Below are 56,747 nucleotides of genomic sequence, written 5' to 3' on the forward strand. Positions count from 1 at the left end.
CCACATCGATCTGAATTTCGGATGCCCGGTGCCCAAGGTCACCCGCAAGGGCGGCGGAGCGGCGCTCCCGTGGAAGAGCCGGTTGTTCGCAGACATCGTCGACCAGGCGGTCAAGGCGGCCGGGCCGGTGCCGTTGACGGTCAAGATGCGCAAGGGCATCGACAAGGATCACCTCACCTTCCTCGAAGCAGGACGAGCTGCGGAGGATGCCGGCGCGGCCGCGGTCGCGCTGCACGCGCGGACCGCGGGGGAGTATTACTCCGGGCACGCGGATTGGAACGCGATCGGCGAGCTGAAACAGGCCGTCACCAGCATCCCGGTCCTCGGCAACGGCGACATCTGGTCGGCGGACGACGCGGTGCGGATGATGGCCGAAACCGATTGCGACGGCGTCGTGGTCGGTCGCGGATGCCTCGGCCGACCCTGGCTGTTCGGTGAGCTCGCCGCCGCCTTCGGAGCGCCGTCGCGTCCGGTCGATGCCACGTTGGGCTTCGTCGCGAACGCATTCCGCCGTCATGCCGAACTGATCGTCGAGTTCTATGAGGACGAGAGCCACGGATGCCGTGACATCCGCAAGCACGTCTCCTGGTACTTCAAGGGCTATCCGGTCGGCGGCGACATCCGCACCGGACTCGCGACCGCGTCGAGCCTCGCCGAGATCGATGACCTGCTCGGCCAGCTCGACCACACGGCGCCGTATCCGGGTGCGGATGCGGAGGGCCAGCGTGGACGCGCAGGTCACGCCAAGCGCACGGCGCTGCCGGATAAATGGTTGGAGTCGCGAGAGATCGAGGCTTCGGCGTCGGAGATGATGCGAGGAGCGGAGATCGAGAACAGTGGTGGCTGATCTGCGTACGGACGGCTACGACCCGCGCGATGCCGAGCGCTTCTTTGCCGAGACCCACCGTTCCGAGCGCAACGACTTCGCCAGAGATCGGGCGCGCGTGGTGCACTCGGCGGCACTGCGTCGTCTGGCGGCGAAGACGCAGGTGCTGAGCCCCGCGAGCACCGCCGACTTCGCACGCAACAGACTGACGCACTCGCTCGAGGTGGCGCAGGTCGGCCGCGAACTCGCGACCGCGCTCGGCGTCTCCGAAGACGTCGTCGACACGGCGTGCCTGAGCCACGACCTCGGGCATCCGCCATTCGGTCATAACGGCGAGCGTGCACTGAACGAATGGGCAGAGCACATCGGCGGCTTCGAGGGCAATGCGCAGTCGCTGCGCATCCTGACCCGGCTCGAGGCCAAGGTCCTCGATGACGATGATCACTCGGTCGGGCTCAACCTCACCAGAGCGACGCTCGATGCCACGTGCAAGTATCCGTGGACGGTCGACAGCCCGGTGCCGGATCCCGGTGGTCGGCTGAAGTTCGGGGTGTACCCCGAAGACGAGGCCGTGTTCCGCTGGATGCGTGAAGGGGCCCCGCGGCGGCTGCGCTGCATCGAGGCGGAGATCATGGATCTCTCCGACGACATCGCCTATTCCGTGCACGACTTCGAGGACGCCATCGTGAACGGCTACCTCGACGTCGCGCAGCTGGCGGACCCGCTGGAGCATGACGCCCTGGTCGGACGGATCCAGCAGTGGGTGGGGTATGACTTCACACGGGATGAGCTGGCCGACGCGCTGTACCGGCTGGCCACCCAGTCGATGTGGCTGTCGTCGTTCGACCGCTCCCGTCGCGACCTCGCTCGTCTGAAGAACCTGACCAGCGACCTCATCGGGCGCTTCGCCCGTGCCGCCGTCTCGGCGACGCGCGAAGCGTACCCGGGGACCGCACTGGTCCGGTACAACGCGCATGTCGTCGTGCCCAGGGTCGTCGAAGCCGAGATCGCAGTCCTCAAGGGCATCATGGGGCAGGCGATCGTGACGATCGAGGCGCGCAAGGGCGTCTACAAGGAGCAGCGGCGCGTGCTGCGGCGTCTCGCCGACTCGCTCTGGTCGACGGACGCGCTGTGGTCGGCGGGAGCCGACGTGCTCGAACCCGCCTTCACGGCGGACTTCGTCGCCGCGACCACCGACGCCGAGCGTGCCAGGGTCGTCGTCGACCAGGTCGCGAGTCTCACCGACCAGAGCGCCATCGACTGGCACAACCGCCTGGTCGGAGAGATCGATCCTGCCGAGGTGGGGATCTGGACTCCGCGCCATGCGCGTCCGGGTTCGCGCGCGCATGTCGGCAGGCAGACGGTCGCCGAAGGAGCGGTCTGATGCCGCGGATCCGGCAGGCGGACGTCGATGAGGTCAAAGCGCGGACGAACATCGCGGACATCGTGGGGGAGCGCGTCGCGCTGAAATCGGCGGGCGTCGGGTCCCTCAAGGGACTGTGCCCTTTTCACGACGAGAAGAGCCCCAGCTTCCACGTACGGCCGCAGGTCGGCTATTACCACTGCTTCGGCTGCGGTGAGTCGGGCGACGTGTACTCGTTCCTGCGCGAGATGGATCACGTCAGCTTCACCGAGGCGGTGGAGCGGCTCGCCGGTCGCATCGGCTACGCGCTGCACTACGAAGACGGCGGTTCGGCACCGGAGACGAGCGGTCGCAGCAGGCTCTATGCCGCGAACACCGCGGCCGCGGAGTTCTTCCGCGCTCAGCTGCTCTCACCCGAGGCGGAGATCGGCCGACGGTTCCTCGGCGAGCGGGGCTTCGACGCGGGGGCGGCAGCCCACTTCGGGGTCGGCTTCGCGCCGAAGGGCTGGGACGCGATGCTCAAGGCGCTCACCGCGCAGGGCTTCACGCGAGACGAGCTGAGCGCCGCGGGTCTCGTCTCCACGGGCCAGCGGGGCGTATACGACCGTTTCCGTGGGCGCCTGGTCTGGCCGATCCGCGACGTCTCCGGTCAGACGATCGGCTTCGGCGCGAGGAAGCTCTTCGACGACGACCAGGGACCCAAGTACCTGAACACCCCCGAGACACCCATCTACAAGAAGGCCCAGGTGCTCTACGGGCTGGACCTCGCCAAGCGGGACATCGCTCGCGGCGACCCGCGGCGCGTTGTGGTCGTCGAGGGCTACACCGATGTGATGGCCTGCCATCTGGCCGGGCTCACGACGGCGATCGCCACCTGCGGCACGGCGTTCGGCACCGACCACATCAAGGTGCTGCGACGCGTGATGGGCGATGACAACGCATCCGGTGAGGTGGTGTTCACCTTCGATGGCGACGAGGCTGGTCAGAAGGCGGCGCTGCGCGCGTTCACCGAGGACGACCGTTTCAACGCGCAGACCTTCGTCGCGGTGGCACCGGATGGCTTGGATCCGTGTGATCTGCGCCTGCAGCGCGGCGATGCCGCCGTGCGGGGACTGATGGATGCCAAGGTGCCGATGTTCGAGTTCGCGATCGACCGCAAGCTCGGCGGCTTCGATCTGGCCACTGTGGAGGGCCGCGTGGGGGCATTGCGAGCCGCGTCTCCGATCGTCGCCGAGATCCGGGACCGGCTCCTGCGCCCCGGGTACGAGCGTGTGCTGGCGCGTCGCCTCGGCATGGATCCCACCGAGGTGCATTCCGAGGTGGAGCGGGCCGCACGCGGAGGCGCGCAGACGAACCGACGGGAATCGGCTCCGGCCGAGTCCTCCGCGGGTCTCACCGGCATCGCACCGGTGACGCTCGGCAGCCTGCCGCGGACGGCGGACGTCGCCTTGGAGCGCGATGCGCTCATGGGGGCGCTCCAGTACGGCCATCAGGTCGATCACGAGCTGCTGACCCGTGCGCTGGCCGACGATTTCCGGACGCCGGGTCTGGACGCGGTGCGCGAGGCCGTGGCATCCGCCGCGAACCGCGCCAGGGCTGGGTGGGCGACCGACGCGGTGAACGCGGTGCGCGAGCCGTACCGATCGCTTGCCGGTGAGCTGCTGATGACGCCGTTCCCGGCGCGGAACGAGGAAAGCGCGGTCGCGTCGACCACCGATCTCGCCCGACGCCTGATCCTGCGGCGCCTCCAGCAGGACAAGTTCGAGCTGAATTCCGCCCTGCAGCGGGTGCCGGCGGACTCCGATGGCGGTCGTGCCCTGCGGATGCGCCTGCGGGATCTCGATGCGGAGCGTCAGCGCTTCACCGAGTCGTAACGACCGCGCCCGATCAATACAGGGCAGGATGGAGACATGTCGCGTCGGCCCGAATCCTCGAATGTGATCGACTGCGCCGACCTGGTGATCGATCGCATCGGGCACGGAGCACCGACTCGTGCGGTCGACGGCGTGACCTTCAGCCTGGCGCCCGGTGAACTGATCTGCGTGGCTGGTCCCACCGGATCCGGGAAGTCGACTCTGGTGGCAGCTCTCGCCGGTTCCACTGATCCCTCCGTGCGTATCGTCGGCGGAACCGCCCAGGTGTGCGGTGTCGACGTGCGCAGACCAGGGCGCCGCCATCGACTGCTCACGTACCACACCGGCTTCGTGCCCCAGGGCGCCGGCGCGAATCTGCCGCCGCGTCTGACCGTGCACGAGGTGATCGCCGAGCCGATCCTCCTCCGGGAGAAGCGGGTGAACACGAAAGCGCTCTCGATCCGGGTCGCCACGCTCCTCGACGAGCTTCACCTCCCGCTCGGCACCGCAGACAAGTTCCCGTACGAGCTGAGCGCCGGCATGCGCCAGCGCGTCGCCGTCGCCCGCTCCTTCGTCCTGGAACCCAAGGTGCTCATCGCCGATGAGCCGCTCGCCAACCTCGACCTCGAAGTGCGTCCTGTCGTGTTCGGTGCGATCACGCGGCGCCGTAAGGAGCAGGGGATGGGCGCGCTGCTCGTCACGAACGATGCGGCCTTCATTCGCGAGTTGAACGCCGAGACTCTGATGCTTCGAGGCGGGCACGTCGTCGCGAGAGGCGTCGGCAAGGACCTGCTCTGGGTGCCGAACGCCGAGGCGGATTCCCGACACTGATCCTCTCGCGACACGCCTCCCGAAAAGCCCGCCGTGTGTCACGAGCATGGTTCGGAGTTTGCTAAGCTTGTCGAGTTGCCCGCGCAGCGGAGCACATTCCTCGGTAGCTCAATTGGCAGAGCAGCCGGCTGTTAACCGGCAGGTTCTTGGTTCGAGTCCAAGCCGGGGAGCCAATAGAAGGCGCCCCTCCCGCGAGTTCGGGAGGGGCGCCTTCTCCCATGTGAGGGATAGACGGCCACGTCGGCCGCGGCCGCGGCATCGCGGCGATAGCCTGGGCCATCATGCGGTGCGTGATGTGGAGAGCGAGGATCGCCTTATGAACGCCGTCCCGGCTGAGCCGGAGCGCGCCCGCGACTGGGCGACGCTCCCGAACGCGATCACCGTTCTGCGTCTGCTTCTCGTCGTTCCCATCACTGTGCTGCTGGTGCAGGATGCTGCTCCCGTGCTGACCCTCGTCCTGCTGGTGCTGTTCGGCGTGAGCGATTGGGTGGACGGCTATCTGGCGCGGCGCCTCGGGCAGACGAGTCGGACGGGAGCGCTCCTGGACCCCTTCGCCGACCGCGTGGGCGTTGCCATCATCGCGTGCGGTTTCGTGGTCGCCGGCCACCTGCCGCTGTGGATCGCAGTCGTCGTCGTCGGCGTCGATCTCACACTCGGCGTGATCTGGGCGATCACCCGGCCGGAGCAGATGCCCCCGGCCACTCGACTGGGGAAGGCGCGCACGGCGATCTTCATGACGGGACTCGCCCTGATCGGATTGGGAATCCTGCCCGACCTCGGCATCATCGGTGTGATCGGCCAGGTCATCTGCGCCGTCGGCGCCGTGCTTCATCTGGTCGTCGGATTCGGATACCTTCGGACACTGCTTCGGCGTTGAAGGTCTTGGTGAGGTTGCCTTGACCACGTGGACGCAGAAGAGGCCCCGCCATCCGGCGGAGCCTCTTCAGGTGAGATACGAAACGCGTCAGCGTGCTGCGCCGGCGAGCGTTCCGGTCGTCTGGACGCCCTCTTCGAGGACGACGCACTGGATGATGCGGTCGTTCATCTGCTCCCAGGTCTCCTTCGTCGGAGTGATCGGGTAGACCGTGAGCACCGAAGCGTCGTACGCGACGCCGACGAACGTGGTGAACGGTTCGCCGATGCACTCCTGCGACGCGGCGTCGACATCGGCATCCGAGAACTCGCCGTCCGGCATCGGGAACTCCCAGAAGACTTCCTCGTCGTGCGGCTGGTCGCACGGGGTGACGTCAGCGCTCTCGATGAGGCCGGTTGCGCTGGACATCTTGCAGTCGCCGACCTTCAACGCGAAGATGTCGATGTTCGCGTCTTCCTTGACCTCGCCGGTCTCCTCGTCACGGTCTGCATCCTGAGGAGCACCCCCGAGGATGTTGTTGATCGCGCTACAGCCGCTGAGGGCGATCGTGAGCGCCACGGCTGTTCCAGCCAGTGCCAGGGCGCGTCGCGTGCGCAGTTTCATCATGGTCTGATTCCCCTCGAATGTCTTGGTGAGGGGGCGCGAAAACACCCCCTTGGGCACGTTATCCGTCTGGGAGTCTGTGACGCAACTCCAAGGATGCTGTGAGCTGACTGAGCGCGTCAACCTTCGAGGTCGTCGATCCCCGGAGTCCAACTCGAACCGGCACGGCCCCAGCCGCGTTTGCGGGCGATCTTCTGCACCGTCTTCCAGTCGCCGTCGGAGAGACGGTCGACGTACAGGATGCCGTCGAGGTGGTCGAACTCGTGCTGCATGATGCGGGCACGCCACCCATCGACTTCGATGCGAACGTCTGCGCCATCCAGGTCCGTGCCGGTGACGAGCACCCGATCGGAACGCCGCAGCGGGAATCGCTCTCCAGGGAACGAGAGGCACCCCTCGGATTCCAGGTCAGGGTCGGGATCGCCGGGTTCGAGCGGTGCCATCCACAGGACCGGGTTGATCAGAACGCCGCGCCAGGGCTCGTCGTCGTCGTCGACGTAGGAGTAGGTGTAGAGCCGCAGTGGCACGCCGACCTGGGGAGCGGCGAGACCCACACCCGGTGCCGTATCCATGGTTTCGTACATGTCGGCGACGAGTGCGCGGATGTCGTCTGTGATCTCTTCGACGACGGATGCGGGGGAGTGCAGAACGGGGTCGCCCATGATGCGAATCGGAAGTACAGCCACGCCATAACCCTACTGGGCGGGAACTGCCAGGTAGGGTCGTATTGTGAGCGCAGGCGTATGGACAAATGGGGCGGATGTCGTCGGTGACCACCTTGTCGGCGCATTCCAGAACCCGGGGCTGCTGCTGGGAATCCCGCTCGCTCTCGCCGGGGCCGTCTTCATGTCGCTCGGTGCGCAGTACCAGCACCGCGGGGTCGAGAAGGTAGAACTTCTCAGCGGCGCGGACGGCGCCAGCGGCCTCAACATGAACCAGATCAAGCGGTTGATGACCCGGCCCTCCTGGCTTCTGGGCACGTTGATGCTCGCCCTCGCCGTGATCTGCCAGCTGGCCGCGCTCGTGCAGGCGCCGCTGATCGTCGTTCAGCCGCTCGGCGCGATCGCATTGGTGATGACGACGCTGCTCAACGCGCGGATCTCGGGGCACTCGCCGACCAAGCAATCGATCACCGCGATCACCTGCTGCGTCGGTGGCATCTTCCTGTTCGTGTTCTTCGCGGCGATCTTCGCCACGGAGCAGGAGATCGACGAACGTCAACTGTTCGTGATCCTGGCCGTGCTGCTCGTCGTGATCATCATCCTGGGCGCCTTCTGGCTCATCCTCAGGCACCGTATGCGTGCCCTCTTCTACGTGATCGGCGCCGGCATCCTCTACGGCTTCGTCGCGACCCTCGCGAAGGTCGTCATCAAGCGCGTCCAGGCCGGGGACTTCGAGTGGGTCACGGTCGTGTGCGTGATCGCGCTCCTTGCTGCTGCCGCCGTCGGTGCCTACTTCGTGCAGACCGCGTACAGCTCGGGCCCGCCCGACCTGGTGATCGCCGGGCTCACTGTCGTCGATCCGCTCATCGCCGTGCTCATCGGCATGGTCGTGCTCGGCGAAGCGGCAGCCGCGCCGTGGTGGGTCCTCATCATCTTCGCGGTCGCCGGAGCGATCGCGGTGTGGGGTGTCGTGGGGCTCGCCCGATTCCATCCCCAGGTGCTCAGCGAGAGCCAGGAGCTGGGCATCCCGCGCGGCAGTGACGATTCAGCGGCCGGCGCGCCTTCGACGAGTGCGGATCCGCGCCGTTCGACGGGGCCGGAGAGCCCTCAGTAGGATCGATCGATCAGGTCGGGGGAGACCTCGGACGCGGCCGCCTCATCCACGAAGAAGATCGTCCGCTTGCGCCCCTTCGCGCCAGCAGCCGGCACGCTGGAGTAACTGGCGCCGGCCAGAGCAAGCCCGAGCGCCGACGCCTTGTCCGCGCCCGTGAGAACCAGCCATACGCGCTTGGACGAGTTCAGTACGGGCCGGGTGAGTGTGACCCGCTCCGGCGGCGGCTTGGGGGAGTCGCGCACGGGAAGAACAGCGGCATCCGTCACGCCCACCTCCGGGCGGTCGGGGAAGAGCGAGGCGATGTGGCCATCAGGACCGACACCGAGGAAACACACCGCGAACGAGGGCCAGGGCTGCTCATCGGTTCCGAAACGTGCGAGCTCCGCAGCATACGCCGCCGCCGCTTCGTCGAGGGTGACGCCGGAGTCGGACCCAGCCACCTCGTGCACGTTCTCGGCAGGGACCGGGATGTGATCGAGAAGAGCCTGCCGGGACTGAACGGAGTTGCGGTCGGCGTGGTCCCGGGCGACGAAACGCTCGTCGCCCCACCAGAAGTGCACGAGCGACCAGTCGATCTGAGCCGAGCGAGGGTCTTCTGCGGCCGCACGGAGCACGGCACCGCCCATCGACCCGCCGGTCAGCGCGATATGCGCGATCCGTCCGTTCCGCGTCCGCGCACCGAGGCGCGTCAGGAAACGGTCGGCAACGCGTGCGGCCAGGGCCGCAGGGGTTGATTCGACAACGACCCGCTTCTCTGCGGATGCTGCTTCCATCGAGGTCACTCTCCCGTCTCGGGCGGGCCCAGTTTCTCCCAGCCTTCGGTTATCACTCGACCGTACAGGACATCCGGGTCCAGGCGACGAAGCTCCTCAGCGAGGCACTCGCGGAGCGTGCGGCGCGGCAGGTGCAGGTCATGATTCGGCTGCTCCGGCTGCGTGAGTACGGCGACACCGGGTGTCGGGCGCTCCAGCAGGATGTCTCCGGCAGCACGCGTCAGACGCACGGATTTGATGCCCTCCTGCCAGTGCTCCGGGTCCTCGTACGACCACCGCACCGGGACGTCGAGCGCCATCTGCAGCCACGCGGCGAGCAGGGCGGTCGAAGGCGAAGCGGAGGCTCCGCGCACCTCGACCGCGGTGACGGCGTCGTACGGCGGTTGGTCGAGTACGGCGGCGAGCTGCTCGCGCCAGTGGGTGAGACGCGTCCACGCGAGGTCGGTGTCGCCCGGCGCGTGGGTCTCGCCGAGTCGGGCGAGACGATCGCGCACGTCGGATGCCGTGGCGGCATCCGTGATCCGACGCTGGGCGATCTTGCCGAGCGGGGATTGCGCTGGTGCCAGCGGTGCTTCCTCCGGCCACCAGGCGACGACCGGCGCATCGGGAAGAAGCAGTCCGGTGATGAGGCTCTCTTCGTTGCTGGCGGCGTCGCCGAATGCGCGGAGCACCACGACCTCACTGGCTCCGGCGTCGCCGCCGACGCGGATCTGCGCGTCCAGACGGGACTCTCCCGAACCGGTGGTGAGGACGATGACGCGCATCGGGTGCTCGCGAGAAGCGTCGTTGGCAGCGTCGATCGCGGCCTCGGCTACGCCGTTGCGTGCCGCGATGACGAGGGTGAGCACGCGACCGAGGGCGACTGCGCCGCCCTCTTCGCGCGTCTTGACGAGCTGCTTCGCGACCTGGCTGACGGTCGTATCGGGAAGGTCGATGATCACGGGCGTCTCCAGACTCGTCCGTCGCGGGCCAGCAGGGCATCGGCGGATGCCGGACCCCACGAACCGGGCGCGTACTGCTCCACCGGACCGCCTTCGGCGGCCCAGAACTTCTCCACCGGGTCGAGGATCTTCCAGGAGAGCTCGACCTCTTCGTGCCGGGGGAACAGCGGCGGGTCGCCCAGCAGGACGTCGAGGATCAGACGCTCGTACGCCTCCGGGCTCGCCTCGGTGAAGGCGTGGCCGTATCCGAAGTCCATCGTCACGTCGCGCACGTTGGTGCCGTTGCCCGGCACCTTGGATCCGAAGCGGATCGTGACGCCCTCGTCGGGCTGCACCCGGATCACGAGCGCGTTCTGCCCGAGCTCGGAGGCGTTGCTGCGACCGAAAAGGTGTTCGGGCGCCCGCTTGAAGACGACGGCGACCTCGGTCACGCGTCGGCCGAGACGCTTGCCGGTGCGCAGGTAGAACGGCACGCCGGCCCAGCGGCGCGTGTCGATCTCCAGCTTGATCGCGGCGTACGTCTCGGTGGCCGACTCGGGGTTCATGCCGTCCTCGTCGAGGAAGCCGGTGACCTGCTCGCCACCCTGCCAGCCGCCGGCGTACTGGCCGCGGGCTGTCGCGAGCGACAGATCCTCCGGCACGTGGACGGCCGCGAGGACCTTCTCCTTCTCCGCCCGCAGGTGCTCGGCGGACAGGCTGATCGGCTCTTCCATCGCGGTGAGCGCGAGCAGCTGCAGGAGGTGGTTCTGGATGACGTCGCGCGCGGCGCCCACGCCGTCGTAGTAGCCGGCACGACCACCCACGCCGATGTCCTCGGCCATGGTGATCTGCACGTGGTCGACGTAGTTGCGATTCCAGATCGGTTCGTACAGCTCGTTCGCGAAGCGCAGCGCCAGGATGTTCTGCACCGTCTCCTTGCCGAGGTAGTGGTCGATGCGGAAGATCGAGTCCGCCGAGAACGCGACCTCGAGTGCGTCGTTCAACTCTCGTGCCGACTCGAGGTCGTGCCCGAACGGCTTCTCGATGACGACGCGTCGCCAGCACTGGTCGTCGTCATCCTCGTCGCCGACGAGCCCGGAGTCCTTGAGCTGCTTGGCGACGACGGGGAACGCCTTCGGCGGGATGGACAGGTAGAACGCGTGGTTGCCCATCGTGCCGCGTTCGACATCGAGGTGGTCCACGGTCTCGCGGAGCTTGCGGAACGACTCCGGGTTGTCGAACTCCCCGGAGACGAACCGGATGCCCTGAAGCAGCTGCGTCCACGTTTCTTCGCGGAACGGCGTGCGCGCATACTGCTTGACCGCGTCGTACACGACCTGCGCGAAGTCCTGGTCCTCCCAGTCGCGGCGGGCGAAGCCGACCAGCGCGAATCCCGGCGGGAGCAGGCCGCGATTGGCGAGGTCGTAGACCGCGGGCATGAGCTTCTTGCGCGACAGGTCGCCGGTCACGCCGAAGATCACGAGGGCGCTGGGCCCGGCAATCCGGTTGAGTCGACGATCATCGGGGTCGCGCAGCGGATTGTGCCCGCGCGAGATGGGAACAGTCATGAGTGGGGGATTCTCCTGCTGACTACTTCTGGGCGGCTTCGAAGAGGGCGAGCACGTCGGCCGAGGAGTCCGTGATCGTGAGGGACACGACCGGGCGGCCGTGTTCGGCGAGGACAGCGGCGTCACCGGCGGCCTGGGCCTCGATGAGCTGTCCGAAGGTGAACGGTCGCTCCGGGATCTCCAGGTCGACGTCGGTGCGCTCCAGGATCTGCAGGAACACACCCTGGGCAGGCCCGCCCTTGTGGTACTGACCGGTGGAGTGCAGGAACCGCGGTCCCCAGCCGAAGGTGGTCGGGCGACCGGAATCGGCGGCGACCAGCTCGCGCAGACCCTGCAGCTGCGGCACGTCGAGACGATTGACGTAGGCCTGGATCGACACGTAGCCGTCAGCGGGCAGCTGCGCCCAGAGAGCATCGAGCACGCCCTCCACCGTTCCGGAAGCCGCGAGAGCCGGGTCGGACACCCGTACCTCGACGCCGTTCTCGACGAACACGGCAGCCGTCTGCTCAGGTCGCGCGTCCAGCAGGCCGCGTGCGGCGATCTTCGCCGACTCGACATCCGGCTGATCGAACGGGTCGATTCCGAGCAGAATGCCGGCGATCGCGGTGGCGAACTCCCAGACGATGAACTGCGCGCCCAGCGTGCCGCTGACGAGGATCTCGCCCGGGTGGCGCTCGTGCAGATGGAACTCGTTCGCATCGTCGACGAGCCTGACGATCTGCAGGTCGTTAGGCAGCGCGTCGAGCTCCGGCGAGACCGGCAGCAGGACGACCGGGAGGATGCCGGTGCCGCGCTTACCCGTGGATTCGGCGATCAGCTGCTCGATCCAGTCGGGCAGCCCGTTGATGTGCGTGCCGTCCGTGACCAGGCCGAGCTTGTCGCGGCGCGGGCTGGTGCCGGCGATCGCCGCTGCGAGGCGCAGCGCCGGGTTGTCGGCGGAGTCGACGGCGACTTCGAGCAGAGACGCTTCTGCTTCGTTCAACAGCTCGTCGACGTCGACGCCGGCGAGACCGCTCGGAACGAGGCCGAATGCCGTCAGTGCGGAGTAGCGGCCGCCGACGTTCGGGTCGGCGTTGAACACGCGGTAGCCGGCCTCGCGAGCCGAGGCATCCAGCGGCGAGCCGGGGTCGGTGACGACCACGATGCGCTCGGCCGGGTCGATGCCGAGATCGCGGAACGCGGCCTCGAAGGTGCGGCGCTGCGAATCGGTCTCGACCGTGGAGCCGGACTTCGACGAGACGACGAGCACGGTGTTCTCCACGCCCTCATCGAGCGCGGCCAGGACCTGCCCTGGCGCCGTCGAGTCGAGGATCGTGAGGGGGACTCCCGCCGTCTGCGCGATGACCTCCGGCGCGAGCGACGATCCGCCCATGCCGGCGAGGACGACGCGGTTCACGCCCTTGGCAGCCAGTTCGCCGCGCAGGGCGACGATCTCGGCGACCAGCGGGCGGGAGATTGAGACGGCTTCCACCCAGCCCAGACGGACGGCTGCCTCTGCCTCGGCATCCGGACCCCACAGACTCGCGTCGCCGCCGGTGAGGCGCGAAGCGATCAGGTCACGGACGAGGCCGGGGACGACCTCGTCGATCGCTGTCCGGGGTGCCCCGGACGTGTGGATCGAGAAGGTCATCGCTGGGCTTCCAGGCCCTCGGAGACCTGGGCCAGAAGGTCGTGCCACGAGTCGATGAACTTCGCGACGCCCTCGTCCTCGAGCACCTGGGTGACGTCGTCGAAGTCGACGCCGAGCGAGGCGAGTCCGGCGAAGACCTCACGGGCCTCGTCGTAGCCGCCGGTGATCGTGTCACCGACGATGACGCCGTGGTCGAAGGTCGCCTCGAGGGTCTTCTCCGGCATCGTGTTGACGACGCCCTGCGCCACGAGCTCGGTGACGTACAGGGTGTCCGGCAGTGCCGGGTCCTTCACACCGGTCGACGCCCACAGGGGACGCTGCGGGTTGGCGCCGGCATCCAGGAGAGCCTGGGCGCGGTCACCGGCGAACGTCTGCTCGTAGAGCTCGTAGGCGAGGCGTGCGTTGGCAAGACCGGCCTTGTTCTTCAGCGCCAGGGCGGCATCCGACCCGATAGCGGTGAGACGCTTGTCGGTCTCGGTGTCGACGCGCGAGACGAAGAACGATGCGACGGAGTGGATGGTCGACAGGTCGATGCCGGCTGCCTTGGCGGTCTCCAGACCGGTCAGGTAGGCGTCGATGACCGCGGCGTACCGCTCCAGGCTGAAGATCAGCGTCACGTTGACACTGATGCCCGCCCCGATCGCGTCGGCGATCGCGGGAAGGCCGGCCTTCGTCGCGGGGATCTTGACCAGCAGGTTCGGGCGATCGACCTTCGCCCACAGCTCCTTGGCCTGAGCCACGGTGCCGGCGGTGTCGTGCGCCAAGTCGGGGGAGACCTCGATCGAGACGCGTCCGTCGACGTGGCCGGAGGCTTCCCACACCGGGCGGAACACGTCGAGTGCCGCGGCGACATCCTGCGTGGTGGCCGCGAACACGGCCTCCTCGGCAGTGGCGCCGGATGCGGCGAGCTCGGTCACCTGAGCGTCGTAGGAGGTGTCGTTCTTGTCGGTGATCGCGTTCGCAAAGATCGTCGGGTTCGTCGTGACGCCGACGACGTTGCGCGAGGCGATCAGGTCGGCGAGATTCCCGGAGGCGATGCGAGTGCGGGAGAGGTCGTCGAGCCAGATGCTGACGCCGGCGGCGGCGAGGTCTGCGGTGGGGGTGCTCATGCGTTCTCCTTGATGTTTGCGGCGATGGTCTCACGGGCTGCGGCGATGACGGCCTCAGTGGTGATGCCGAACTTCTCGAACAGGGTCTTGTAGTCGGCGGAGGCGCCGAAGTGGTCGATGCCGACGGAGCGTCCACGGTCTCCGACGATGCCGCGCCAGCTGAGCACGGAACCCGCCTCGACCGACACGCGAGCCGTCACCGATGCCGGGAGCACGCTCTCGCGGTACGCCTCATCCTGTTCGTCGAACCATTCCAGAGACGGAGCGGACACGACGCGGACGTTCACGCCCTCCGCGGCCAGCGCGGTGCGTGCGTTGACGGCGAGCTGGACCTCGGAGCCGGTGGCGATGATGATGACGTCAGGAGTGCCGTTCGGTGCCTCGGCGAGGACATAAGCACCCTTGACGGCGTTGGATGCCGCGGCGAAGGTCTCGCCGGTGGCTGCACCGTTGCCGCGCTCGAAGACCGGGATGTTCTGACGCGTGAGCGCGATGCCCGAGGGCCCCGCCTGACGGCGCAGCATCTCGAGCCAGGTGACCGAGGTCTCATTGGCGTCGGCCGGGCGGACGACCGTGAAGTTCGGGATGGCGCGAAGAGTCGCGATCTGCTCGACCGGCTGGTGCGTTGGGCCGTCCTCGCCGAGCGCGACCGAGTCGTGCGTCCAGACGAAGATGCTCGGCACGTTCATCAGAGCCGCGAGGCGCACCGCCGGGCGCATGTAGTCGCTGAAGATGAGGAACGTACCCCCGAAGGCGCGGGTCGGACCGTGCAGCACGATGCCGTTGATGATCGCGCCCATCGCGTGCTCGCGGATGCCGAAATGCAGCACCCGGCCGTACGGGGAGCCGGACCACTCGTGGGTCGACCACTCCGCAGGGATGAAGGACTTCGAGTCCTTGATCGTGGTGAGGTTCGACTCGGCGAGATCCGCCGATCCACCCCACAGCTCGGGGAGCTGAGCGGCGAGGGCGTTGATGACCTGGCCGGATGCGGCGCGAGTGGAGACGTCCTTGCCCGCCTCGAACACCGGCAGCGCCGAGGAGATGTCGGTGGGCAGCTCGCCCGCCTCCAGGCGGTCCAGCAGTGCCTTGCGCTCGGGGTTCGCAGCGGCCCAGGCGTCGAACGACTCCTCCCAGGCGGCGCGAGCCTCGGTGGCACGGGCGGCGAGACCGCGAGTGTGCGCGATCACGTCATCGGCGACGGCGAAATGCTCTTCGGGGTTGAAGCCGAGCACCTTCTTGGTGGCGGCGAGTTCGTCGGCGCCGAGAGCGGAGCCGTGGATCTTGCCGGAGTTCTGCTTGCCGGGCGACGGCCATCCGATGATCGTCTTCAGGATGATCAGCGACGGCTTGTCGCTCTCGCCCTTGGCTGCCTCGATCGCCGCGAACAGTTCGGCGACGTCTTCGACGTACTCGCCGGTCTTCTTCCAGTCGACGACCTGGACCTGCCAGCCGTACGACTCGTAGCGCTTCGCGACGTCCTCGGTGAAGGCGACGTTCGTGTCGTCCTCGATCGAGATCTGGTTGGAGTCGTAGATCGCGATGAGGTTGCCGAGCTGCTGGTGACCCGCGAGCGACGAAGCCTCGCTGGTGATGCCCTCCTGCAGGTCGCCGTCGCCGGCGATCACGTAGATGAAGTGGTCGAACGGGCTGGTGCCGGCTGCGGCCTCCGGGTCGAACAGACCGCGCTCGTACCGTGCGGCATAGGCGAAGCCCACGGCCGAGGCGAGACCCTGGCCGAGCGGACCCGTCGTGATCTCGACGCCCTTGGTGTGCCCGTACTCCGGGTGACCGGGAGTGAGCGAACCCCAGGTGCGCAGCGACTTGAGATCGTCGAGCTCGAGACCGAAGCCGCCGAGGTAGAGCTCGACGTACTGGGTGAGGGAGGAGTGACCGGCCGAGAGGATGAATCGATCGCGGCCGAGCCAGTCGGTGTCGCTCGGGTCGTGGCGCAGCACGCGCTGGTACAGCAGGTACGCCGCAGGTGCCAGGCTCATCGCGGTGCCGGGGTGGCCGTTTCCGACTTTCTCCACGGCGTCCGCGGCCAGGAGTCGCGCGGTATCCACCGCGCGCCGATCGATCTCATCCCACTGCAATTCCGACACGATGAAGCCCTTCTCCAACAGTTCGAGAGCGCCCGGAAAGCAGAATCGCGGTCCGCATCGTTACGGAGGAGGTGTCATGAGCGCCGGGCGCGCGAGTGGTTTCAGCATAGCGCTGTGCGTCGTTGCGTTACCCCGTCTTACGACGCTTCACAACGATGGAAAGCGCAATGTGAGACGGGTGGCTCGAGGCGGGAAGCGGCCGCCGCGTGCCCTAGACTGAAAGGGCTGTCGTGACGTGTGCGGAGGAGGCGATCGAGATCTCGACGATGTCTGATCAGACCGTGGTGAAGCAGTCCTTCGGTCGCACCGTCAGGGCCTACGTCGCCCTGACCAAGCCGCGTGTGCTCGAGCTGTTGCTGGTCTCCACCGTGCCGGTGATGTTCCTCGCACAGGGCGGACTGCCGAACATGTGGCTCGTGCTCGCCACCGTGATCGGCGGCTCGATGAGCGCCGGATCCGCAGCGGCATTCAATATGTATCTCGATCGCGACATCGACGCGCACATGCATCGCACCGAGAACCGTCCGCTCGTGACCGGCGAGATCTCGCCGCGCGGCGCACTGATCTTCTCGTGGACGCTCGCCGTCGCATCCACCGTCTGGCTCCTGCTCACGACCAACTGGCTCGCGGCGACGCTCTCGGCCGTGGCGATCTTCTTCTATGTCGTCATCTACACGATGATCCTCAAGCGCCGCACCGAGCAGAACATCGTCTGGGGCGGGATCGCCGGCTGCTTCCCTGTCCTCATCGGCTGGTCGGCGGTGACCGGATCTCTGGACTGGCCGGCGTTCGTGCTGTTCCTGCTGATCTTCCTGTGGACGCCGCCGCACTACTGGCCGCTGTCGATGAAGTACAAGGATGACTACGAAGACGTCGACGTCCCGATGCTCGGGGTGACGCGCAACGCTTCGCAGGTCGGGCTGCAGGTCATCCTCTACGCATGGGCGACGGTCGCCTGTTCGCTGCTCCTCGTGCCGATCGCTGACATGGGGCTGGTGTACACCGTCTCGGCGCTGGTGTTCGGCGGCTGGTTCATCTACGAGTCGCACCGTCTCTACAACCGGGCAGTGCACGGGACCGAGCCGCGCCCGATGCGCGTCTTCCATGCCTCGATCACGTACCTGACGTTGATCTTCGTTGCCGTCGCGATCGACCCGCTGCTCCCGTTCTGACCCCCTGCGCTCGCATCGACTTCGCAGATCTGCGTCTCCTTCGCAGGGATTCCCGCGATTCCTGCGAAGAAGTTGCTGTTCTGCGAAGAACCCGCTGAACAGGACCCCGGTCAGCGACTGAATGCGACGTCGTCGAGCGTCTGCACGCGATCGGGAGCGGTGTCATGGCGCCCGTTGCGATCGAGCAGCACGGCGCGCATCCCGGACGTCAGCGCTCCCTCGTAGTCGGCCTCATACGAATCACCGATCATGAGTGATACGCGCGGTACGACGCCGAGCTGCTCGAGAACGGTGGCACAGGCGCGCGGATCGGGCTTTCCCGCCGGCAGATCGGAGGAGCAGACGATCAGGTCGATCTCCGCGTCCAGCGCGAATCTGTCAAGCTTCTGCAACTGCTGGGTGCGGTCGCCGTTCGTGAGTACGGCCACCGCCAGCCCGGCGTCTCTCGCCCGACGTAGAGCCGGGATCGCGTCGTCGAACAACCGCCACCCGGCCTCGTAGCGGCCGAGATAGCCCTCGAAGACGGCGGATGCCTCAGCATCCGTCATCGCCTGTCCCAGGAACTCCCGTACGCGTTCCTGGCGCTGGCCCTGGAAGCTGATCGCGCGCGCCTGCCATCGGCGATAGTGCTTGGTGGCGATCCGCCGCCAGCGCTCGGCGACATCGTCATCTCGGATGCCGTGATCCGCCGCCCAGGCGATGGATGCCGCATCCGCTGCGGACTCCTGATCGAGGAGCGTCCCGTCCAGGTCGAAGACGGCTGCGGCGAGCGGGGCGAGAGCTGTCACGCGCCTCAGACTAGCGTCGGGGCCGGGCGGCGCCTGTCCGGCGCCGCCCGTCGGATCATCGGGCGACAGCCGACTCTGCGACCGGGGCCGATTCGGTCTCGGTATCGTCTGCGGGATCTGCGGTCTCCGCAGCGCCGTCCGTGTTTTCGTCGGCATCGGCTTCAGGCTCGGAAGCCACGTCGGCGGGTGCAGCGACGTCGACGACTTCAGTGACCGGTGCCTGAGCAGGCAGCAGCGCCTTCGCCGCGGCCAGTACCAGCGCGAGCAGGATGCCGATCACTCCGGCTCCGAGCAGAGCGGCGCCCACGAGGACGATCGACGGTCCGACGTAGACCTCGACGTTCGTCGCTGTGCCATCGAGCAGCCTCGTGGTCATCGTGCCGATCTGCCCGGTGATGAGCCAAGCGCCGATCGCGGCAGAAGCGACGGAGAGGATCAGAAGAAGCCAATAGGCGAGGTTGCGCGTCAGTGATGTGTTCATGACAGCGAGCCTGGCCGACGCTCTGATGTGTCGCGCGTGTGCCGGCTATGTGCCGGCTATGCATCGGATCGTGTTACGCGGCGTCGACCGCCGCTGGTCGCTTGAGACGCAGTACCACGACCGTGTAGGCGGCAGCGGACAGCGACGCGAGCACCATGTGGATGCCCACGAGCAGCGGTGGCAGTCCGTCGCGCGCCTGCCACACGCCGACGCCGACCTGCACCGCGATCGCGATGACGAGCACCAGAAGCCAGCGGCGCGGCTCGAGGCGAAGGACCCACGCGGAGATCGTCAGCACTGTCACCAGCCCGGCCAGGATGTACCCGGGCCAGGAGTGCACATGGGCGAGCACCGTCGCATCGAAGCCGTGGCGCAGTACATCGGCGTCGCCGGAGTGCGGGCCGGACGCGGTGGTGAGAACGCCGAAGAGGATCGTCATCGCCAGCGCGAGCCCGGTCACGTGGCTGAGCACGGCGAACCAGATCGGCACTGCTCGTTCTCGGGGACCCGGGGTCGCGTACATCCGCACCAGGAACGCGGCCGTCGCGCAGACGAGCAGCAACGAGGAGGTGTAGTGGAAGCCGACGATGAACGGATTCAGGCCTGTGAGCACCGTGATGCCGCCGACGAACGCCTGGGCGACCACGCCGACGGCCGTGATCCACGCCAAGGCCACGAGATCGCGTCGTCTTGTCGTGGTGCGGATCGAGAACACCGCCGCCGCGATGCATACGAGAAGAAGAGTGGCGGATGCGGCAGGGAAGGCGGGGAGGTTCAGGGGCGAAGCGATGGCGTAGACCGCGCCGGCGGCGACAAGCCCTCCCGCGGCGAACCACAGCGCGGTGTTGAGGGGGCGCTTTCCGCCGACCGCCTGCAGCACGTAGAGGACGACGGCCACAGCGAGGAGCCCCACGACACCGGTCATCGTGCGGTTGCCGAATTCGATCACCCCGTGGATGCCCTGCTCCGGAGTGGGGACGAGCGAGTCGGGGGTGCACAGCGGCCACTCCGAGCACCCGAGCCCTGAGCCGGTGAGTCGCACAGCGCCGCCGGTGCCGATGATGATGACCTCGGTGAGGAACGACAACCATGCGAGGACCCGGATTGTCCTGCTGAACGGCACGTGACCGGGTACGGAGTGCGCATCCCGGCTCGTTGCGTCCGTGGCACGGGGGGTCGTGGTCTCGGGCATAAGTCCTCCGGACCGCGGTGGACGTTACGGGGCACGGCCCGGCGTCCAGGCGGAACCTGTAGAATCGGATTGTTGTGATGAGCGCTGACCGCGCTGAAGCATCGTCAACAGTTTAGGCGCGATGGATGCGCCGGTGATGAGGGCCCACCAGCGGCACCAGCTCCCGCAGACTCGACGGGGATCAGGTGTGCCGGGGCGGATGACACCGTTGGGACCTAAGAGGAGAGTGTGTGATGTCGGATGTTCTGATCGACCGCCCGGAGCTTGACGGTCTGGGGGTGTACGAGTTCGGATGGCACGACGCGGACGCCGCGGGTGCCATTGCGAAACGCGGAATCTCCGAAGAGGTCGTCCGCGGGATCTCGGGGCTCAAGAACGAGCCCGAGTGGATGCTGAAGACCCGCCTGAAGGGCTATCAGCTCTTCGGCCGCAAGCCGATGCCGACCTGGGGCGCCGACCTCAGCGAGATCGACTTCGACAACATCAAGTACTTCGTCCGCTCGACGGAGAAGCAGGCGCAGTCCTGGGAAGATCTTCCGGCAGAGATCCGCGAGACCTACGAGCGTCTCGGCATTCCGGAGGCCGAGCGTCAGCGTCTCGTCGCCGGCGTCGCCGCGCAGTACGAGTCCGAGGTCGTCTACCACCAGATCCGCGAGGATCTGGAGCAGCAGGGCGTCATCTTCATGGACACCGACACCGCTCTCCGTGAGCACCCCGAATTCTTCGAGGAGTACTTCGGCAGCGTGATCCCGGCCGGCGACAACAAGTTCGCCGCCTTGAACACGGCCGTCTGGTCGGGCGGCTCCTTCGTGTACGTGCCCAAGGGCGTTCACGTCGAGATCCCGCTGCAGGCGTACTTCCGGATCAACACCGAGAACATGGGCCAGTTCGAGCGGACCCTGATCATCGCCGACGAGGACAGCTACGTCCACTACATCGAGGGCTGCACCGCCCCGATCTACAAGTCGGACTCTCTGCACTCGGCCGTCGTCGAGATCATCGTGAAGAAGAACGCCCGCGTTCGCTACACGACGATCCAGAACTGGTCGAACAACGTCTACAACCTCGTCACCAAGCGTGCGGTCGCCCACGAGGGCGCCACCATGGAATGGGTCGACGGCAACATCGGCTCCAAGGTGACGATGAAGTACCCGTCGATCTACCTCATGGGCGAGCACGCCAAGGGCGAGACGCTGTCTGTCGCCTTCGCAGGCCCCGGCCAGCACCAGGATGCCGGCGCGAAGATGATCCACATGGCTCCGTACACGCAGTCGTCGATCGTCTCGAAGTCGATCGCCCGTGGCGGCGGTCGTGCCGGGTACCGCGGTGAGGTGCGAGTGGACGCCAATGCGCACCACTCCGCGAACACCGTGCGGTGTGACGCGCTCCTGATCGACACCAAGTCGCGCTCCGACACCTACCCGGCGATCGACATCCGCGTCGACGACGTGCAGCTCGGTCACGAGGCGACGGTCTCGAAGGTCAGCGAAGAGCAGCTGTTCTATCTGCAGTCCCGGGGCATGCCCGAGGACGAGGCGATGGCGATGATCGTGCGCGGCTTCATCGAGCCGATCGCACGCGAGCTGCCGATGGAGTACGCGATGGAACTGAACAAGCTCATCGAGATGGGCATGGAAGGCAGTGTCGGCTAGATGACGGCTCCGACGACAGCGCCCGCTGAGGCGCAGCACACGAACGCGCACGTGGACCCGGCAGCTCAGGTCTTCGCTACGGGATTCGTTCCTGTGCAGACCAGATCCGAGCGTCCGCATTCGTTCGAACCGGCGGACTTCGGTGCGCCCAGCGGCCGCGAGGTCAACTGGAAGCACACTCCGGTCGCCCGACTCACGTCGCTGTTCGCCGTCGCGGACGAGAACGACGGCGTGAGCTACGACTTCGGTTCGGCGGAGCAGTACGTCTCCGATCCGCTCGCCGCCGGCACCGCGCCTCGAGGCGATTTCTTCCGCCCGGAAGACATCGTCTCGGCTGTGGCGTGGCAGGGTTCGCCTCAGGCGATGCACATTCGCATCCCGAGCGAGGTCGAGGTCGCCGAGCCTCTTCTCGTCACGATCACCGGCCACGGCGCCGAGCGTCGCGCTGACGCCCACATCGTGATCGAGGCGATGCCGCACAGCTCCGCAACGGTCGTCCTGCAGCACACCGGTTCTGCGCAGTACGCGCAGAACGTCGAGATCATCGCCCGTGACGGGTCGAAGCTCACCGTGATCAGCCTGCAGCAGTGGCAGGATGACGCGGTCCACATGGCGTCTCACCAGGCCCGTGTCGATGCCGACGCCACGTTGAAGCACTTCGTGATCACGTTCGGCGGCGGGGTCGTCCGGGTCAACCCGAACATCGAGCTCGCCGGTACCGGCTCGGAGGGGTACCTCAACGGACTCTCCTACGCGGACGCAGGGCAGCACTTCGAGAGCCAGGTCTTCCTTCACCACAAGGGTGCCCACACCACCGGTGACGTGCTCTACAAGGGCGCGTTGCAGGGCGCGGGTGCGCACAGCGTGTGGATCGGTGACGTTCTCATCGGTCCGGACGCGACCGGAACCGACTCCTACGAGGCCAACCGCAACCTGGTGCTCACCGAGGGTGCGCGCGCCGATTCGATCCCGAACCTCGAGATCCAGACCGGTGACATCCAGGGCGCCGGTCACGCGAGTGCCACCGGTCGTTTCGATGACGAGCAGCTTTTCTACCTGCAGGCCCGCGGCATCACCGAGGAAGAGGCGCGGCGGCTCGTCGTGCTCGGCTTCCTCACCGACATCGTGCAGCGCCTCGGCATCCCGGCGCTCGAAGCCGAACTGCTGGCCGCGATCGAGGCTGAACTCGCGGCGGTGACCGCATGAGCGCTCATCGCGTCTGCGCCGTCTCCGAGCTGGAGCAGGACACCCCGATCCGCGTCGAACCCGATGGCGTCCCGATCACCGTGATCAAGGACTCCGAAGGCGTCGTCCACGCGATCGGCGACACCTGCACGCACGGCGAGATCTCGCTCGCCGAGGGCTTCGTCGAGGGTGACACCGTGGAGTGCTGGGCCCATGGCTCGGCGTTCTCGATGCTCACCGGCCGGCCCCAGAACCTCCCTGCGTATGAGCCCGTTCCGGTCTACGTCGTCGAGATCGACGGCGACGACGTGCTCATCGACCCGACTGTGATTAAGGAAGTCTGAATGTCTGTTCTCGAGATCCGCGACCTGTATGTGACGGTCGAGACCGAGGCGGGAACCACCCCGATCCTCAATGGAATCACCCTGACGATGAACACGGGTGAGACCCACGCGATCATGGGGCCGAACGGCTCCGGCAAGTCCACGCTCGCGTACACGATCGCCGGCCACCCCAAGTACACGGTCGCCAGCGGATCCATCACGTTCGACGGCGAGGACGTCCTGGCGATGAGCGTCGACGAGCGCGCACGTGCGGGACTCTTCCTCGCGATGCAGTACCCCGTCGAGATCCCCGGTGTCACGGTGACGAACTTCCTGCGCACCGCCAAGACGGCGCTCGACGGCGAGGCTCCGGCCATCCGCGGCTGGACCAAGGACGTCAAGCAGGCGATGACGAACCTGCGCATGGACCCGAAGTTCGCGCAGCGCAACGTCAACGAGGGCTTCTCCGGTGGCGAGAAGAAGCGTCACGAGATCCTTCAGCTCGAGGTCCTCAAGCCGAAGTTCGCGGTGCTCGACGAGACCGATTCCGGCCTCGACGTCGACGCGCTCAAGATCGTCTCCGAGGGCGTCAACCGTGCCAAGGAGTCGACCGGTCTCGGTGTGCTGCTCATCACGCACTACACGCGCATCCTCCGTTACATCCGTCCCGACTACGTGCACGTCGTCGTCGCTGGGCGCATCGTCGAGGAAGGCGGCCCCGAGCTCGCCGACCGCCTCGAGAACGAGGGATACGACCGTTTCCTCGACCCCGCAGCACCCATCGAGGCGTAGGCTGACCGTATGACCGCGACGCTCACCGATGCGAAGTACGACGAGGTCACCGAGGCTCTCAAGGACGTCATGGACCCCGAGCTCGGGATCAACGTCGTCGACCTGGGACTCATCTACGACCTGGCCTGGGATGACGAGAACGACGCCCTCGTCATCCACATGACGCTGACCAGCGCCGGCTGCCCGCTCACCGATGTGCTTGAGGATCAGACCGCGCAGGCGCTGGACAAGGTCGTCGACCGGTTCCGCATCAACTGGGTCTGGATGCCGCCGTGGGGTCCGGAGAAGATCACCGACGACGGGCGCGACATGATGCGCGCCCTCGGCTTCGCGATCTGAGGATGCTGGAGGTCACAGCGCTCCCGCTGGCCGAGCTCCGCGCACGCACCAGCGAGAAGTGGCGTGAGTACCCCGACGACGTGCTGCCGCTGTTCGTCGCCGAGACGGACTTCCCGCTCGCGCCCGCGATCACCGCCGCACTGCAACGCGCTGTGGCGGCGGGGGACACCGGGTATGTGGCCTCCCGCACCCCGCTCGCCGACTCGTACGCCGCCTTCGCGCGGCGCCGGTTCGGCTGGGATCCGGATCCCGGCCGGATGCGCAGCACAGCCGACGTCAGCATGGGCATCGTCGAGATCCTTCGCCGCGTCGTCGCACCGGGGGAGCGCGTCATCGTCACGACGCCGGTGTACCCGCCGTTCTTCGAGCTCGTGACCGAGGCCGGCGGTGTGGTCGAGCGCGTCCCGCTGCGCGACACCGGGACCGGGTGGGAGCTCGATGTCGACGGCATCCGCTCGGCGCTCGATGACGGCGCACGCGCGATCCTGCTCTGCAATCCGCACAATCCGACCGGCACCGTGCACAGCCGGGATTCTCTCGCCGCTCTCGCTGCTCTCGCCGACGAGTACGGGGTCGCTGTCGTCTCCGATGAGATTCATGCCCCTCTCGTTCAGCCGGGCACCGCGTTCACCCCCTTCCTCTCGGTGAACGATGCCGCTCGACGCGTCGGCTACGCGGTCGTCAGCGCGAGCAAGGCGTTCAACCTCGCCGGGCTCAAGTGCGCTCTGATGGTCACGGCCTCGGAAGAGACCACTGCGATCGTTCGCCGTCTCCCGGTCGAAGTGGAATGGCGCACCGGCCAGTTCGGTCTGCTCGCGGCGGTCGCGGCGTTCTCCGAGGAAAGCGACGTCTGGCTCGACGGACTCCTGCATACGCTCGATCGGAATCGCCGGCTTCTCGCGGATCTTGTGGCCGAGCACCTCCCTGGTGCGCGCTATCGGATCCCGGACGCCGGCTACCTCGCCTGGATCGATCTGACGGCTCTCGGCTGGGGCGACAACCCGGCTCGTCGCATCCTGCAGGACGCGAAGGTCGCTCTGCACTACGGGCCGGCGTTCGGAACCGAGGGTGCAGGGCACGTGCGTCTGAATTTCGGGACCAGCCCCGAGATCATCACCGACGCCATCGAGCGCATCGCGGCGCTCGTCGGCCGGTGAGCGCCACGCAGGTCGCCGCATCGATCTGGGACCGCCAGCGCCTCGGCATCACCGTCGGTTCCGTTGTCCTGATCTTCCTCGCGGCCATCGAGGCGCTCGCAGTGACCACCGTCATGCCGATCGTCAGCGTCGATCTGGACGGGGAGGCCCTGTTCGCTGTCGCCTTCTCCGGCACCCTCGCGACCGGAGTGATCGGCATGGTCGCCGCAGGGGCGTGGAGCGACCGCACGGGCCCTCGGGTGCCGCTGTACACAGCCGTCGTACTGTTCATCATCGGTCTGGTGGTCTCCGGCTTCGCGCCCGACATGTACACCTTCATCGTGGGGCGCCTCATCCAGGGCCTGGGCGCCGGAGGGCAGACCGTGGCGCTCTACGTCGTCGTGGCCAGGGTGTACCCGCCCGAGCTGCACGGCAGGATCTTCGCGGCGTACGCCGCGGCCTGGGTCGTGCCGTCGATGATCGGGCCGTTCTTGGCCGGTGCGGTGGCCGAGTTCCTGCACTGGCGGTGGGCTTTCCTCGGAGTCGCCGTGCTCACGGTGCTCGCGTTCGTCCTCGTCATGGCGCGGCTGCGCAACGTCTCGCTGAGTTCGTCCGATCCGACCGATGAAGCGGCGCAGACCCCGCGCGGGGGATCGATCGGTGTGCGGATGCTGCGCGCCGTGATCGTCGCCGTCGCGGCTGTGGCCGTCGGCTTCGCGGCCGAGGCTCGTCCGGCGATCGGTTGGCCGATCGCGCTCGGAGCGCTCGTCGTCCTCGGTTTCGCGATCCTGCCGCTGCTGCCGCCCGGGGCGTTGCAGGCCAGGCGCGGCCTGCCCAGCGTGATCCTGATGCGGGGTCTCGCGGCGGGGGCATTCTTCGCGGCCGAGGCATATGTGCCGAAGCTCTTGATGGACCGCTTCGAATTCAGCCCGACCTTCGCGGGACTCGCCCTCACCATCGCCGCACTGGCATGGTCGAGCGCTTCCGCGCTGCAGGGGCGCTACGGAGACCGGCTCGGCAGCACCCGCATCGTGGTCATCAGCGTCCCGCTGCTGCTCGTGGCCGTGCTCAGCATTCTCGTCGTCTCCGTCACCGGCGCAATGCCCTGGCTCGCGGTGATCGGCTGGGGTTTTGCCGGCGCGGGCATGGGGTTGCTCTACCCGAGGTTGACGGTGCTCACCCTCGCGTACTCGACGTCCGCGAACGAGGGGTTCAACTCCTCCGCGCTCTCGATTTCGGATTCCACGGGTTCGGCCGTCACGATCGCCCTGGCCGGACTGCTGTTCCTTGCACTTCCATTCGGAGGCTCGGGGTTCCCCGTCGTCTACGTGTTCACGGCTGTGCTGCTGCTGGTCGCCCTGATTCCGGGGCTTCGGCTGGGTGACGGGTCGCGCTGAGAGACTCGAAGGCGCGAATGCCGGCCTCGAAGACGTCGACGGAATGGGCGGTCGGATCAGCGCCATCGGCGTCGATCGCACCGATGCTCTGCGCATGCATGCGTTGCTGCAGGAGCATCGCGTGACCGAGGATGAACTCGAAGGCCGCGTCGGCGAACGGCCCGGCGTCGCCGCCGTTGTCGCCGATTGAGGCCGCAAGCGCCGCCTGTGCGCGTCGGGTGCCCAGGCGAAGCGCGTACGTGCTCATGACGACTTCGGCGCCGTCGCGGTAGGCGAGTAGTGCGTCGCGGATCGCGCGGGCTGTGGGAGCGAGCGCGAGCGAGGGGTCAGGATCAGGGACGGCACTGAGGATGCGGTCGGCGACTGCGGCCAGCAGCTGCTGCTTATTCGGGAAATGCCAGTACAGGGCGCTCGCCTGCACATCGAGTTCGGCCGCGAGACGGCGCATCGACAGGTCGGGAAGTCCGACATCGTCGAGCAGCTGCAGCGCGCAGGCGACGACGCTCTGGCGGTCGTGTCGTGCGGGGCTCATCCCATCAGTATACTGAACGGCGTTCAAGTGAACAGTGTTCAGGTGCTTCGACGGGCTCAGCAACCGAGTCGACGAGCGCAGGAACCCCGTCGAGAGGAAACTCCATGTCCGAGCAGCGTGGCGACATCGGTCGCGATCTGGCCCGTATCGCGATCTTCGCAGCCCTCATCGTCGTTCTCGGAATGGCGACGATCCCGATTCCGGGTGGCGTGCCCATCACCGCGCAGACCCTCGGAGTCATGCTCGCCGGCGCTGTGCTGGGTCCGCGACGCGCCCCGCTCGCCGTGCTGCTGGTGCTCGTGCTCGCCGCCATCGGCCTGCCCGTGCTCGCGGGCGGTCGCGGCGGTCTCGGTGTGTTCTTCGGTCCTTCGGCGGGGTACCTGATCGGCTGGATCGCGGGTGCGCTCGTCGTCGGACTCATCGTGCACGGCGGAAGGATCACCTGGTGGCGCACGGCGCTGGGAACGGTCGTGGGCGGCATCCTCGTCGTGTACCTCTTCGGCATCCCGGTGACGGCCCTCGTCCTGGGTCTGGATCTGGGGCCGTCGGCGCTGGCGAGCACCGTCTTCCTGCCCGGCGACCTGCTGAAGGCCGGCGCGGCCACCGCACTCACGCTCGCGCTTCGGCGCGCCTACCCTCCCGCATTCGGCATCCGCACCCTCGATCAGGCCGCACCGGCACGTGTCGCCTGACACACTGCTCGGCACCGTCACGCTCGCACACGTCTCGGTGCAGCGCGAGGGACGTGCGATCCTCAGCGACGTATCCGTCGAGCTCGCCGCTCGACGGATCGCCGTGATCGGGGCGAACGGATCCGGAAAGTCCACGTTCGCTCGGTTGTTGAACGGGCTCATCGCGCCCTCCGCGGGAACCGTCACGGTGCATGGACAGGACGCCGTGCGGGAGCGACGGGAGCTGCGCCGCCGGGTGGGCTTCGTCTTCTCGAATCCGGAGGCGCAGATCCTGATGCCGACGCCGGCCGAGGATCTGGCGCTGTCCCTGCGGGGCCGGGATCGTGCGGAGATCGCGCATCGCGTCCGTGAGGCGCTGAACGCCCACGGGCTGGCCGAGCACGCGGACGCACCCGCTTCTGCGCTCTCCGGAGGGCAGAAGCAGATGCTGGCGCTGGCCTCCGTGCTGATCACAGAACCCGAGCTCATCGTGGCCGACGAGCCCACGACTCTCCTCGACCTGCGCAACGCGAAGCGGATCGGTGATCTGCTTCTCGCGCAGCCCGCGCAGGTGGTGCTCGTCACCCACGATCTCGATCTCGCCGCCCGGTGCGACGCCGCGGTCCTGTTCGAGGAGGGCCGAGTCGTCGACGAGGGAGATCCTGCGGAGATCATCGAGACCTACCGCAGGGTGTGCGGATGATCCTCCTGTACCGGCCGGGATCCAGCGTCCTGCATCGGTCACCGGCTGGCGTGAAGCTCGCGCTCTTCGCGTCGGTGGCTCTCGCGCTGTCGCTGTATCCGCACGACGTCTGGAGCATCGCCGCCGTGCTCGTCGCGGTGTGCGGGCTCTACGCCGTCGCCCGCTTTCCCGTGCGCGTTCTCGCCGTGGAGGCGTGGCGGCTGCGATGGATCGTATTGCTCCTCGGTGTGGCGCTGACGGTTTTCGTCTCGCCAGTGACGGCCTGGGTCAATACCGGACGAGTCGTCGCCCTCGTGCTGCTCGCCAGCCTGCTCACGCTCACCACACGAATGGCCGACCTGCTCGCCGTGCTGCACCGAATGCTCCGCCCGCTCGGAAGGATCGGCATCGACGCCGATTCCGTGGCGATGACGATATCGCTCACCATCACCATGATCCCGGTGGTGACGGGGTTCGCCGATCGTGTGCGGGATGCGCAGGATGCGCGAGGCGTGCGTCTCGGTGTGCGTTCCGTCGTTCCGCTGCTGGTCATCACTCTCCGACACGCGGACGACGTCGGAGACGCCCTCGCCGCCAGAGGACTCGCCTGACACCCCGCGCCGGGAGAGCCGCAGGGACAGGACGATCAGGGCGACGGCGATGCCGGCGGTGACGACGGACGTCCCGAAGACGAGCAGCATCAGGACGGCACTCAGCCCGATCAGCGTGGCGATCGAGAGGCGCCGCGCGGAGTCGTGCGCCCGCGGGGCGGCTGCGGTCTCGAAGCGGGTGAACGCGATCGCCACCAGGGCGGTCAGAGCCAAAGCCAGGGCGAGCCAGAGCGGTCGTCCGAGCCACCAGCCCGCGCTGTCGAGATCGGGAAGGGCGACGCCGGTCACGATCGCACCGACCGCCGAGAGCCCGGCCATCGCGAGCAGCACCGGCATGTGCCAGAGGTAGATGGTCATGGTGCGTCGGGTGACGAAAGCGGTGAACGCCGCCACGTGGGGCCGACGGCTGAGCTGCTGGAGGCGATCGCGATACAGCGAGACGAGCGCAATGTGTACGACGCCGACGAGCAGCAGAGCAGCCGTGGGCGGGTTGATGTTCGCCACGAGGTCGGGGGAGTACACCCCGAAGAGGAACGTACCGATGAGGATCGCGAGGGCGCCGGCGGCTGCCAGGGCGCGGGTGCGTCTGGGCAGCGCATCGATGCTGCCGTCGGCGAAGAAGAAACCGAGTTGCTGCAGGGTCAGCCAGACGAAGGCGAGATTCAGAAACCCGAGCCCATCGATTCCGCTGGCCTGACGCAGCGCGTCGACGGCGACCGCGGTCGACGCGAGCACGCCGATGGCGAGGAACGGGGCACGCTCGTGAGCGGCGGCGAACAGGGGAAGCAGAGCCTGGCAGAGCAGGAACACTCCGAGGAACCACAGCGGTTGACCGTACCGGAAGCCGGCGGTCGCGATGAGGTCGGCGGGTACTCCGACAACGGCCAGAAGAGCGAGGAGCGCGCCGACGATACCGATGGTGAACATCGCTGGGCGCAGCAGCCGATGCAGGCGTCCGGCCACGAATCCGGTGGCGGTGCCGCCGCGGTTCTTCGTGCGGCGGTAGGCGATGAGGCCGGAGAATCCGCCGATGATGAAGAACAGCGGCATCACCTGGAGAATCCAGCTCAGTGGTGTGATCCACCAGGTCCCGTCGCTCGCGTTCTCGAAGACGGGCCCCGCATCGGTGACCGTGACGCCGACCATGATGGCGTGCAGAAGGACGACGCCGACGACGCAGAGGGCGCGGATGAAGTCGATGCCGGTGTCGCGAAGCCCTTTCACGGGGCGTGCTGATACGGCGATCTGCGGCGCCTGGACGGTGGCCATGAGTCCTCCTCGGGAACGGTGTCCCAGGAGACTATGGAGCGGGTGTCCAGCGCAGCATCAACCGGCGGTGTCGTCTCTGCCCCTACCAGGGGGTGATTCAGGAGCTCGGCTCGACCAGACCGGTGTCGTAGGCGAGGATCACGGCGTGCACGCGATCGCGGAGATCAAGCTTGGCGAGGACCTTGCCGACGTGCGTCTTCACGGTCTGTTCGGCGATGAAGAGCTCTTTGGCGATCTCGCCGTTGGACTTGCCCTGGCCGATGAGCACCAGTACCTCGCGTTCGCGTTCGGTCAGGCCGTTCAACACGGTCTCGGAGCGCGGAGACCGTGGCCGGTGACCGGCGAACTGCTCGATCATCCGCCGGGTCACGCTCGGCGCAAGCAGGGCGTCACCGCCGGCGACGACCCGCACCGCGTGCACGAGCTCTTCCGGCAACGCATCCTTCAGCATGAAGCCGCTGGCTCCCGCTTGGAGGGCATCGTAGACATAGTCGTCGATGTCGAACGTGGTGAGCATCAGGATCCGCGGCACGTGTGCCGCGGGGTATGACGGCCCGAGGATGCGACGGGTCGCCTCGATGCCGTCGAGTTCCGGCATCCGCACGTCCATGAGGATGACATCCGGGTCCAGGCGCGCCGACAGCGTGACGGCTTCGAGGCCGTTGGATGCTTGACCCGTGACCTGGATGCCCTCGTGGGCGTCGAGGAGCGCGGCGAACCCGGCGCGCACCATGGCCTGGTCATCGGCGATGAGGACGCTGATCGTCACGAATTCTCCTTGTCGGATCGAGGTTCTCGGTGGTGAGTGGCAGTGTGGCTTCGACGATCCATCCGCCGTCGGCATCGGGCCCGGCAGAGAATGCACCGCCGAGGATCTCGGCGCGTTCGCGCATGCCGCGCAGGCCGTGCCCGCTGGCGGGTTCGGCGGGGACCGTCGTCCGAGCTGAGTTCTGCACTCGGATGTGCACGGCATCGGCGTCGATGCGCACACGCACCGAGATGGTGGTGCCGGGCGCATGGCGGACGGCATTGCTCATCGCCTCCTGGACGATGCGGAAGGCGGCGATCTGCACACTGGGAGCGACGGAGGGCGCTTCCCCGGCGACGATCTCCAAGCCGACCTCGACGCCTGCCCGACGGATGCTGTCGACGAGCGCCGGGATATCGTCGATGCCCTGTTGTGGAGCGAGTTCGATCGACTGATCCTCGGTACGCAGCACCCCGAGCATTCGCCGCATCTCGGTGAGCGATGCGCGTGCCGTCGCCGCGATGTCCTCGAACTCGGCGGCGGCCTGTTCGCTGATGGTGGGCAGGCGGTAGCGCGCCGTGGAAGCCTGCACCTGGATGACCGACATGCTGTGCGCGATGACATCATGCAACTCGCGAGCGATGCGGGTGCGCTCCTCGATGAGGGCCCGACGCGCCTCTTCGAGCGCGCTGTGCTCGCGCTCCCTGGTCAGCTCTGCGTCGACGCGGGCACGCGCGGCGACGAGCGTCGCGATGAGGAACATCGCGACAGCGAGGGAGGCCGTCACGATCATGTCGGCGGTGGCACTGGAGGCGATGCCCGGTGTCGTGATGATGTCGGGGCGCAACAACGGGGCGGTGAGGGAGGACAGCAGACCGATCACCAGGGGCGCGGCGCCCAGACGGGCGCCGTGCACGAACGTCACGACGCCGACGAACAGCACGAAGGTGATCAGGGCAGGCACGGACCAGGGCCAGGGCGAGGCAGTGGCCAGCTCGGGGACGACGAACAGCGGAAGCGCGAATGCCGCGCTGCAGAACAGCGCGATCGCCCTCCGCGGGCGCGAGATCGCAAGAAGCGGTGCCGAGCAGAGCGCACCGCCGAGGATGAATGTCAGAGGCAACGGCGTGCCGTAGAGCACGGTCTGCACCGGCACCAGAACTGCGAGCAGCGCGACGAGTGCCGCGCACAGCAACACGGTGGCGTTGCGGCGGCTGATCCGGGGGGAGCGTCTGGTGCGCTGCCGGCGATTCGCCATGACGTTCATCCTGCCAGTTGCGGCACAGCGGCGCGCCGACGTCGCGCTGCTACCCGATCGACGGTGAACCCGATCAGGAGCGCGAGAACGACACCGATGGCAGCGCTGAGGAGAGGTTGATCCTTGACCCAGGAACCTGCGAAGAGGCCGATCCCGACGCTGAAAATGCTCCAGCTCGCGCCTGCGAGAAGACTCAGGGGGATGAAGCGCCGCCACGCGAAGTCCAACGCCCCGGCCGACATGTTCACGGCGACGCGTCCCACCGGGATGTAGCGGGCGCCGAGGATCAGAGTGGCGCTGCGGTCGTCGAGCGCACGTTGCGCGTGGACGAATGCGGCGGCGACGCGGGGGCGCCGCATCCATGCGAATCGCCGGGTGCCCAGTCGGCGTCCGATCGCGTAGGCGATGTTGTCGCCGATCGCTGCGCCGATAGCGGCGACAGCGCAGAGGAGTGCGATGTTGACGCCGCCGCTGGACGCTCCGACTGCAGCGGCAGCGACCAGCACCGTCTCACTCGGAATCGGCGGGAAGAAGCCATCGATGATCGCCACCGCGAGCATGATCAGGTAGAGCCAGGGTGAGGTGACGGTCTGCATGATGAGCTCGTTGATAACATCCACCCGAGAAGATTAGGAAGCAGGTGGCGGATGCGGCATCCCTCCGCGGTATCGTCCGTGTCAGCCTCCGGAGGTATATCCGCCGAGTCGATCACCGAGCTCGGGACGGTTCGTGTGCGGGGTCTGCTCGTCGACGAGCAGACCCGATGTGCGCACTATCACAGCGAGCTCGACGTGATCGCTCTGCTCTTCCACTGCTGCGAGGAGTGGTTTCCGTGTCATCTGTGCCATGAGGCGATCACCGATCATCCCTCACGCCCATGGCCGGCGACGGCTCGGACCACGGAGGCCGTGGTCTGCGGCGTGTGCTGCTCCCGCCTGCGCATCGAGGATTATCTGCGCGTCGATGCGTGCCCGACCTGCGACGCGGAATTCAACCCCGGTTGTCGTCTGCATCGGTCGCTCTACTTCGACTGAACGCCCAGCCAGCGCAATCTATACTGAGAGGCTGGCCCTTCGGCCGCATCCTCCCTGACGAACGGACAACCTGCTGTGCTTGCCGTGCACGACCTCGAGATTCGCGTGGGCGCCCGCCTCCTCATGGAGCACGTCTCGTTCCGTGTCGGCGACGGCGACAAGATCGGCCTCGTCGGCCGCAACGGCGCGGGCAAGACCACGCTGACCAAAGTGCTCGCCGGCGATGTGCTGCCCTCAGGAGGCCGCGTCGACCGTTCCGGTGAGCTCGGCTACCTGCCGCAGGATCCGCGTTCCGGCAACCCGGAAGACCTCGCGCGCACGCGCATCCTCGACGCCCGCGGTCTTGGACAACTGAACCTCGGCATGACCGAGGCGGCGTCCGCGATGGGCTCGGATGACCCCGACGTGGCCGCGAAGGCGATGAAGCGCTATGCGCGTCTGACCGAGCAGTTCGAGGCGCAGGGCGGCTACGCGGCAGAGGCTGAGGCGGCCTCCATCGCCAACAACCTCTCGCTGCCGGACCGCATCCTCGACCAGCCGCTCTCCACGCTGTCGGGCGGTCAGCGTCGACGCATCGAGCTGGCTCGCATTCTCTTCTCCGACGCCGAGACGATGATCCTCGATGAGCCGACGAACCACCTCGACGCCGACAGCGTCGTGTGGCTGCGCGAGTTCCTCAAGGGGTACAAGGGCGGACTGATCGTGATCAGTCACGATGTGGAACTGGTGGGGGAGACCGTCAACCGGGTGTTCTACCTTGACGCGAATCGCCAGAGCATCGACACGTACAACATGAACTGGAAGAACTACCTGCGCCAGCGGGTGGCCGACGAGGAACGCCGCAAGAAAGAGCGCGCGAACGCCGAGAAGAAGGCGACCACGCTGCAGCAGCAGGCCGCCCGCTTCGGGGCGAAGGCCTCGAAGGCGGCCGCAGCGCACCAGATGGTGGCACGCGCCGAGAAGCTCCTCGCCGGCCTGGATGAGGTTCGTCAGGTCGACCGGGTCGCGAAGCTCCGCTTCCCGAAGCCCGCGCCCTGCGGCAAGACGCCGATGATGGCAACCGGCCTCTCGAAGTCGTACGGTTCGCTGGAGATCTTCACCGACGTCGACCTCGCGATCGACCGCGGCTCCAAGGTCGTCGTGCTGGGCCTCAACGGCGCCGGCAAGACCACCCTGCTGCGCATGCTCGCGGGCGTCGACCAGCCGGACACCGGACAGCTCGAGCCCGGGCACGGCCTGAAGGTCGGCTATTACGCCCAGGAGCACGAGAACCTCGACGTGTCGCGGTCGGTACTCCAGAACATGGTGTCCGCTGCTCCGCACATCACCGAGACCGAGGCGCGACGAGTGCTCGGATCGTTCCTGTTCACCGGCGACGATGTTCTCAAGCCCGCCGGCGTGCTCTCCGGTGGCGAGAAGACCCGTCTGTCGCTGGCGACGCTGGTCGTGTCATCCGCGAACCTGCTGCTGCTCGACGAGCCGACGAACAACCTCGACCCGGCGTCGCGTGAAGAGATCCTGGATGCGCTCGCGCACTATGAGGGCGCCGTCGTGCTCGTCTCGCACGACCCGGGCGCGGTGCAGTCCCTGAACCCCGAGCGCGTGCTCATCCTGCCCGACGGTGTCGAGGACATCTGGAGCCAGGAATACCAGGACCTCATCGAGCTCGCGTAGCCCGCAGTTTGCCCCTCGTCGGGCGACCCTCCCTCCTTCGAGTCCTGGCAGACTCGGAAGCGAGCGAAGGAGAGCAGCGATGAACGCGTATCAGGTGGTCGAGATCGGCGCCCTCGATGAATGGCGAGGTCACTTCGGGGGGTTCGATGAGGCGCGATCGCGCGACGGCCGGAGGGTCGTCGATCATGAGCTCACGATGCAGTACATCGGGATGACCGCGAACGCGCTCGCACCGGGGGAGCAAGCCGGCTATTGGCACACGCACTCGCGCGTCGAAGAACTGTACGTCTTCCTCGGCGGGCGCGGACAGATGGGTCTGGATGACGACGTCGTCGAGGTCGGCCCCGGCACGGTCATCCGCGTGGGCCAGGGCGCATGGCGCACCTGGCGGGCATTGCCCGAGAGCCCAGAAGAGCTGCGCTGGCTCTGCATCCGCGCTGGCGGTGAGGAGCTGCCGCACATGCCGAACGACGGCACGCGCAACCCCGAGCGGGAAATGCCCTGGTGACGTCACCCTCTGATCAGCCGTAGATCTCTCGGAAGACATCGCGGAGCAAGGGGCGAGGTCAGCGGACCCCGGCGTCCAGAAGCTCGTCCTCGGTGTCGGCGTCCTGGTCGCGGCGGCGGGGATGCTTCGCAGGCGCCGGAGCCCCCTCGAGATCCTCGCGGTGCTTCACGATCTCGGTGCGGATGATGTAGCCGATGAAGACGAAGCCCATCAGCGCGAACAGGATCCACTGGATGGCGTAGGACAGATGGGGGCCGGGGTCGTCGGTGGGGGAGTCGAATCCGCTGGGCGCCGTCTCGGGTGCCGGGTCCTCACTGACCAGCTGGCCGTACGCCTCGGTGATGACGTCGCCGTCGACGAGTTTCGCCACCGTCGGCAGGTGGATCGTCGGTACCTGCCCCGTCGGCGCGCCTCGGCCCGACGCAGGAAGCGGCTCGCCCGGCCGCAACCGCACGATCACTTCGACCTCACCTGATGGCGGCGCTGGCACGGCATCCGGCGCCTCACCGTCGCCCGGCGGAACCCAGCCACGATCCACGATGAACACGCGTCCATCCGCATCCCGGAACGGAACCAGCACTTCGAAGGCGCTCGTGCCGCCGTGCGGGCGATTGCGGACCAGTAGCTGGTCCTCGGCGAGGTACTCGCCGCGCAGGATCACCGGATGCCACTGGTCCTGGGGGTCGAGTACGCCGTCGTCGCCGATCAGCTGGGCGAGGGGCACCGGCGAGGCATCGTAGTTCCGCTCGACGAGTTCGATCTGCTCCTCGCGCGACTCATTGCGGTCGAACTGCCAGTTCGAGAGGAACGCGCACCCGACCGCGAAGCCGATCGCGATGAGGACATAGACACCCCAGCGCAGAATCCGTTCCCTCATGCGGGCACACCGTCGCGGACTGTCACCGGGAAGTCCCGAGCGGCCAGGTAGTCGCGCAGGAACGTGACGTGCTCATCGCAGGCGAGCCAGATCTTCTCCCGATCGGCGGCGTGGATGCGCGGATTGCGCCACACCACCTGGTGGGTCGCGGCGACCCGGCAGCCCGCTCGAGAGCACTCCGGCGCGGTCATGGCCGATCCTCGCGGGTCTCGTGAATCGTCACGATCTGAGGGTCCGCCGGCGGGACGGTCGGCTCGGGCGCCGCACTCTCCAGTTGCTGCACGGGCGATTCGGCTCGCGTCTCGGTGCTGTCGCTGCCCGCATTGGCGAACACGACGGCGATGTAGGGCAGTACAGCCGCAGCGATCGCGAAGACCCATGTGTACCAGCCATAGGGGTGTACCAGCACCATCAGTGCGAAACAGGCGATTCGGATCGACATCGTGAGCGCATAGCGGCGGACACGATGAGCGACCTCATCCTGCGGCGACAGCGGCAGGGAGGTGACAGCAGGGGCGTGTCGTTCGGCCTTCACGATGACTCCAGCCTACGCCGATGCGAGCGGCGTGGACTGCTACGAGTTGAGGATGAACGGCAGGCTGAACGCTCCGAAGAAGACGAGGCTGACCAGTGACATCACAATCGACAGAACTAGGAAGGCGATGACCACGTAGCCGAGAATGAGGCCGGCGAACGCCAGGCCGCGCCCACCGAGCCCCGGGTTCTTCTTGGTCTGGCCGAGTGCCATGTGTCCGGTGATCACAGCCACCACCGAGGCGAGCATCGGAATGAACAGCCAGCTCAGCAGGAGGCCGGCCAGGCCGCACACCAGTGACGTGATCGCGAGTCCGCTGGTCGGCCGAGCGGGCGCGTAGGTCGCAGGCATCGGAGTGCCGTACACCGGGTAGCCGCCGGGCTGTGCGGGCGGGCCCGGAACGCCATAGTTCTGCTGTTGGCCAGGGTACGCCTGCGGAGCGGCAGGGTAGGAGGGCGCTGCGCCCGAATACGCCTGCGGGGCGGGAGGGTACGACGGCGCGGCACCGGGGTACGCCTGCGTCGGTGCCGCAGGATACGCCTGCGGAGGCTGTGCCGGCTGTGCGACCGGGTAGACCGGAGCGGTGGCAGGGGCCGGGGCGGGCCACACAGGAGCCGGAGCCGCCGGTGCGGCCGCAGGTGGCGTCAGGGACGGGTCCTCCGCGGGCGAAGTGGGGGTGCTGTTGTCGCTCACAGTGATGCCTTTCGTCCTGCACAGCGTTTCAGCCGTGGATGGATCTGTCAAACGTTTCGCGGGTGTCGGTCGCGGCATCCTCGATAGGATCGTTCTCGGCTCGGCCGCCCGGAAGCCGCCGCCAGATCAGGAGTGGAACATGAGTGCTCAGCGCGTCGTCCTCGTCACCGGAGGCAACCGCGGCATCGGCCGGGCGATCGCCGAGCGATTCGTCCGCGATGGATACCGCGTGGCGGTCACCGCACGCAGCGGCGAGGGCCCTGAGGGCACACTCACGGTGCGTGCAGACGTCACGGATGCCGCAGCTCTCGACGCCGCGTTCACCGAAGTGGAGCAGCAGCTCGGACCGGTCGAGATCGTCGTGGCGAATGCCGGCATCACGAAGGACACTCTGCTGCTGCGGATGAGCGAGGATGACTTCGACAGCGTCGTGGCGACGAACCTGGGCGGCACCTTCCGCGTCGTCAAGCGCGCGTCCAAGGGCATGCTCCGCGCCCGCTTCGGCCGGGTCATCCTGATCTCCAGTGTCGTGGGACTGTACGGCTCGGCCGGCCAGGTGAACTACTCCGCCTCGAAGAGCGCTCTCGTCGGCTTCGCACGTTCACTCACGCGCGAGCTCGGCGGTCGAGGCATCACGGCGAACGTCGTCGCTCCGGGATTCATCGAGACCGACATGACGGCAGAGCTCCCCGAGGAGACGCAGAAGCAGTACAAGGCCAACATCCCAGCCGGTCGCTTCGCAACGCCCGACGAGGTCGCCGGCGTCGTCACCTGGCTCGCCGGCGACGACGCAGGCTACATCTCGGGTGCGGTCATCCCGGTTGACGGCGGCCTCGGAATGGGCCACTGACCGCAGGCCTGGCTGCGACCAGCGGGCGAGCGGCCGCGCTCAGGCGGTCAATGCTGCGTTGATCAGCTCGGCGAGACGCTCCGGGGCCGAGAACTGCGGCCAGTGCCCGGAGTCGATCCGTACGACCTCCACACTCTCGATCGCCCGGAACTCCTCGCCGTACCGACCCCAGTTGTCGAGTTCCGACTCCAGCGTCTCCTGATCGAGGCTGCCCATGAGCAGCGTCGCCGGTACTCCGAACCGTGCCCGGTTCCCGAGCACGATCGGATCGGTGGGCACGCGTGCCGGCACGCTTCCGGTGAGTGGCACGGTTCGTGCGCGAGTCGGTTCGTCGAGGTCCTCGACGTCCTCGTCGGGGAAGAAGTCCCAGCCCGGGAACGGGATGACGCCATCGACCACCTCGAACTCGCTGATCCCCACGCCGGCGGGCGGCGGCACCGTGTCGACGAAGATGACTCTCGCGACACGCTCGGGCCGCGCATCCACAGCGCCCCAGGCGACGTTGCCGCCGCCGCTGTGGCCGACGACCACGACCGGTCCGGAGACGGCGTCGATCGCGCTGACAGCCGCCGAGATCCAATCGGCGATGCCGATGTCACTCGACTCAGCCGCGCCCGCGCCGACACCGGGCATCGTGAGCGCATGCACACGGTGACCCGCACGCTCGAGATCGGGGATGACGTCGTTCCAGCTGGATGCATCGAGCCAGAGGCCGGGGATGAGGATGAGATTCATGGCCCCGACCATACCCGTCACATCAGACGTTGCTCCGACTCCGTCCGGCGCGACCTCGCCTCCGCATGGTCAGGGCCAGGCCACCGGCGGCGAGCAGCAGGACGCCGCCGATCAACAGGCCGACCGGCGCGTCGCCACCCGTCGTCGCAAGCCCGTCCCCGGGGCGGGGCGTCGGCGTCGTCGGCGTTTCGCCGCCCCCGGACTTCGGCGTCGTCGCCGAAGCGATCGGGCTCGGGGACGACTCGCGACCCTGAACGTCGATCGCGGTCACGTAGTAGCCGTAGGTCGTCCCCGCCGTGAGCCCGGAGTCTCGGAAGGAGGTGCCTTCGGCCACGCTCGTGACGGCCGCGCCGTCCCGGTAGATCCGGTAGCCGATCACGGTCGCGCCGTTCGTCGCCGCCGAGAAGAGCGCGCCGCCGGTCGCTGTCCAGGACACCTCAACGGAGTCGGGCGCGAGCGCCGTCGCCGTCACATCGGCAGGAGGTGCAGGAGGCGTCTCGGAACGGGGGAGACCGACGCCGGTCGGAGACCACCAGTTGCCGGAGACGACGATCATCGAGAGCATCCGGATGCTGTCACCGAAGTAGGTTGTCACGGGATCGGCCGTGTTGACCTGCCAGAGGCTGTCCAGCCACGCCTGGTCGCCGCCGTCGAGCATCGCGCTCACCGTGAACGGCGAGGCGAACGCGAGGTCGAAGCCGTCCTCGATGGGTGCGCCGTCGAGGAGGTATCCCTGGTCGATCGTCGTCGGGTCGCCGCCGGTCGACGACGCGATCCACGCGTTCATCGCGGCGAGCTGCTCCTTGGTGCGGTCGTCGCCCGTGAGGAGGTAGTCCGTTCCGAGACGCCACGGTACGCGGCTCGCGTTCCAGTTGTATGCGCCGTCGAACTCGCTCTCGAGGAACTCGGGGTCAGCGGGTCGGTAGCCGTCGCCGTCCTTGAAGGCGAAGTCCGGCAACAGGCCTGTCATCGGGCTGTGGTCCGTGAACAGCTGATTCGAGACGGCGTGCGTCTTGTCTGCGATGGTCGTCCAGCGCTCGTTCCCGCTCGCGGCCGCGAAGTCCTTGAAGTGCTGGATCATGAAGTCCGATGTGCGGGTACCGCGGCCGTACACCGCTTCGTCCTTCGTCCAGTCGCCCAGGAGGACGACGTTCTCGCTCGGGTGGATCGCGCTGTTCAGGATGGCGTCGATGATGCGCTGGGCGTCGCCCAGATAGTCGAACTCGCCGCCGCTGCCCCATTGCTGGTCGGCCATGAGGAGGGCATAGGCCATGTCCAGGTCGCCGTCGGTAGCGGCGTCGTCACCGAACCAGCCCCAATCCGGGTTCTCCGGATCGAACGTGAGCGTGTTGACGATCGCGGTGCCGTCGTCGCGCTGCTGCCAGGCCATGAGGTTCGGATCCATGCTGCTGGGGTGCGCCTTGGAGAACCGCAGCAGGCTGTCGAAGTACTTCTTGGCGTCCGGGTCGTGGCCGGCCATGATCGCCGTGATCAGCATGCCGTAGCCGTTCGACTCGGACGTGGTCACCGCATCCGGCGTCTCCTCACCCGCTTCACCGTTGCCGTTGTAGTAGACGTAGTACTCGTCATCCTCATACGGGTTCTGCGTGAGGTAGGCGTCCTTCCAGGCGTCGTAGAGGCCTGTGACGGTGGCGTCGAGCTCGGCCTGGGAGGCGCTCGGCTTCAGCGTGCCCGCGGCGTACTCGGTGTGCTGCCCGAACGGTCGCTGCGGGTCCGAGGTCGTCGGATTCTGCGGCGTCGACGCCTGACGGGGCGTGGCCTTCTCGGACTCGTTTCCTGCGGCATCGTAGGCACTCACCGTGTACTCATAGGTCGTTCCAGGAGTCAGCCCCTTCTCGGCGAAGGTGGTTGTGGTGGTGCGAGCGATCAGCTCGCCGTCACGGAACACCTTGTAACCGGTCACGCCGACGGCGTCCGTCGACGGCAGCCAGCTCAGGTCGATCTGGAACTGCGACGGGATCCGGATGCTGAGGCCGACCGGCGCCGTCGGCGCCTTCTCGTCGTCGCCCGCGCGGGGCGGGACCACGGCCACCGGAGCCGAGTTGTCCTTCGTGCCGACCGCCTTGATGACGAACTCGTAGCGCACGGTCGGGTCATCGGACAACGGCTGCGCGAAGGTGTACTCGGTACGGCCGGGCTCCGCGGGGATATACGCGCTCCAGTTGGTGCCGACCTTGTCGTCCTTCTCGTAGATGCGGTAACCGCGCACCGGCTCCTCCGATGCGGCGGGCGCCTTCCATGCGAAGTTCGCCTTGCCGTCGGCAATCGTGAGGCTCGCATCGCGGACAGGGTCCGGCGTGCCGTCGGTGCGGGTGATGGCGTATTCGTCGAAGAGACGCACTCCGTTGTCGCCCGCTGACTCATCGGACTTCGCGGCCGTGTAGGCCTTGAACGAGAGGGTGTCGTCGGTGACCGAGAAGTCGACGAACATCTTCTTCTCAGGCTGCTCATTGATCGCGGCGAATGACGTGTCGCAACCCTCGGGCGTCTCGTAGAACTTGTTGCCGAGCGCGTTCGGCATCAAGTACAGGATGCCGTTGGGATCGGTGACGTCGTACTGGACGACGATGTTGCCGTTCTCGTCGGTGATGGTGTCGACAGGCTTTCCGTCGACCATCTGGTGAGAGCGCATGTACATGTGGTCGTGTGCTTCGAAGACGACGTCGACGCCGGTCTCCTGGAACACCGGGACGAGCACCTTCTCGTAGAAGGCCACGCGGTCGGCCTCCCAGTTGCAGACGTTCTCGCCGGCGGAGTACACGCCCTTGTGGAGGGAGACGAACTTCCAGCGCGCATCCGTCTCAGCGACGGTGCGGCGCAGCCAGTCGAGCTGGTTGGCGAACTCCGTGTCGATCCGACCGATGTTGCCGTCGTCGTCGAGGAAGCCGCCGTACTGGGAGTTGAACTGCATGAAGAGCGAGTTGCCGTATTCGAAGGAGTAGACGGAGCCGTCATGGGCGCCGGTGCCGGAGTCCTTCGGCGTGTTGAAGTGGTTGTAGAAGTTGTTGTTGGGCAGGGTGCCGGAGTCCTCGACCTCATGTCCGCCGAGCACGGGGACGTAGGGCACGTGGGCGAGCTGGTCGGCTGCGCTGTCGAGCATCCACTGCCACTGCTCTTCGAGGTCGCCGTTGTCGACGAGGTCACCGTTCACGAGGATGAACTTCGGGTCGTCGATCGTGTCGATCGCCTTGACGAAGGTGTCTTTCCACTCGAGGAAGTTCGACAGGTCGGACGCCTGGGAGTCGGCGCTGAAGATGAAGTGGAAGGGCTCTTCCTTGGCCGTGTCCGTGGTGAAGGTACCGATCTTTCCCCAGCCGTTCGCGCTGCCGTCGCCGACCCGGTAGACGTATTTCGTTCCGGGGGTGAGGTCTTCGGCGGTCACGCGGTGGCTCGAGAACTTCGTGGTGCGGCGAGCCTCGCGGTCGTCGGCGGTCACGAACGTGTCGATGACCTCGGACGTGCCGTCGAACTCGATCACCCCGTCGGTCGGGAAGCCCTCACCGTGTTGATTGTCGGCCGGTGCGAGCTGCACCTTCGTGTCGGTGACCTGCGGAGGTGTGTACCAGGCGAACCCCATGGTGGTGCGCGGGTCGCCATTGATGTTCATCGAGAAGGTGCTGGGGGTCTTGACCACGGTACTGAAGCTCCAGCTGATGTCCTGTGCGGGGGTGACGCCATCGGTGGCGGCGACAGCAGACGATGCGACCGAGACCGTGTAGCGATGCCCGAATCCGAATGAGTCGTGCGCAATGCGCAGCGTGTCGTCTTCGACGGTGGCGACGACGCCGTCGGCGGCTGCGCCCGTCTCGTCCACGATCCGGATGCCGGCCGCGTCGATGATCTTGATCTTCTTGTTGAATCGCACCTCGACCGGGACGTCACGGGCGATGGTGGCAGAGCCGTCCGCCGGTGTGGAGAGCACATCGAAGGTGGGCATCACCGTGGGTGTGCCGTCGACGCGATCGCCGGTGATGCGGATGTTCCGAATGAAGCTGTCTCCGTATCCGCCGACCGTCTCGTTGTCTGTGGTGTTGGAGGGTGAGTTCGACGTCATGATCCAGCGGACGAAGAGCGTCTGCGCACCCGAGGCGGCATCAGGGAGCGCGACGTTCTTTACCAGGCAGGTGTCTTCTGGGCAGGCGAAGGTGTGCGTTGCGGTCTTGATGGCCGTGCCGGGGACCTCGGTCCAGGTCTTGCGGTCGGTGCTCATCTCGACGACGAAGTCTCGCGGTCCTGATCCGGAGGCGCTGTGCTCCGAGGCGACGGCGATGTTCTCGAATCCGGTCGTGGAGAGCGCGGCGAGCCAGTACTTGGTGCGCATGCCACCGCTCCAGCCCTGGGCGGAGATCGCGTTGCCCCGGTCGGCGTGGAACCCGTACTCCCCGTTCGTTCCCACGCTGGTCAGCGCGGAGTGATCGGCATAGGCCCCGCCGGTCGCCCAGAAGACGCCCTTGTCGTCGTCATCGTCGAAGATCCACTCGGCGACGGAGTCCTTCTGCACAGCGGCCGTGCTGAAGGACCAGGTGATATCGGCGGTCGGAGCGATCTGATCGTCCGTTCCGGCGATGGCCGTCTTCGGGATGGTGACCGTGTACGTGCGGCCGGGGGCGAATGCGTCGTGCTGTACGGTGACGGTCGATCCGTCTGCGGTGAGGTCGACACCGCTCACCGTTGCGCCCTCGCCGTCGACGATCGACGCGGTGGCTCCCTGCTGCACGGCTACTGACTTGTTGAACTTCACCGAGACAGGAGCATCCGTCTGCACGGTGTCGGCACCCTGCGGAGGAGTGAACGAGATCGCTGTGGTGGGCTTCTCCACCGGGTCGCCCGTGGGGATGCCGGACACCGAGACGTCTCTGATCCGGCTGGAGCCGGTCGCGCCGACGGTCTCGCCGCTCACGCTCGTCGTGGAGGTGGTGACCCAGCGGATCGCGACCTCGTCTTTGTCGGCGGCGGAAGCGGGCAGGGGGAGTGACGAGGTGGTTCCCGTTGCGAAGTCGCCGCTGACGGCGAGGGTGCCACCGGCGACGTCTTGCCACGTCAGCTGACCGTCGGTGCTCACCTGCACCGCGAAATCGCGAGGACCGGAGCCGCTGGAGCGCTGTTGGGAGCTGACGGTGAGGTCCGTGTAGCCGCGAGTGGAGAGGAGGACCAGCCAAGACTTGCTTCCGGCGCCATCGTTCCACCCCTGGTAGCGGACCGATCCCTCCGCCTCATCGTGGGTATACGCGGTGAGCGGGTCGGTGGTGACCGGTCGCAGGCTCGCCGAGGGCTCGGTGCCGCCGGTCGCACTGAACACGTTGGCGCCGACGCTGGAGTCGACGATGACAGGAGCGGTGGTGAACTGCCACTGCGCCACGTGTTCGGGCACGGCGGCCTGGGCGGCCGGAACGGTGAAAGCCGCGACCATCAGAGCGGTCGCAGCGGCCGCGATGGCCCTGACGAGCGGGCGTGCACGATTCGCGGTCAGCGTCGGGTGCGGAGACTTCATCGAGAGTCCTTCATGTTCTGGCCGTCTGACACGACCGATCAAGCGAATGCGGAGATCGTTTGAAAACATGATTTACGATCTGCTCGAATGCTATCCACACGGGACGAGGCGGGTCAATGCACGCGAGCGGGTCTTCCGGAGAATTCACCCGATGGTGCGCCGCGCGCACCGGATGTTCATCACCTGTGATCGGGGGACCCGGAAGGGGCCCCATCGTGACGGACGTCTCCGGAAGCGCGGCTCAGCGGGAGCCGGTACTCGCGGCCCGCGCCTGAAGGGACTAGGGGAGCAGCGGGATGACTTCGGAAAGATCCTGGTCGCGGATGACCAGACTGGCAGCCGCGCGGACTGCGGGTTTCGCATTGAAGGCGATTCCGAGGCCGGCGACCGTCATCATCTGAAGGTCGTTCGCGCCGTCGCCGATCGCCAGCGTGGCGTGCGGGGCGACGCCGAGTTCGGCAGCCCATTCCTGCAGAGAAGCGGCCTTCGCTGCAGCATCCACGATCTCGCCGTCGACCGCCCCGGTGAGCACGCCGTCGACGACGTCCAGCCGGTTGGCGCGCCAGCGATCCACGCCGAGCGACGGCGCCACGTGATCGAGGATCTCGTGGAATCCGCCGGAGACGACACCGACGACGCCGCCGCGGTCATGAACGGCGGCGGTCAGTTCGCGCACACCCGGCGTGGGCTCGATACGTGCCAGGACGCGTGCGAACGCCTCCACGGGGACGCCGCTGAGTGCCGAGACCCGGGACCTCAGGCTCTCCGCGAAGTCGACTTCACCGCGCATCGCGGCTTCGGTCGCCGCCTGCACCTCTGCGCCGCGACCTGCTTCGTCGGCGAGCAATTCGATCACCTCGTTGCGGATGAGGGTGGAATCGGCATCGAGGACGACGAGGAAGCGCGCGGAGGTCACCCGATCGAGCGTAGTGCCAACACGGCCCGACTCAGCGTTCGATGAAGACGCCCTTGCCGACCACCGTGATCCCGGAATCGGTGACCGTGAATCCGCGCGCCAGGTCGCGATCGCGATCGACGCCGACCGTGGCACCGTCGGCCAGGACGACGTTCTTGTCGAGGATCGCTCGGTGCACCCGCGCTCCCGAACCGACCTGGACGTGGTCGAACACCACGGAGTCCGTGATGGTCGAGCCGCCCGCCGCGAGCGTCCAAGGACCCACAACGCTGCGTTCCAGATGCGTTCCGGAGAGCACAGATCCCAAAGACACGATGGAATCGATCGCGTTACCGATCCGCCCGACGGAGTCGCGCACGAACTTCGCTGGCGGTGAATTGACGGCCTGCGAGTGGATCGGCCAGTCCATGTTGTACAGGTTGAAGATCGGCAGCGCCGAGATGAGATCCATGTGGGCATCGAAGAACGAGTCGATCGTACCGACATCGCGCCAGTAAGAACGGTCGCGCGGCGAGGACCCAGGAACGTCGTTCTGCTTCATGTCGTAGAAGCCGGCTTCGCCGCGATCCACGAAGTAGGGGACGATGTCGCCGCCCATGTCGTGTCCGGAGGTCGGTGATTCGCCGTCGACCTCGACCGCCTCGATGAGGGCGTCGGCATCGAAGATGTAGTTACCCATCGACGCCAGCACCTCGTGCGGTGAATCCGGAAGACCCACGGCATCGGAGGGCTTCTCCAGGAACCGCTTGATGCGCCCGGCATCCTCGGGATCCGTGTCAATCACGCCGAATTGGTTGGCCATGGCGAGAGGCTGGCGGATGCCGGCGACCGTCGCCTTCGCGCCCGATTCGATGTGCGCATCCAGCATCTGCTGGAAGTCCATCCGGTACACGTGATCGGCACCGATCACGACGACGATGTCGGGCTTCTCGTCGCTGATGAGGTTGAGGCTCTGCAGAATCGCATCGGCGGAACCGGAGAACCAGCGTTTGCCCAGTCGTTGCTGAGCCGGAACGGAAGTCACATACGAATCCAGCAGGGCCGACATCCGCCACGTCTGCGATATGTGTCGGTCGAGGCTGTGGGATTTGTACTGCGTCAGGACGACGATCTGACGCAGCCCGGAATTGATCAGGTTCGAGATCGCGAAATCGATCAATCGGTACTGTCCGCCGAACGGCACTGCAGGCTTGGCGCGATCGGCCGTGAGTGGCATGAGGCGCTTGCCCTCGCCGCCGGCGAGGATGATCCCGAAGACCTTCTTTGGAGCGGACATGGCTCCACCCTAGAGGGCAAAACCCGTCGTGTACTAGCGTTCGATCATGCGAGTTGAGATGATCACCAAGGAGTATCCGCCTGCGATCTATGGCGGTGCCGGCGTGCATGTCGCGGAGCTCGTTGCCGCGCTTCGAGAGAGCATCGATGTGCGTGTTCGCGCCTTCGGTGAAAAGCGCGACGAAGCCGACACCTATGCGTATGGCACGCCGACGGAACTGGCCGACACGAATGCGGCTCTGCAGACTCTGGGCACCGATCTGGAGATCGTGGCGGCCATCGAGCACGCGGATGTCGTGCACAGCCACACCTGGTACGCGAACTTCGCCGGTCACCTCGCCTCCCAGCTGCACGGCATTCCTCACGTGTTGACCGCTCACAGCCTGGAGCCGCTCCGCCCCTGGAAGGCGGAGCAACTCGGTGGCGGTTACGCCGTGTCCAGCGGCATCGAGAAGCTGGCATACGAGAACGCTGCGGCCGTCATCGCCGTGAGCGCCGGGATGCGGGCAGACATCCTGCGCAGCTACCCGAATGTCGATCCGGCCAGGGTGCGGGTGATCCACAACGGCATCGACGTCGAGCGTTGGCACCCCGTGCACGACACCGACTTCCTGAAGAGCGTCGGCATGGATCCGGATCGGCCTTCGGTCGTCTTCGTCGGACGCATCACCAGGCAGAAGGGTCTTCCGTATCTGCTGCAGGCGGCTCGACGGCTGCCGCCGGAGGTTCAGCTCGTCCTGTGTGCCGGTGCGCCGGACACACCGGAGATCATGGCCGAGGTGCAGGAGGGCGTCCGACTGCTCCAGGAGACTCGCGATGGCGTGATCTGGATCGAGAAGATGCTTCCGCGGGAGCAGCTCTCCGCCATCCTCACGGCGGCGACCACGTTCGTCTGCCCGTCCGTCTACGAGCCGCTGGGCATCGTCAATCTCGAGGCGATGGCGTGCGGGGCCGCGGTCGTCGGCACGGCGACGGGTGGCATCCCCGAGGTCGTCGCAGACGGAATCACCGGTCGCCTGGTGCCGATCGAGCAGGTGCAGGACGGCACCGGCACTCCGGTCGATCCGGAGCGTTATGTCGCGGACCTCGCGGCGGTGCTCACCGAAGTGGTCTCGGATCCGGAACGGGCGAAGGCGTATGGGGAGGCCGGGCGCGAGCGCGCTCGAACGGACTTCAGCTGGGCCGCGATCGCCGACACCACGCGCGCGCTCTACGCGGAGCTCACCTCCTGAGCCGATAGGCTGGCGGTATGCCGATCGCTCTGGACCTCACCGACGTCGTCGTGCGCCGCGAGGGGCGCAACATCATCGATCACGTGACCTGGCAGGTCACCGATGATCAGCGATGGGTGATCCTCGGACCGAACGGGGCGGGCAAGACGACCCTGCTCCAGCTCGCCGACACGCTCATGCACCCGACCTCCGGAACGGTCACGGTGCTGGGGGAGACTCTGGGCCGCACCGACGTGTTCGAGGTGCGTCCGCGCATCGGCTTCGCGTCATCCGCGATGGCCAAGCGGGTCCCGCGCGACGAGACAGTGCTGAATGCCGTGCTCACCGCCGCGTACTCGGTGCTCGGGCGCTGGAACGAGAACTACGAGGACATCGATGAGCGCCGCGCGCTGCGTGTGCTCGGCGACTGGCGTCTCGAGCACCTCGCCGACCGCACCTTCGGAACCCTGAGCGACGGCGAGCAGAAGCGCGTACAGATCGCGCGCGCGGTGATGACCGACCCCGAGCTCCTGCTCCTCGACGAGCCGACGGCGTCGCTCGACCTCGGTTCCCGGGAGGAGCTGCTCGCCCTGCTCAGCGGGTACGCGTCGTCTCCCACCACGCCGGCGATGCTCATGGTCACGCACCATGTCGAAGAGATCCCCGTCGGTTTCACACATGTGATGCTGCTGCGCGACGGTCAGGTCGTTTCGGCCGGTCCGGTCGCCGACACGCTCACCGCCGAAACGCTGACGGAGACCTTCGGCATGCCGATCACCCTCAGCAGCGAAGACGGTCGCTACGCCGCTCGAGCGCAGTCCTGAGCTCGGGTTTCTGAGCTCGTCGAAGGACTGCTAGACTCGAACCTTGGTGCTCACTGCACCGCAGACTTCCCGCGCCCTGGCACAATCCAGGGCACCAAGTAAGGAATCCCATGAAGACTGACATTCACCCCGACTACCAGGCTGTCGTGTTCCGCGACCTCGGTTCGGGCGAGACCTTCCTCACCCGCTCCACGGTGTCCAGCGACAAGACCATCGAACTCGAAGGCGTGGTCTACCCCGTTATCGACGTCGAGATCTCCTCGGCCTCGCACCCGTTCTACACGGGCAAGCAGCGCATCATGGACTCGGCCGGTCGCGTCGAGAAGTTCAACCAGCGCTTCAAGGGCTTCGGCGGCTCCAAGTAATCATTGCCGCGAAGGCCCCGTGCTCCTCGGAGCACGGGGCCTTTGTCGTCTCGCTCAGAGTTCGATCGTGATGCGATCGCCGTCGATCTTGCTCGGCGGGTCGCCAGGAGACGGGGCGGGGGCGGTGCGTTTCGTCTGCCGGTCGCGCTCCATGCCCGCCTCGTAGGCCGACGGCATCCAGATCGCGTCGAACGATCCGCCGAACCCGCCGCCGGTGCCGTCATACTTCTCTTCGACCGACTTCTTCGACAGGCTGCGGACGATCGCGAATACGATCAGGCCGGGTCCCATGCCTGCGACCACGGCGACGTAGAACCAACCGACCACGTCCTTCATGAGGCCACCGTACGCCGCTCGCACCGTCGTGGCATCCCCCGTACGGGGGATCTGCTCACCGGATGCGCCGGTCCTGCACGAGGTCGATGAGGCGCGAGAGCACCGGGCCGGAACGCAGACCGTTGTGCTCGTGCTCGCTGGTGACCCACAGCTGCACGCCGGGCAGCAGCCGCGCCGTCTCCAGCGAGTACTCCATCGGCACGTAGACGTCGTTCACATAGACGGCAGCGGCGCCGGTGGCATCGGATGCCGCGATCGCCGTGGCGTCGTACACGCGCGGCCACTCGAACTCGGCGAGCTCCAGGGCGACGTCACGCCACGGCTGGAAGGCCGGCACGGTCTCGGTCCATTCGCGGCGGATGTGCTCGCCGGTGAACAGCGTCGGGTCGGCGGCGAAGTCGCTCGGCTCGGTGCGCTCGGCCGACCAGCGAGTGGCGTGACCGTCGGCATAGCTGGATTCGTGAAACGCGAAATACAGCGGATTGCGGCCGGTGTACGGCATCGCATGCATCAGATCGTGGCGGAACGCATTCGATCCGGGGTCGAGCTCCAGCAACGACCAGACGGTCTGCCAGCCCTCGTTCGTTCCCAGCGCCGAGCCAAGGGAACGCAGGCGTGACACCGAGACGATCTCGCCGTCCGGAAGGGTGATCCGCCCGGCATCCGCGTGGTCGACCAGGCGGCGCATCGCATCGCGGTGCTCAGGGAACCGCCGGTAGTACTGCTCGGATGCTGCGCGCATCTTGTCGTAGCAGAGCGCATAGGTGTCATCGGGATGCCGGCCGATGGCGCTGAGGCCCCCGGTGATGAAGACGTGCTCGAGGGATGCGGCGTCGGTGGAGAGGTAGGCGAGAGTCGTGAATCCGCCGAAGGACTGACCCAGCACGGTCCAGGTCGCAGCCCCCAGGTGCTGTCGCATCGCCTCGCAGTCGCGCACGATCGAGTCCGCGCGCAGATGAGTCAGATACTCGGCCACCGCCGCGCTGCCCTGCTCGAGGTCGGCATCGCTCACGGGGGTCGAGCGTCCGGTACCGCGCTGATCCAGCAGGACCACGCGGTAGTGGGCCAGAGCCTCGTCGAGCCACGCCGGCGACGTGGAGGAATGGAAGGGTCGCGGAGCCTCGAATCCGGGCCCGCCCTGGAGGAACACCAGATACGGGAGGGCCTCTCCGCCGTCGCGCGACACCACAGAGGCGAAGACGTCGATCGTGCGGCTGTCGGCCGGATCCGACCAGACCAGAGGGACGGTGAGCGTGTGCTCTTCGATGGTCAGGTCCATAATGCGACGGGCAACGGTGCTCACACTTCGAGCATATCGTCGGCCGAGCGCGCGCATTCGTCCGAGGAACCTACATCACGTCGGCGATGTAGGAGTACTTGACGAAGACCTCGGGCGCGAGTCCGGACTCCTCGAGCACTCCCTGCACCGCGCTCATCATGTAGTTGGAGTCCCAGCCCATGTAGAGGAAATGCGACTCGTCGAGCTCATCCCACTGTCCCTTCCATGCCATCGCGTCGTAGATCGGCCCGCCGTGGCGAGCGCAGTACGCCACCGCCGCTTCTCTGGTGTCGGTCCAGGCTCTGCGGAGCACCCGGTTGAAGAGGTGCTTGACGTCGAAGACCTCCCAGCGTTCGCCGCGGTACTCCACGTAATCGAACTCCCGGTCCCATCCGGCGGGCCATCCACGCCTGCGGACGGCATCGAGAATCGGGGTCAGGCCGTCGTCGTCGATCTCGGGGAGTTCCGGGCGCGCCCAGATCTGCAAGAGCTCTGCAGTGAGCTGCACGGTACGCCCCGTGATCGCCGCAGTGCCCCAGGAAGCGACCTCTCCGAGTTCTCGGGTCGCGGGCACCGAACTGCGCGCATAGGCCTCGGCCCGCTTGACGGAGTACGACGCTCCGAACACCCTCTGTGCGAGCGGCTGCTCGAGAAGCGTGAGGTTTCCGAGAGTCGGTGCGAGCGCGCGATGGCTGTTCTGCTCGTCGTCGGTGAACTCGCTCCACGGTCGGACGCCGTCACCGGACCAGGCATCGCCCGGCGCCGCCGGCGCGATGTGCTCGACGTCGTAATCCGCGGGATCGTCGACGCCTTCGAGTCGGCCCAGCACGTATGCGGCGTACGGGAGCTCGCTGTACTTCAGCACGGCGCTCACTCGCTCGTCCGAGGGGGTGATCCGGGAGAAGGCGCGCATCAGCGACTCGCGGCCCTCGATGCGCGCGCGGCACAGCCGGGCTATGAGACGCTCGTTCGGCAGGTTCACCAGGGTCCGTCGCAGGTAGAGCGCCTGAATCCACTCCAGCGTCTGGATCAGCTCGTCGCGACCGACGACTCCGCGGACATAGTCGCTGTAGACGTTCATCACCAGCGGGTACCCGGCGCGGCCGAACGTGTTCACGTACCGAAGCTGCCGGGCGAGTTCGGGATCCTGCTCCAGCGAAGGATCCAGCAGGATGCCGTAGATCTCCGCGTAGTGCCGCCAGATCTCGGCATCCGCCTGGAGGTGCTCGAGGTCGACACGAGGGAACGACTGCCGGAACGCGCTGTACACGCCGTGCTCGCCGCTCGCTGCGACTTCGCGTCCGGTGGTCATGACCAAGTAGTGCCGCCAGAACGCACCGATCGCCTGACCGGTGTGCTGCTCGATCGGCAACCAGAAGCGTTCCTCGACGTCGAGCTGCTCGGCGTGCGTGAGACCCATCAGGATGTAGTTGTGGATGAGTTCGTGATCCCGGAGTGGCTCACCCGTGGAGTTCAGGCTCTCGAAGATCTGCTGAGCGTTCGCCGCGGTTCCGAGAGTAATCGAGACGTGCTCGAGCTTCTGCAGCCCACGCCAGATCTGCGGCACGTCTTCGACGTGCACCTGACTGCGGAAGAAGGCGTAGTTGTCGTCGAAGCGCGACTCGCGATCGGTGTCGCCCCGGCGGTCCAGTACCACCGACTCGTACAGCTCGGCCCAGGCATCGTGCGGACGCAGTTTGGTGCGTGTGGGGTCGTCCTGTCGGACCAGCACGCGCTCGAGCTCGGCGGCCAGCGCCGGATCGGAGCCCTTGATCGAGTGGTGGAGGGCCGCGACCAGAAGCATCACGGTGGTGATGCGCTGCTGGCCGTCGATGAGGATCAGGTCGGTCGCGGCATCCGCCGGGCTCTCGGCAGAGAGGATGGAGCCGATGAAATGCCGATGCGCGTCGTCTTCGCCTGCCACTGCACGGATGTCGGTGAGCAGCTGCTCGCAACCGCCGATGTCCCATCGGTACTGCCTCTGATACACCGGCACGACGATCGTCGTGGAGCCCGCTGCGAGCCATTCGATCGTGTTGACTGCTGTCGCCTCGACGTTGGTCGCAGTGCTCATGCTGGTGTCTCGTCCTCCCGTAGTGCCGGGCGCCGAGGACTCGCCTGGTGCCCCGATCAGTCTATTCGCTCGTGCACGGCGACCTCCGGGGAACGCGCGGACTTCGCTGTTAGGCTTGCCTTATCAGGGCCTGTTAAAACGTGCTGGCCCCCGATGAAAGGACATGATTCAGATCATGGGTTACATCAAATCCGCTGCCCTCGAAGAAAAGGGCTTCGTCGTACTCGACAGCTACAACCAGGACCTCGACCCCAAAGAGTGGCTGGACATCGAGTACAACGACTGGAAGTCATCTGGCGATACGCGGTTCGCGCCGCTCGCCAGCGCCTTCGGCGACATCGAGTGCAACGGCTTCTGGAACCACAAGCCGCCGCGCACCGACAAGGACGGCGTCTGGATCGACTCGCAGGTCGCCAAGGCCCCGAACCTGGCACGTCGCGCACAGGAGCCAGGCGCGAACGTCGGCCGTTGCCGGGTCATCGAACTGCAGCCGACTCCCTACGGTGAGTGCCTCTACAACCTGCACCAGGACGACAACAACCGCCTGAACCCGGACGGCACCGGCTGGGTCGTGCGCGGTTTCTTCAACCTCACCGATGACAAGGACAGCTTCTTCGTCCTGCGTGAGAACCGCACCGATCCGAGCATCGAGTACCGCATCGCTCTCCCGGCCGGCGCGCAGCTGATCATCGACACGCAGCGCCTCTGGCACGCGGCGACCCACGTCGGCACCGAGCCGCGTTACAACCTGATCACCTCGTGGACGTCCGGCCCCGAGCTCGACGCCTACATCGAGAAGTACAAGGGCACCGACGACGTTCCCAATGTCGAGGTTCCGCAGGAGGTTCTCGAGGCCGGTTACATCGAGCAGGCACGCAAGGATGCCGCCCGCGCCGCCTACTACGCGGCGAAGGGCCAGCAGGTGAAGCTCGCGATGAGCGAGGCCTGACCCTCGTTCTGCACTCGGAAGCCCCGGTCGCGAGACCGGGGCTTCCGTCGTATGAATCACATGCTTGTGATTTCCGCCCGACTGGGCGAGAATGGGCGCATAACCGCATATTCTCGCCACTTCGTTGGCTCAGGTCGTTGGGGAAGACGCACCTGATGAAACGGAGAGATCATGGCGACGGCTTACGCACGCGGAGTGGTGTACATCCACTCCGCACCACGCGCGCTCTGCCCGCACCTCGAATGGGCGGTGGGTCGCGCTATTGGTCGAGCAGTGAACTTCGACTGGGCTGAGCAGCCCGTCCTCGAAGGCGCCCAGCGCGCGGAGTTCTACTGGGACGGCCCTGTCGGCACGGGCGCTGTGCTCGCGACGGCCATTCGCGGCTGGGAGCATCTGCGCTTCGAAGTCACCGAGGACCCCACCCCGCGCAGTGACGGCGGACGCTGGTTGCACACGCCAGACCTCGGCATCCACTACGCGCAGACCGATGCGGCCGGCAACATCGTCATCGGGGAAGACCGCATCCGGTACGCGATGGAGATCGCCGCCGGCAGCGCGATCGAACTCCAGCGTGAGCTCGATGTCGCCCTCGGCTCCGTGTGGGACGAAGAACTGGAGCCGTTCCGCCACGCCAGCGACGATGCACGCGTCGTCTGGCTCCACAAAGTGGGCTAGTCCCGCGACAGCGATGGACTGGCCCCAAGACTCGGAGCGGGGGAGGCGTGAGTATCGGATGCCGGTGAATCATCCCGGACGCTGAGAAATCGTATCCCCACTCCGCATGATGAGGACCCCGCCCCAGAGGGGGCGGGGTCCTCATCATCGTCATCAGATCACTGCCGTGCGGGGCAGTTCCCCGATCGCCGTCGCATCGCTCTGAGAGATGTGATCCCAGGCGAGGTGAAGCCGCTCCATGGCTTCTGCAGCCTGCTTCGGGGGAAACGAGATCGGGATCCTCACCTTGCGCTCGAGGACACCGCCTGTTGCGAAGCGAGGGCCGGGCGGCAGGATCAGCTGGCGATCGCGGGCTGCGAGAGACAACGCCGTCGACACAGGCGCCCCGAGGTCCACCCACGCCGAGAGTCCACCCGGTGTGCGTGGCATCCGGATCCCGTCGAAACCCTCCAGAGCATCAGCCACAGCGGCTCGCCCTGCGCTCAGCCGCGCGCGGACATGTGCCCTCAGCGACGGCAGGTCGGTCAGCAGCTCTGCCGCGATGCACTGCTCCAGCAACGCGGTGCCGAGGTCGTAGGAGGAGCGCACGGCCAGGAGGCGGGCGACGAGGCGTCGATCTGCGCGGATCCAGCCGATGCGCATACCGCCCCACGCCAGCTTCGACATCGATCCGATCGTGATGATGTCGGGGCTGAACGAGGCCATCGGCTTCGGGGACCAACCCCGATCGATGTCGAGTTCCGCTGTCGTCTCGTCGACGATCAGGAGCGTTCCCGCGCTGCGTGCGGTCGTCGCGATGACCTCTCTCGCAGCATCCGTCATCGTGGCCCCAGTGGGGTTGTGGAAGTCGGGGATCAGGTACGCCGCCTGAGGCCTGGCGCTGAGGAGGATGTCCGTGACGTGCCCCGCGTCCCACCCATCGACCTCCACGGGTGTGGCCTGCATGCGATATCCGTGGCGACGGAGGGCCTCGATCGCGTGGGGGAACGTCGGCTGTTCGATGAGCGCACGGTCGCCGCGCCGCCCGATCGTCGTCAGTACGAGGTTGAGAGCGTGCATGGCGCCGGCCGTGATGACGATCTCGTCCGTTGAGGTGGGCGCGCCGCGTTCCGTGAAGCGCCGTGCCACGGCCTCGCGCAGTTCGGGTAGCCCCTGCAGGAGATATCCGCTCGATCCCCGGAGCGCCGCCAGTTGAGGCAGGGAGCGGACGGTCGCATCGTAGAGACCCGGAGTCGAATCCATCGAGGCGATGGACATGTCGATCGCCTCGTCGCCGACGGCCGGGCCCGGTGAGAGATGGCTGCCAGGAAGGGTGACCCGCGTGCCACCGCCATGAACGCGGTCCACGTAGCGTTCGACGTCGAGCGTGTCGTACGCGCGGGTGATCGTGGATCGAGATCGGCGCAGTTCCAGGGCGAGAGCGCGCTCACTGGGCAGGCGTTCTCCCACGGTCAGGCGCCCGTCGAGGATCAGCGCGCGGATCTGATCCGACAGACGCGACGCGCTGGACCCTGCCACGTGCTGCGCACCCAGCAGTTCGACCAATCGTGATCCCATGCCTACAGTCTGCCGGAAAGTGGCACGAGATGATCAGACCACTTTGCATCGAGTGGTCCGGGAATCGTCACCCCCAAGAGCGGCACGATAGGAGAATGCTCTTGCGTACCGTCTTCCTTCCTGTCGTCGCCAGCAGCCGGCGCGACCTCGTCGAGAGGATCCTCCAGCTCCTGGTAGGACTCTTCCTCTATGGAGTCGCGCTCGGACTGATGCTCCGCGGTGGCATCGGCGTCGCGCCGTGGGACGTGCTCTCCTTGGGCATCTCCGGTCAGACCGGACTCGGGTACGGACTCATCACGAATCTCGTCGCCGTCGCAGTTCTTCTGCTGTGGATCCCGCTGCGCCAACGCCTCGGTCTGGGAACGGTGCTCAACGCCCTTCTCGTCGGCCCGAGCGCCGATCTCACGCT

The 56,747-nt window shown here is 67.0% G+C and carries 55 protein-coding genes, 1 tRNA gene and 1 pseudogene (2 of these 57 cut by a window edge); 28 read left to right on the forward strand and 29 right to left on the reverse strand.

The window, feature by feature from the left end; translation table 11 throughout:
- The 6 genes from dusB to LTA6_RS14855 form a co-directional block, all read left to right on the forward strand.
- Positions 1-847, forward strand: the 3' portion of a protein-coding gene (dusB, locus tag LTA6_RS14830; protein WP_341974511.1) for a tRNA dihydrouridine synthase DusB. It extends 308 nt beyond the left edge of the window; 847 of the gene's 1,155 nt are visible here — the last part of the coding sequence; its start codon lies beyond the left edge, outside the window; the stop codon is at positions 845-847.
- Positions 837-2,210 carry a deoxyguanosinetriphosphate triphosphohydrolase gene (locus LTA6_RS14835; RefSeq protein ID WP_341974512.1) on the forward strand — a complete coding sequence of 458 codons (1,374 nt, stop codon included), beginning with the start codon at positions 837-839 and terminating at the stop codon, positions 2,208-2,210. Before dusB ends, LTA6_RS14835 begins: the two co-directional genes overlap by 11 nt.
- Positions 2,210-4,063 carry a DNA primase gene (gene dnaG / locus LTA6_RS14840; RefSeq protein ID WP_341974513.1) on the forward strand — a complete coding sequence of 618 codons (1,854 nt, stop codon included), beginning with the start codon at positions 2,210-2,212 and terminating at the stop codon, positions 4,061-4,063. Before LTA6_RS14835 ends, dnaG begins: the two co-directional genes overlap by 1 nt.
- A gap of 36 nt (positions 4,064-4,099) precedes the next feature.
- Positions 4,100-4,873, forward strand: a complete 774-nt coding sequence (locus LTA6_RS14845) for an ATP-binding cassette domain-containing protein (RefSeq protein WP_341974514.1) — start codon at positions 4,100-4,102, stop codon at positions 4,871-4,873.
- Between the two features lie 97 nt (positions 4,874-4,970).
- Positions 4,971-5,046: transfer RNA gene (locus LTA6_RS14850), tRNA-Asn, on the forward strand.
- A gap of 143 nt (positions 5,047-5,189) precedes the next feature.
- Positions 5,190-5,750: a CDP-alcohol phosphatidyltransferase family protein gene (locus LTA6_RS14855; protein ID WP_341974515.1), complete on the forward strand. Its 561-nt coding sequence runs from the start codon at positions 5,190-5,192 to the stop codon at positions 5,748-5,750.
- An 87-nt stretch (positions 5,751-5,837) separates the two neighbouring features.
- Here the strand turns inward: LTA6_RS14855 and LTA6_RS14860 are convergent, their stop codons facing one another.
- The gene (locus LTA6_RS14860) at positions 5,838-6,353 is read right to left on the reverse strand and encodes a hypothetical protein (RefSeq protein ID WP_341974516.1); all 516 of its coding nucleotides are present in this window, start codon (positions 6,351-6,353) and stop codon (positions 5,838-5,840) included.
- A gap of 116 nt (positions 6,354-6,469) precedes the next feature.
- The gene (def, locus tag LTA6_RS14865) at positions 6,470-7,036 is read right to left on the reverse strand and encodes a peptide deformylase (RefSeq protein ID WP_341974517.1); all 567 of its coding nucleotides are present in this window, start codon (positions 7,034-7,036) and stop codon (positions 6,470-6,472) included.
- Between the two features lie 40 nt (positions 7,037-7,076).
- Between def and LTA6_RS14870 the strand changes: the two genes are divergently transcribed.
- A complete protein-coding gene (locus LTA6_RS14870; RefSeq protein WP_407359290.1) occupies positions 7,077-8,126 on the forward strand; it encodes a DMT family transporter in 1,050 nt (349 codons plus the stop codon).
- Here LTA6_RS14870 and pgl read toward each other — a convergent pair.
- The 6 genes from pgl to tkt are packed head-to-tail and all read right to left on the reverse strand — an operon-like array spanning position 8,120 to position 16,231.
- Positions 8,120-8,899 carry a 6-phosphogluconolactonase gene (pgl, locus tag LTA6_RS14875; protein ID WP_341974519.1) on the reverse strand — a complete coding sequence of 260 codons (780 nt, stop codon included), beginning with the start codon at positions 8,897-8,899 and terminating at the stop codon, positions 8,120-8,122. The genes LTA6_RS14870 and pgl overlap by 7 nt on opposite strands.
- Positions 8,900-8,904: 5 nt before the next feature.
- The gene (locus tag LTA6_RS14880) at positions 8,905-9,840 is read right to left on the reverse strand and encodes a glucose-6-phosphate dehydrogenase assembly protein OpcA (protein ID WP_341974520.1); all 936 of its coding nucleotides are present in this window, start codon (positions 9,838-9,840) and stop codon (positions 8,905-8,907) included.
- Positions 9,837-11,387 carry a glucose-6-phosphate dehydrogenase gene (gene zwf / locus LTA6_RS14885; protein ID WP_341974521.1) on the reverse strand — a complete coding sequence of 517 codons (1,551 nt, stop codon included), beginning with the start codon at positions 11,385-11,387 and terminating at the stop codon, positions 9,837-9,839. Before zwf ends, LTA6_RS14880 begins: the two co-directional genes overlap by 4 nt.
- A 22-nt stretch (positions 11,388-11,409) precedes the next feature.
- Positions 11,410-13,017: a glucose-6-phosphate isomerase gene (locus LTA6_RS14890; protein ID WP_341974522.1), complete on the reverse strand. Its 1,608-nt coding sequence runs from the start codon at positions 13,015-13,017 to the stop codon at positions 11,410-11,412.
- Entirely contained in the window at positions 13,014-14,126 is a 1,113-nt protein-coding gene (gene tal / locus LTA6_RS14895) for a transaldolase (protein WP_341974523.1), read from the reverse strand. Before tal ends, LTA6_RS14890 begins: the two co-directional genes overlap by 4 nt.
- A complete protein-coding gene (gene tkt / locus LTA6_RS14900) occupies positions 14,123-16,231 on the reverse strand; it encodes a transketolase (protein ID WP_341974524.1) in 2,109 nt (702 codons plus the stop codon). The genes tal and tkt overlap by 4 nt, the downstream gene beginning before the upstream one ends.
- Positions 16,232-16,497: 266 nt before the next feature.
- Between tkt and LTA6_RS14905 the strand changes: the two genes are divergently transcribed.
- The gene (locus LTA6_RS14905; protein WP_341974525.1) at positions 16,498-17,403 is read left to right on the forward strand and encodes a heme o synthase; all 906 of its coding nucleotides are present in this window, start codon (positions 16,498-16,500) and stop codon (positions 17,401-17,403) included.
- A gap of 110 nt (positions 17,404-17,513) precedes the next feature.
- Here LTA6_RS14905 and LTA6_RS14910 read toward each other — a convergent pair whose 3' ends face one another.
- The 3 genes from LTA6_RS14910 to LTA6_RS14920 all read right to left on the reverse strand — a co-directional run bounded on the left by LTA6_RS14910 (position 17,514) and on the right by LTA6_RS14920 (position 19,864).
- A complete protein-coding gene (locus LTA6_RS14910) occupies positions 17,514-18,191 on the reverse strand; it encodes an HAD family hydrolase (protein ID WP_341974526.1) in 678 nt (225 codons plus the stop codon).
- A gap of 55 nt (positions 18,192-18,246) precedes the next feature.
- Positions 18,247-18,672, reverse strand: a complete 426-nt coding sequence (locus LTA6_RS14915) for a hypothetical protein (RefSeq protein ID WP_341974527.1) — start codon at positions 18,670-18,672, stop codon at positions 18,247-18,249.
- 73 nt (positions 18,673-18,745) lie between these two features.
- Positions 18,746-19,864 (reverse strand): COX15/CtaA family protein, encoded by a 1,119-nt coding sequence (locus LTA6_RS14920; RefSeq protein ID WP_341974528.1) that lies wholly within the window; start codon positions 19,862-19,864, stop codon positions 18,746-18,748.
- Positions 19,865-20,097: 233 nt separating this feature from the next.
- Between LTA6_RS14920 and sufB the strand changes: the two genes are divergently transcribed.
- The 7 genes from sufB to LTA6_RS14955 are packed head-to-tail and all read left to right on the forward strand — an operon-like array spanning position 20,098 to position 26,688.
- Positions 20,098-21,516: a Fe-S cluster assembly protein SufB gene (gene sufB / locus LTA6_RS14925; protein ID WP_341974529.1), complete on the forward strand. Its 1,419-nt coding sequence runs from the start codon at positions 20,098-20,100 to the stop codon at positions 21,514-21,516.
- Positions 21,517-22,722, forward strand: a complete 1,206-nt coding sequence (gene sufD, locus LTA6_RS14930; RefSeq protein ID WP_341974530.1) for a Fe-S cluster assembly protein SufD — start codon at positions 21,517-21,519, stop codon at positions 22,720-22,722. It abuts the gene before it with no gap.
- Entirely contained in the window at positions 22,719-23,045 is a 327-nt protein-coding gene (locus tag LTA6_RS14935; protein WP_341974531.1) for a non-heme iron oxygenase ferredoxin subunit, read from the forward strand. The genes sufD and LTA6_RS14935 overlap by 4 nt, the downstream gene beginning before the upstream one ends.
- The gene (gene sufC, locus LTA6_RS14940) at positions 23,046-23,816 is read left to right on the forward strand and encodes a Fe-S cluster assembly ATPase SufC (protein ID WP_341974532.1); all 771 of its coding nucleotides are present in this window, start codon (positions 23,046-23,048) and stop codon (positions 23,814-23,816) included.
- A gap of 9 nt (positions 23,817-23,825) precedes the next feature.
- On the forward strand, positions 23,826-24,155 hold the full coding sequence (locus tag LTA6_RS14945) for a metal-sulfur cluster assembly factor (RefSeq protein WP_341974533.1): 330 nt from the start codon (positions 23,826-23,828) through the stop codon (positions 24,153-24,155).
- Between the two features lie 2 nt (positions 24,156-24,157).
- Entirely contained in the window at positions 24,158-25,312 is a 1,155-nt protein-coding gene (locus LTA6_RS14950; RefSeq protein WP_341974534.1) for an aminotransferase class I/II-fold pyridoxal phosphate-dependent enzyme, read from the forward strand.
- Positions 25,309-26,688 (forward strand): MFS transporter, encoded by a 1,380-nt coding sequence (locus LTA6_RS14955; protein WP_341974535.1) that lies wholly within the window; start codon positions 25,309-25,311, stop codon positions 26,686-26,688. The genes LTA6_RS14950 and LTA6_RS14955 overlap by 4 nt, the downstream gene beginning before the upstream one ends.
- Here LTA6_RS14955 and LTA6_RS14960 read toward each other — a convergent pair.
- The gene (locus tag LTA6_RS14960; RefSeq protein WP_341974536.1) at positions 26,624-27,220 is read right to left on the reverse strand and encodes a TetR family transcriptional regulator; all 597 of its coding nucleotides are present in this window, start codon (positions 27,218-27,220) and stop codon (positions 26,624-26,626) included. The two genes, LTA6_RS14955 and LTA6_RS14960, sit on opposite strands and share 65 nt — an antisense overlap.
- Positions 27,221-27,324: 104 nt before the next feature.
- Here LTA6_RS14960 and LTA6_RS14965 point away from each other — a divergent pair, with 104 nt between their 5' ends.
- From LTA6_RS14965 to LTA6_RS14975, 3 genes are read left to right on the forward strand one after another with little or no spacing between them, the layout of a single operon-like run.
- Positions 27,325-27,912 carry a biotin transporter BioY gene (locus LTA6_RS14965; protein WP_341974537.1) on the forward strand — a complete coding sequence of 196 codons (588 nt, stop codon included), beginning with the start codon at positions 27,325-27,327 and terminating at the stop codon, positions 27,910-27,912.
- A complete protein-coding gene (locus LTA6_RS14970) occupies positions 27,902-28,594 on the forward strand; it encodes an energy-coupling factor ABC transporter ATP-binding protein (RefSeq protein ID WP_407358187.1) in 693 nt (230 codons plus the stop codon). The genes LTA6_RS14965 and LTA6_RS14970 overlap by 11 nt, the downstream gene beginning before the upstream one ends.
- Complete coding sequence (locus LTA6_RS14975) at positions 28,591-29,184, forward strand: energy-coupling factor transporter transmembrane protein EcfT (protein ID WP_341978403.1); 594 nt, start codon at positions 28,591-28,593, stop codon at positions 29,182-29,184. The genes LTA6_RS14970 and LTA6_RS14975 overlap by 4 nt, the downstream gene beginning before the upstream one ends.
- Positions 29,185-29,421: 237 nt before the next feature.
- Here LTA6_RS14975 and LTA6_RS14980 read toward each other — a convergent pair.
- From LTA6_RS14980 to LTA6_RS15000, 5 genes and pseudogenes are all read right to left on the reverse strand, one after another.
- A pseudogene (locus tag LTA6_RS14980) lies at positions 29,422-30,453 on the reverse strand (acyltransferase family protein); the annotation flags it as partial.
- Positions 30,454-30,550: 97 nt separating this feature from the next.
- A complete protein-coding gene (locus LTA6_RS14985; protein ID WP_341974539.1) occupies positions 30,551-31,222 on the reverse strand; it encodes a response regulator transcription factor in 672 nt (223 codons plus the stop codon).
- Positions 31,194-32,459, reverse strand: a complete 1,266-nt coding sequence (locus LTA6_RS14990) for a sensor histidine kinase (RefSeq protein WP_341974540.1) — start codon at positions 32,457-32,459, stop codon at positions 31,194-31,196. Before LTA6_RS14990 ends, LTA6_RS14985 begins: the two co-directional genes overlap by 29 nt.
- A gap of 5 nt (positions 32,460-32,464) precedes the next feature.
- Positions 32,465-33,079, reverse strand: coding sequence for a VTT domain-containing protein (locus LTA6_RS14995; RefSeq protein WP_341974541.1), 615 nt, complete (start codon positions 33,077-33,079; stop codon positions 32,465-32,467).
- A 57-nt stretch (positions 33,080-33,136) separates the two neighbouring features.
- Positions 33,137-33,307, reverse strand: a complete 171-nt coding sequence (locus tag LTA6_RS15000) for a hypothetical protein (RefSeq protein WP_407359304.1) — start codon at positions 33,305-33,307, stop codon at positions 33,137-33,139.
- Here LTA6_RS15000 and LTA6_RS15005 point away from each other — a divergent pair.
- The 3 genes from LTA6_RS15005 (at position 33,251) to LTA6_RS15015 (ending at position 35,675) form a co-directional block, all read left to right on the forward strand.
- On the forward strand, positions 33,251-33,493 hold the full coding sequence (locus LTA6_RS15005; protein WP_407359291.1) for a hypothetical protein: 243 nt from the start codon (positions 33,251-33,253) through the stop codon (positions 33,491-33,493). The two genes, LTA6_RS15000 and LTA6_RS15005, sit on opposite strands and share 57 nt — an antisense overlap.
- Before the next feature lie 75 nt (positions 33,494-33,568).
- Positions 33,569-35,167: a ribosomal protection-like ABC-F family protein gene (gene abc-f, locus LTA6_RS15010; protein WP_341974543.1), complete on the forward strand. Its 1,599-nt coding sequence runs from the start codon at positions 33,569-33,571 to the stop codon at positions 35,165-35,167.
- Positions 35,168-35,246: 79 nt separating this feature from the next.
- Positions 35,247-35,675: a cupin domain-containing protein gene (locus LTA6_RS15015; protein WP_341974544.1), complete on the forward strand. Its 429-nt coding sequence runs from the start codon at positions 35,247-35,249 to the stop codon at positions 35,673-35,675.
- A 58-nt stretch (positions 35,676-35,733) separates the two neighbouring features.
- Here the strand turns inward: LTA6_RS15015 and LTA6_RS15020 are convergent, their stop codons facing one another.
- Genes LTA6_RS15020 through LTA6_RS15035 form a run of 4 tightly spaced genes read right to left on the reverse strand, consistent with a single transcriptional unit; the run spans position 35,734 to position 37,780 of the window.
- Complete coding sequence (locus LTA6_RS15020; RefSeq protein ID WP_341974545.1) at positions 35,734-36,552, reverse strand: SURF1 family protein; 819 nt, start codon at positions 36,550-36,552, stop codon at positions 35,734-35,736.
- Complete coding sequence (locus LTA6_RS15025) at positions 36,549-36,743, reverse strand: hypothetical protein (RefSeq protein ID WP_341974546.1); 195 nt, start codon at positions 36,741-36,743, stop codon at positions 36,549-36,551. The genes LTA6_RS15020 and LTA6_RS15025 overlap by 4 nt, the downstream gene beginning before the upstream one ends.
- On the reverse strand, positions 36,740-37,087 hold the full coding sequence (locus LTA6_RS15030; RefSeq protein ID WP_341974547.1) for a DUF3099 domain-containing protein: 348 nt from the start codon (positions 37,085-37,087) through the stop codon (positions 36,740-36,742). Before LTA6_RS15030 ends, LTA6_RS15025 begins: the two co-directional genes overlap by 4 nt.
- A gap of 39 nt (positions 37,088-37,126) precedes the next feature.
- Positions 37,127-37,780 (reverse strand): DUF4190 domain-containing protein, encoded by a 654-nt coding sequence (locus LTA6_RS15035; protein ID WP_341974548.1) that lies wholly within the window; start codon positions 37,778-37,780, stop codon positions 37,127-37,129.
- 139 nt (positions 37,781-37,919) lie between these two features.
- Between LTA6_RS15035 and LTA6_RS15040 the strand changes: the two genes are divergently transcribed.
- Complete coding sequence (locus LTA6_RS15040; RefSeq protein WP_045280106.1) at positions 37,920-38,630, forward strand: beta-ketoacyl-ACP reductase; 711 nt, start codon at positions 37,920-37,922, stop codon at positions 38,628-38,630.
- A 39-nt stretch (positions 38,631-38,669) separates the two neighbouring features.
- On the opposite strand, the gene LTA6_RS15045 is transcribed toward LTA6_RS15040, so the two are convergent.
- The 4 genes from LTA6_RS15045 to glgC form a co-directional block, all read right to left on the reverse strand.
- A complete protein-coding gene (locus tag LTA6_RS15045) occupies positions 38,670-39,365 on the reverse strand; it encodes an alpha/beta hydrolase (protein ID WP_341974549.1) in 696 nt (231 codons plus the stop codon).
- Positions 39,366-39,387: 22 nt separating this feature from the next.
- Entirely contained in the window at positions 39,388-44,877 is a 5,490-nt protein-coding gene (locus tag LTA6_RS15050) for a glycosyl hydrolase family 8 (RefSeq protein ID WP_407358188.1), read from the reverse strand.
- A gap of 280 nt (positions 44,878-45,157) precedes the next feature.
- Positions 45,158-45,793 (reverse strand): phosphoserine phosphatase SerB, encoded by a 636-nt coding sequence (gene serB / locus LTA6_RS15055; RefSeq protein ID WP_407358189.1) that lies wholly within the window; start codon positions 45,791-45,793, stop codon positions 45,158-45,160.
- A 31-nt stretch (positions 45,794-45,824) separates the two neighbouring features.
- Positions 45,825-47,069 carry a glucose-1-phosphate adenylyltransferase gene (gene glgC / locus LTA6_RS15060; protein ID WP_341974553.1) on the reverse strand — a complete coding sequence of 415 codons (1,245 nt, stop codon included), beginning with the start codon at positions 47,067-47,069 and terminating at the stop codon, positions 45,825-45,827.
- 46 nt (positions 47,070-47,115) lie between these two features.
- On the opposite strand from glgC, the gene glgA reads away from it, so the two are divergent.
- From glgA to LTA6_RS15075, 3 genes are all read left to right on the forward strand, one after another.
- Positions 47,116-48,300, forward strand: coding sequence for a glycogen synthase (gene glgA, locus LTA6_RS15065; RefSeq protein ID WP_341974554.1), 1,185 nt, complete (start codon positions 47,116-47,118; stop codon positions 48,298-48,300).
- A gap of 17 nt (positions 48,301-48,317) precedes the next feature.
- A complete protein-coding gene (locus LTA6_RS15070) occupies positions 48,318-49,103 on the forward strand; it encodes an ABC transporter ATP-binding protein (RefSeq protein WP_341974555.1) in 786 nt (261 codons plus the stop codon).
- Positions 49,104-49,213: 110 nt separating this feature from the next.
- Positions 49,214-49,468, forward strand: a complete 255-nt coding sequence (locus LTA6_RS15075) for a type B 50S ribosomal protein L31 (protein WP_341974556.1) — start codon at positions 49,214-49,216, stop codon at positions 49,466-49,468.
- Positions 49,469-49,522: 54 nt separating this feature from the next.
- Here LTA6_RS15075 and LTA6_RS15080 read toward each other — a convergent pair whose 3' ends face one another.
- From LTA6_RS15080 to LTA6_RS15090, 3 genes are all read right to left on the reverse strand, one after another.
- Positions 49,523-49,804: a hypothetical protein gene (locus LTA6_RS15080; protein WP_341974557.1), complete on the reverse strand. Its 282-nt coding sequence runs from the start codon at positions 49,802-49,804 to the stop codon at positions 49,523-49,525.
- A gap of 55 nt (positions 49,805-49,859) precedes the next feature.
- Positions 49,860-51,083, reverse strand: a complete 1,224-nt coding sequence (locus tag LTA6_RS15085; protein ID WP_341978405.1) for an alpha/beta fold hydrolase — start codon at positions 51,081-51,083, stop codon at positions 49,860-49,862.
- A 70-nt stretch (positions 51,084-51,153) separates the two neighbouring features.
- Positions 51,154-53,157: a DUF262 domain-containing protein gene (locus LTA6_RS15090; RefSeq protein ID WP_341974558.1), complete on the reverse strand. Its 2,004-nt coding sequence runs from the start codon at positions 53,155-53,157 to the stop codon at positions 51,154-51,156.
- A gap of 175 nt (positions 53,158-53,332) precedes the next feature.
- On the opposite strand from LTA6_RS15090, the gene LTA6_RS15095 reads away from it, so the two are divergent.
- Both LTA6_RS15095 and LTA6_RS15100 read left to right on the forward strand, forming a co-directional pair.
- On the forward strand, positions 53,333-54,106 hold the full coding sequence (locus LTA6_RS15095; RefSeq protein ID WP_341974559.1) for a hypothetical protein: 774 nt from the start codon (positions 53,333-53,335) through the stop codon (positions 54,104-54,106).
- A 171-nt stretch (positions 54,107-54,277) separates the two neighbouring features.
- Positions 54,278-54,781, forward strand: coding sequence for a DUF3145 domain-containing protein (locus LTA6_RS15100; protein WP_341974560.1), 504 nt, complete (start codon positions 54,278-54,280; stop codon positions 54,779-54,781).
- Positions 54,782-54,934: 153 nt separating this feature from the next.
- Here the strand turns inward: LTA6_RS15100 and LTA6_RS15105 are convergent, their stop codons facing one another.
- Positions 54,935-56,338: a PLP-dependent aminotransferase family protein gene (locus LTA6_RS15105; protein WP_341974561.1), complete on the reverse strand. Its 1,404-nt coding sequence runs from the start codon at positions 56,336-56,338 to the stop codon at positions 54,935-54,937.
- A 95-nt stretch (positions 56,339-56,433) separates the two neighbouring features.
- Between LTA6_RS15105 and LTA6_RS15110 the strand changes: the two genes are divergently transcribed.
- Positions 56,434-56,747 carry the start of a YczE/YyaS/YitT family protein gene (locus LTA6_RS15110; RefSeq protein ID WP_407358190.1) on the forward strand. It continues 352 nt past the right edge of the window, so 314 of the gene's 666 nt are visible here — the first part of the coding sequence; it begins with the start codon at positions 56,434-56,436; its stop codon lies off the right edge, out of view.

Source organism: Microbacterium sp. LTA6, from assembly GCF_045690355.1.
Classification (GTDB): Bacteria; Actinomycetota; Actinomycetes; order Actinomycetales; family Microbacteriaceae; genus Microbacterium.

Coding starts and splice junctions, on each gene's coding strand:
- dnaG (WP_341974513.1), top strand. CDS start 2,210: ATGCCGCGGATCCGGCAGGCGGACGTCGATGAGGTCAAAGCGCGGACG.
- LTA6_RS14845 (WP_341974514.1), top strand. CDS start 4,100: ATGTCGCGTCGGCCCGAATCCTCGAATGTGATCGACTGCGCCGACCTG.
- LTA6_RS14855 (WP_341974515.1), top strand. CDS start 5,190: ATGAACGCCGTCCCGGCTGAGCCGGAGCGCGCCCGCGACTGGGCGACG.
- LTA6_RS14860 (WP_341974516.1), bottom strand. CDS start 6,353: ATGATGAAACTGCGCACGCGACGCGCCCTGGCACTGGCTGGAACAGCC.
- pgl (WP_341974519.1), bottom strand. CDS start 8,899: ATGGAAGCAGCATCCGCAGAGAAGCGGGTCGTTGTCGAATCAACCCCT.
- zwf (WP_341974521.1), bottom strand. CDS start 11,387: ATGACTGTTCCCATCTCGCGCGGGCACAATCCGCTGCGCGACCCCGAT.
- LTA6_RS14890 (WP_341974522.1), bottom strand. CDS start 13,017: ATGACCTTCTCGATCCACACGTCCGGGGCACCCCGGACAGCGATCGAC.
- tal (WP_341974523.1), bottom strand. CDS start 14,126: ATGAGCACCCCCACCGCAGACCTCGCCGCCGCCGGCGTCAGCATCTGG.
- LTA6_RS14905 (WP_341974525.1), top strand. CDS start 16,498: ATGTCTGATCAGACCGTGGTGAAGCAGTCCTTCGGTCGCACCGTCAGG.
- LTA6_RS14915 (WP_341974527.1), bottom strand. CDS start 18,672: ATGAACACATCACTGACGCGCAACCTCGCCTATTGGCTTCTTCTGATC.
- LTA6_RS14920 (WP_341974528.1), bottom strand. CDS start 19,864: ATGCCCGAGACCACGACCCCCCGTGCCACGGACGCAACGAGCCGGGAT.
- sufB (WP_341974529.1), top strand. CDS start 20,098: ATGTCGGATGTTCTGATCGACCGCCCGGAGCTTGACGGTCTGGGGGTG.
- sufD (WP_341974530.1), top strand. CDS start 21,517: ATGACGGCTCCGACGACAGCGCCCGCTGAGGCGCAGCACACGAACGCG.
- LTA6_RS14935 (WP_341974531.1), top strand. CDS start 22,719: ATGAGCGCTCATCGCGTCTGCGCCGTCTCCGAGCTGGAGCAGGACACC.
- sufC (WP_341974532.1), top strand. CDS start 23,046: ATGTCTGTTCTCGAGATCCGCGACCTGTATGTGACGGTCGAGACCGAG.
- LTA6_RS14945 (WP_341974533.1), top strand. CDS start 23,826: ATGACCGCGACGCTCACCGATGCGAAGTACGACGAGGTCACCGAGGCT.
- LTA6_RS14950 (WP_341974534.1), top strand. CDS start 24,158: ATGCTGGAGGTCACAGCGCTCCCGCTGGCCGAGCTCCGCGCACGCACC.
- LTA6_RS14960 (WP_341974536.1), bottom strand. CDS start 27,220: ATGAGCCCCGCACGACACGACCGCCAGAGCGTCGTCGCCTGCGCGCTG.
- LTA6_RS14965 (WP_341974537.1), top strand. CDS start 27,325: ATGTCCGAGCAGCGTGGCGACATCGGTCGCGATCTGGCCCGTATCGCG.
- LTA6_RS14975 (WP_341978403.1), top strand. CDS start 28,591: ATGATCCTCCTGTACCGGCCGGGATCCAGCGTCCTGCATCGGTCACCG.
- LTA6_RS14990 (WP_341974540.1), bottom strand. CDS start 32,459: ATGGCGAATCGCCGGCAGCGCACCAGACGCTCCCCCCGGATCAGCCGC.
- LTA6_RS15000 (WP_407359304.1), bottom strand. CDS start 33,307: ATGGCACAGATGACACGGAAACCACTCCTCGCAGCAGTGGAAGAGCAG.
- LTA6_RS15015 (WP_341974544.1), top strand. CDS start 35,247: ATGAACGCGTATCAGGTGGTCGAGATCGGCGCCCTCGATGAATGGCGA.
- LTA6_RS15020 (WP_341974545.1), bottom strand. CDS start 36,552: ATGAGGGAACGGATTCTGCGCTGGGGTGTCTATGTCCTCATCGCGATC.
- LTA6_RS15025 (WP_341974546.1), bottom strand. CDS start 36,743: ATGACCGCGCCGGAGTGCTCTCGAGCGGGCTGCCGGGTCGCCGCGACC.
- LTA6_RS15040 (WP_045280106.1), top strand. CDS start 37,920: ATGAGTGCTCAGCGCGTCGTCCTCGTCACCGGAGGCAACCGCGGCATC.
- LTA6_RS15045 (WP_341974549.1), bottom strand. CDS start 39,365: ATGAATCTCATCCTCATCCCCGGCCTCTGGCTCGATGCATCCAGCTGG.
- LTA6_RS15050 (WP_407358188.1), bottom strand. CDS start 44,877: ATGAAGTCTCCGCACCCGACGCTGACCGCGAATCGTGCACGCCCGCTC.
- glgC (WP_341974553.1), bottom strand. CDS start 47,069: ATGTCCGCTCCAAAGAAGGTCTTCGGGATCATCCTCGCCGGCGGCGAG.
- glgA (WP_341974554.1), top strand. CDS start 47,116: ATGCGAGTTGAGATGATCACCAAGGAGTATCCGCCTGCGATCTATGGC.
- LTA6_RS15070 (WP_341974555.1), top strand. CDS start 48,318: ATGCCGATCGCTCTGGACCTCACCGACGTCGTCGTGCGCCGCGAGGGG.
- LTA6_RS15075 (WP_341974556.1), top strand. CDS start 49,214: ATGAAGACTGACATTCACCCCGACTACCAGGCTGTCGTGTTCCGCGAC.
- LTA6_RS15080 (WP_341974557.1), bottom strand. CDS start 49,804: ATGAAGGACGTGGTCGGTTGGTTCTACGTCGCCGTGGTCGCAGGCATG.
- LTA6_RS15085 (WP_341978405.1), bottom strand. CDS start 51,083: ATGGACCTGACCATCGAAGAGCACACGCTCACCGTCCCTCTGGTCTGG.
- LTA6_RS15090 (WP_341974558.1), bottom strand. CDS start 53,157: ATGAGCACTGCGACCAACGTCGAGGCGACAGCAGTCAACACGATCGAA.
- LTA6_RS15095 (WP_341974559.1), top strand. CDS start 53,333: ATGGGTTACATCAAATCCGCTGCCCTCGAAGAAAAGGGCTTCGTCGTA.
- LTA6_RS15100 (WP_341974560.1), top strand. CDS start 54,278: ATGGCGACGGCTTACGCACGCGGAGTGGTGTACATCCACTCCGCACCA.
- LTA6_RS15105 (WP_341974561.1), bottom strand. CDS start 56,338: ATGGGATCACGATTGGTCGAACTGCTGGGTGCGCAGCACGTGGCAGGG.